This is a genomic window from Kitasatospora sp. NPDC101447 (genome assembly GCF_044767225.1).
GTDB lineage: Bacteria > Actinomycetota > Actinomycetes > Streptomycetales > Streptomycetaceae > Kitasatospora.
The window spans coordinates 395843-453122 of the sequence record NZ_JBIWNL010000001.1; the positions used below are offsets into that span (position 1 = coordinate 395843).

Here is a 57280-nt window from a genome sequence, read left to right on the forward strand (position 1 = left end):
CCACGACCAGGGAGCCGGTGTGGGCCAGTTCCAGCGCGGCCGCCAGGACGCCGAAGCGGTCGCCGTCGCCGCCGAGCAGGTCGACGATCTGCAGCAGCAGCGCGGGGCGCCAGCGCCGCCCGCCCGCCTCCACCATGTGCCGCACCGGTTCGGCGAGCGCCCGGTGCAGCCGCCGGTCGAGGGCCTGCGCCGTGTCGGCCGGCAGGCCGCTGCGGTGTCCGTCCGGGAGCCAGACGGCCAGCCCGGCGGGCGCGGGCGGGCAGAGCCGGTCCAGGTGGTGTCCGATCCGGTCGGCGCCGGCGGCCTGTTGTCCGGCGGCCTGTTGTCCGGCGGTCTGTTGCCCGGCGGTCTGCTGACGGACGGTCTGCTGTCCGGCGGGCGTACCGTCCGCGGACGGTACGACGGGCTCGGTGGATGCCATGACCATCTCCTCACCATAGAGTTGGGCGCCGGGAAGACGGTGGATGCGGCGGCGGACGGCGCGGGCGCGGAACCACTGTCATCCGTATGCCCGGCCCGCCGGCCGTCCTTCCCGGGCGGCGCGCGAGGCGACGCCGGACGGAACGCGGTCGCACGACTCCCGACGCCGGCGCGGCAGGTCCGGGTGGCCCCCGCCCCGGGCGAGCGCTGCCTTCTGGTGTTCCCCCGGTGTTCAAGCACACGCTCCTGACGGCGCCCCGTCAAGGCCCTACGGTCCCTGGGGAACTGCGAGAAGGAGCCATGGACGAGACGCAACCGGCCGTACGCGCACGTGGTTTGACGAAGTGTTTCGGTGATGTCGTGGCGCTCGACGAGGTCGCGCTGGAGCTGGCGCCCGGGCGGATCCACGGGCTGGCCGGGCCGAACGGCGCCGGGAAGACGACGCTGCTGGGGCTGCTGCTCGGGCTGGCCGTCGCCGACGGCGGCGAGCTGCAGGTGCTGGGCAGACCGGTCGGCCGGGCGTCGGCGGCGCCGTACGGGGTGGCCGGATTCGTGGACGGCCCCGGGCTGTACCCGTCGCTGACCGCCCGCCGGAACCTGGCCGCGCTGGCGGCGCTGCGCGGGCAGGGCACGGCGGCCGGGCGGGTCGACGAGGTGCTGGCCGAGGTCGGGCTGACCGACGTCGCCGACGACCGGGTACGGGGGTTCTCGCTGGGCATGCGGCAGCGGCTCGGGCTGGCGGCGGCGCTGCTGACGGAGCCGCGGCTGCTGGTGCTCGACGAGCCGTCCAACGGCCTTGACCCGGCGGGCAAGCACCACGTGCACCGCGTGCTGCGGCGGCTCGCGGGCGAGGGCGTGACCGTCGTGCTGTCCAGCCACCGCATGGACGACCTGGAGGCGCTCTGCCACGAGGTCACGATCCTCGCGACCGGGCGGGTCCGCTACTCCGGCCCGCTGGACGCCCTGGCGGCCGGCGGCCGCGCGGCGGACCACCGGCTGCTCACCTCCGATCCGCCGACCGCCCGGCAGGTCGCGATCGGCGTCGCGGGCGTGCGGGTGCTGCCGGCGGCCGGGGTGTGGCGCGGCGCCGAGGCCCTGGTGGTCCGCGCGTCGGGCCGGGCCGTCGAGGAGTTGGTGGCCGCGCTGGTGCGGGCGGAGGTGCGGGTGCGCGAGGTCGTGCCCGTGGTCCCGCCGCTGGAGGCCGCGTACCTCGCCCTGACCGAGCACCCGGAGGCCAAACCGTGAGGACGTCCGTCGCGCGCGTGAGCACCGCCCGTACGCCTGCCGCCGGCCGGGTGCCGGTGGGCCGGGTGTACCGCTTCGAGCTGGTCAAGCTGGTCTCGCAGTGGCGGATCCGGCTGCTGGTGCTGGCCTGTTGGACGGCTCCGGGGCTGTTCGTGGCCGCGGTGGCCCAGCAGGGGACGCTGCCCTCCGACACGCTGTTCGGCCGCTGGATGCACGCCACCGGCTGGGCCGGTCCGCTGGTGGTGCTGGGGTTCGCGGGGACGTGGGCGCTGCCGCTGCTGACCTCGGTGGTCGCGGGCGACGTCTTCGCGGTCGAGGACCGGCTCGGGACGTGGCGGCACCTGCTGATGACGGTCCGCTCGCCGGGGCGGATCTTCGCGGCGAAGGCGACGGCGAGCGTCACCGTGATCGTGCTGCTGGTCGCCGGACTGGCGGTATCGAGCACGGCGGGCGGGCTGGCCGCGGTCGGCAACGATCCGCTGGTCGGCGTCGACGGGCACCTGCTGGCGCCGTCGGACGCCGCCGGGCGCGTGCTGCTGGCGTGGGGCTGCGCGCTGGCGCCCACGCTGGCGCTGGCCGCGATCGGGCTGCTCGGCTCCGTCCTCCTGGGGCGGTCGCCGATGGGGCTGCTCGTCCCCGCACTGGCGGCCGTCGCGATGCAGCTCGCGCAGATGCTGCCGCTGCCGGTGGCGCTGCGTCTCGCCCTGCCCGGCTACGCCTTCGTCTCCTGGGACGGGCTGTTCGCCGCCCCGGCGCGGCTCGACGAGCTGCTGGTCGCCGTCGCGGTCAGCCTGCTGTGGGCCGCGGTGGCGACCGCGCTGGCCCACCGGGTGTTCGTGCGGCGGGACTTCACCACCGGCCACGAGGACGGCGGGGGGCGCCGCGCGCTCGGCTACGGGGTGCTGCCGCCGGCCGGGCTGCTGGCGCTGGCCTTCGGCGCGCTCGCCCTGGCGACGCCCTCGACGGGGTCCGGGATCTCGCAGGCGAAGGTCCAGCACTCGGTGGCCACGGTGTTCGCGCACCTGTACCGGCTGCAGACCGACCAACTGCACCGCCCCGCCGTCACGGAGGCCCAGCTGCGGGTCTCGGCGGCGTGCGAGCGGGGTGACGGGCAGGTCGATCCGGAGGGGCCCGGCAACGACTGGCGCTGCGTCGTCACCTGGCACCTGCCCGGCACCGACGCGCCCGGGACGGCGGTCTACCAGCTCGACGTCGCGGCGGACGGGCGCCTGGTGGCCGACGGCGACGGACCGAAGGACGTGAACGGCTACTTCCTGGTGCACACCCCGGGCGGCGACGCGCCGAACCCGCTCTGGCAGTTCGACGGCCGGATCGAGCTGCTCCCCTCGGCGACGACCCCCGACTGACGCGACCACGGCGAAGAACCGGCGAAACCGGATGCACCCCGCAGAACCAGACCGACCCGATGAGCTCGACGAACCCAACGAAGGGCTGACGCCATGCAGGTAACGCGACGTCGACGTCCCCAGAAGGAGCACTTCGTCCTTCTCGGCCGCCGCGTGGGCCGCCGTGCCACGCTCGCCACGGCATGCATCACGGCCGTCGCCGTGGCCACGGGCACGGCTTTCGCGACCACCCAGCAGTTCGGCACGGACCAGGTCGGCCAGGTCACCGCCGACGGTCAGGTGATCTCCAGCGACCAGTACATCGCCCCGTACGGGAGCCGGCAGGTCATCGACAACGGCAAGCTGATGGGGTCCGCGGTCAGCCCGGACGGCGCCCACCTGGCCGCCTCGGTCGCCGACGGGGACGCGGCGCTGGTCGTGGTGGACCTCGGGACCGGGAAGGTGCAGCAGCGCGTCGGCAGCGCCAAGGCGGACGAACTGCACATCCCCAGCGGTGCGGTGGGCCAGGAGTCCCCGGTGTACTCGCCGGACGGCAAGCAGCTGTGGCTGGGCCAGCTCGACGGCTACACCAGGTTCACCGTCAACGCCGACGGGTCCCTGGCCGCCCCGGTGGCGGTGCCGATACCCGCGGACGGCGACAAGCACGCGCTGGCGTCGGGGGCGGTGTTCTCCGCCGACGGCTCGACGGTCTACGCGGCGGTCAACGGGCAGAACCGGGTGGTCGCGATCGACGCGGCGACCGGCGCGATCGGGCACAGCTGGACGGTGGGCAACGCCCCGCGCGGCATCGCGCTGGTCGGCCACAAGCTGTACGTCGGCAACGAGGGCGGGCGCCCGGCCACGGCCGACGACGACACGCTCAACTCGTACGGCACCCAGGTGCCCGCCGATCCGGAGACCGGCGCCACGACCACCGGCACGGTCGGTGTGATCGACCTCGCCGACCCGGCCGCCGCCGTCGCGACCGTGGCCGTCGGCCTGCACCCGACGGCGCTCTACGCCAAGAACGGCGTCCTGTTCGTCACCGACACCGGCAGCGACGCGGTGTCGGTGATCGACACCCGGCACGACAAGGTCGTCCAGACGATCTCCACCAGGCCGTGGCCGGAGGCGTCGGTCGGCTACGAGCCCACCGCCGTGACGCTCACCGACGACGGCCGCCTGCTGGTCACCCTGGGCCGGGCCGACGCGGTGGCGGTCTACCGCTTCGCCGGTGCGCAGGAGCCGGTGAGCTACGTCGGCCTGCTGCCCACGGACTACTTCCCGGCGGAGGTCACCACCGTCGGGTCGAAGGTGGTCGTCTCCAACACCCGTGGCATCGACGCGCGGCGGCCGAACGGCACGGGCGCGCACAAGACCCACGACACCACCTCCAGCCTGACGCAGTTCACCCTGCCGAGCGACCGGGAGATCCGCTCCCGGACCGCCCAGGTGTTCCGGCAGAACGGCTGGACCAACGGCGCGGTCAAGACGGCGAACGGACACCGGGCGAAGCCGGTGCCGGTGCCGAACCGGATCGGCGACCCGTCGCCGATCAAGCACGTCTTCCTGATCGTCAAGGAGAACCGGACCTACGACCAGGTCTTCGGCGACGTCGCGAAGGGCAACGGTGACCCGACGCTGGCCCAGTTCGGCGCGAACGTGACGCCGAACCAGCACGCGCTGGCCGAGCAGTTCGGGCTCTACGACAACACCTACGACATCGGCACCAACTCCGCCGAGGGCCACAACTGGCTGATGCAGGCCGACAACCCGGAGTACACCGAGTCGTCGGCGGGCGAGTACGAGCGCAGCTACGACACCGAGGACGACGCCCTGGGCCACCAGCGGACGGGCTTCCTGTGGACGGGCGCGCAGGCGGCCGGCCGGACGGTGCGCGACTTCGGGGAGTTCCACCAGTTCCTGACCAAGCCCGACGGCGCGAGCTGGCAGAACCTGTACTGCGACGCCAGGACGATGGACGCGACCGGCGCGGGCAGCGCCTACCCGCTGGAGTCCTCCTCGCCGATCCCGTCGCTCAACAGCGTGTCGGTGCCCGGCTTCCCCAAGTTCGACACCGCCGTGCCGGACCTCTACCGCTACCAGATCTGGAAGCAGGACTTCGAGCAGAACGGCCCGGCCGACCTCAACATGCTGTGGCTCTCCAGCGACCACACCGGGGGGCCGGCGGGCCCGGCCGCGCAGGTCGCCGACAACGACCTGGCGACGGGCCGGATCGTGGACGAGATCTCGCACAGCGAGTACTGGAAGGACTCGGCGGTCTTCGTCGTCGAGGACGACTCCCAGGCCGGCCTCGACCACGTGGACGGCCACCGCGCGCCGATCCAGATCATCAGCCCCTGGGCGCAGCACGGCGCCGTCGACAGCCGCTACTACTCGCAGATCACCGTGGTCCGCACCATCGAGCAGATCCTCGGGATCCGCCCGATGAACCAGAAGGACAGCGCGGCCAGCCCGATGGCCACGGCCTTCACCACCGAGCCGGACTACACGCCGTTCACCGCGGTGCCCAACCGGACCTCGCTGACGGACGGCCTGAAGACGCCGCCCGCGTGCGGCGTCGACGTCCCCGCGGCGCAGGACGTCCGCGCGGCGGCGGTGCCGGCCACGACCGCGCCGCCGGCGGCCGAGCAGGCCGTCGCCGCCCAGTGGGAGGCCTGGAAGTCGCAGCAGCGGCTGACGGGCGCGAACGCCGTGCCGGACCACGCGAACCCGGCGCAGATGGAGCACCTGGTCTGGTACCAGACGCACAACTGGACCACCCCGTACCCGGGGGAGAGCGGGATCCACGCGCCGAACGACGTGCCGGGCGCGTACCTGCCGTCCGCGGAGAGCGACGGCTGATCCCGTTCCCTCGGCCGGTCCGGACCCTCTCGGCCGGTCCGGACCCCTCCCGCCGGGGAATTTCGATCATGCCCCGGACCGGTCAACTCCGGCCCGGGGCGCGGTCGTTCCCGCCTGTGCGGCCGCCCGCCGCGAGCGCGCCGGGCCGGCTTTGGCAGGATCCTGACACCGACTCAGGTTACCCTTGGGTAATTCAAGGATGTCGACCGGGTGAACATTCCCGGCCCCTCATGAAGGACCCGTACGTGCTCGATCACCAGTCCCGCCGTTCCGGCCGCCGTCTCGCCGGTTCGGCGCTGGCCCTCGTCGCCGCCGTCTGCGCGCTCCCCGCCGCCCCGGCGTTCGCCGACCCGGCCCCCGTCCCGGCCCCGACCGCGCCGCCCGCCGCCACCCCGCACCTGGACGCGGTGGAACGGACGCTGCGTCAGGTGTCCCCCGGCCTGGAAGGGACGGTGTGGCAGCGGACCGAGGGCAACCGGCTCGACGCGCCCGCCGACGACCCGGGCGGCTGGCTGCTGCAGACCCCGGGCTGCTGGGGCGACCCCTCCTGCACCGAGCGCACCGGAACCCGCCGGCTGCTCGACAAGATGCGCGAGAACATCTCGCGCGCCACCCGGACCGTCGACATCTCGACCCTCGCGCCGTTCCCGGACGGCGCCTTCCAGGACGCCATCGCGGCCGGCCTCAAGGCCTCGGTGGCCGCCGGGAACGCGCCGCACGTGCGGGTGCTCGCCGGGGCAGCGCCGCTGTACAACATCACCGCGCTCCCCTCGAAGTACCGGGACGACCTGGTGGCCAGGCTCGGTGACGCCGCCGGCCGGGTCACCATCGAGGTCGCCGCGATGACCACCGCCAAGACCGCGTTCTCCTGGAACCACTCCAAGCTGCTGGTCGTCGACGGGCAGAGCGTCATCACCGGCGGGATCAACAACTGGAAGGGCGACTACCTCGACACCGCCCACCCGGTCACCGACGTCGACCTCGCGCTGAACGGCCCGGCCGCCGCCTCCGCCGGCGCCTACCTGGACACGCTCTGGGACTGGACCTGCCGCAACACCGGGGTGTTCTCGGCCGCCTGGTTCGCCTCCACCAACGGCGCCTCCTGCACCCCCGACCTGGAGAAGCGGGTCAACCCGCCGGCCGGCCGGGTGCCCGCCACCGGCGGCCTCTCGGCGCTCGCCGTCGGCGGCCTGGGCGTCGGGATCCGGGACAAGGACTCCGCCTCCGCCTTCCGACCGGACGCGGTGCCCGGCGTCGACGGCGTCAAGTGCGGCCCGATCGGCCTGAGCGACCGCACCAACGCCGACCGCGACTACGAGACGGTCAACCCGGAGGAGCCCGCCCTGCGCGCGCTGATCGCCAGCGCCGGCAGCCGCATCGACATCTCCCAGCAGGACGTCACCGGCACCTGCCCGCCGCTGCCCCGCTACGACGCCCGGCTCTTCGACCTGCTCGCGGCGAAGATGGCCGACGGCGTGAAGGTCCGCATCGTCGTCAGCGACCCGGCCAACCGGGGCGTGGTCGGCAGCGGCGGCTACTCGCAGATCAAGTCCCTGAACGAGATCAGCGACACCCTCGCCGCCCGCCTCACCGCCCGCCTCGGCGACCCGGCCAAGGCCAAGTCGGCGATGTGCAGCAACCTCCAGCTGGCCCCGTTCCGCGCCGCCCCCAGCTCGGCCTGGGCCGACGGCCACCCGTACGCGCTGCACCACAAGCTGGTCTCGGTCGACGGATCCGCCTTCTTCATCGGCTCGAAGAACCTCTACCCGGCCTGGCTGCAGGACTTCGGCTACGTCGTCGAGGACCGCGCCGCCGCCGCGCAGCTCGACCAGCGCCTGCTGGCGCCGCAGTGGCAGTACTCGCAGGCCGCCGCGACCGTCGACTACACCCGCGGCATCTGCCAGGGCTGACGGTCCGTCCGCACCGGGGACGCTCCGCCCGGCCCTGCGCATCACACGGCCCTGCGCACCACGCGCGACAGCGCCACGGCTCCACGGTGCCACCCGGCCCGGTGCCGCCCGGACTCCCCGTCCGGCGGCACCGGGCCGGGTCGTTCCCGCGGCCGTCGGGGTACTGGCGGTGATCCGTTCCGGGGGCCATGATGACGCGTGCCGTCGCCCGCGGCCCGGCCCGGATCCACACCCTCGGAAGGTGCCATGCTGAACCTGTCGGTCCTGTTGGAGGATTCCGCCCGTAACCACCCGGACCGCGACGCGCTGGTCCTCGGCTCGACCAGGCTCACCTACGCCGAGGTCGACGCCGCCGCGAACCGGGTCGCCAACCTGCTGGTGGAGCGGGGGATCCGGCCCGGCGACCGGGTGGCGCTGAGCTGTCCCAACCTGCCGCAGTTCCCGATCGTCTACTACGGCATCCTCAAGGCCGGCGGGGTCGTCGTCCCGCTCAACATCCTGCTGAAGGCGCGCGAGGTGGCCTACCATCTGCGCGATGCCGCGGTGAAGGCGTACTTCTGCTTCGAGGGGACACCGGGCCTGGCCATCGGCGAGGAGGGCCGGAAGGCCTTCGACGAGGTGAAGAGCTGCGAGGACTTCTTCGTGATCACCGCCGATCCGGCCGCGCCGTCGCCGGTCGAGGGCGCGCAGACGCTGGGCGCGGCCCTCGCGGGCACCTCCCCGGTCTTCGACGCGGTGGCCACCGAGGCGACCGACACCGCGGTCATCCTCTACACCTCGGGCACCACCGGGCAGCCCAAGGGCGCCGAACTCTCCCACGTCAACACGGTGATGAACGTCCTGGCCTGCAACCGGACGTTCCGGAGCACGCCCGCCACGGACAGCCACGTGCTGTGCCTGCCGCTGTTCCACACCTTCGGCTCCACCGTCCAGATGCACACCGGCTTCTCGACGGCCGCGACCCTCCACCTCGTGCCGCGCTTCGACGCGGAGGAGGTCGTGCGGCTGATGGACACCGAGGAGATCACCTTCTTCGCCGGCGTCCCGACCATGTGGTGGGCCCTGCTGGGAGCCCTCACCGACACCGTCGACGTGGACCGGATCGCCCGCAACCTGCGGATCGGTGTCTCCGGCGGTGCCGCGCTGCCGGTGGAACTCCTCGGCCGGATCGAGGAGCGGCTCCACGTCCGGATCCTGGAGGGCTACGGCCTCTCCGAGACCTCACCGGTGGTGACCTTCTCCGACCCCGCGCGCGATCCGCGCCCCGGCTCCATCGGCATGCCGATCTGGGGCGTCGAGATCAAACTCATCGACGCGGACTGGGCGGAGGTCACCGGGGCCGGTGCCGTCGGCGAGATCGTGGTCAAGGGCCACGGCGTGATGAAGGGCTACTTCAACCGGCCCGAGGCCACCGCCGAGGCGATCAGGGACGGCTGGTTCCGCACCGGCGACCTGGCCCGCAGGGACGAGGACGGCTTCTACTACATCGTCGACCGGGCCAAGGACATGATCATCCGGGGTGGCTTCAACGTGTACCCCCGCGAGGTCGAGGAGGTGCTGATGACGCACCCCGCGATCAGCCTGGCCGCGGTCGTCGGCGTGCCGCACGAGAGCCACGGCGAGGAGGTCAAGGCCTTCGTCATCCTCGGGCCCGGTGCCGCGGCCACCCCGGACGAACTGGTCGCCTGGGGCCGGGAACAGATGGCCGGCCACAAGTACCCGCGCATCGTGGAGATCGTCGACAGCCTGCCGATGACCGCCACCGGCAAGATCCTCAAGCGCGAACTCTCCTGAGGAGCCGACGGGCGACCGGTCAGGAAGGCCGACGGGCACGTGCGGTCGGGCGCCGCGCCTATGCGGGGAAGCTGTCGATGAACGCCTCCCGGCCGCCGGCCAGGTCGAGGGGCGCCAGCTCCGCGTCGTAGTCGATCCACCACACCACCGGTACCGCGGGCGCCAGTTCGTGCAGTGCCGTGTAGATGACGGTGAGCGGCGCGGAGTGCGGCTCCCGGTCCTCGAAGGAGAAGGCGCCGTGCCGCAGGTTGTACGCCAGCTCCGCCCAGCGGCCGGGCTCGACCTCGGCGTGGATCTCCAGGAAGTTCTCGAAGGCGCCGCTCACCGTGGCGTCCGGCCAGTGGCGGCGAACGCACTCCTTCAGCTGCTCGCCGGTGAAGGTCCACGGCCCGGTCTGTTCCTGGTCGGCGCTGACGTAGAAGGTGGCTCCCACGGGGTGTTCTCGCTTCTCTCGGTGGTGCGGATCGGTCTCGTGTCGACTGTCACGGTACGACGCGGACGTTCCCGGTGACGCCCTTGGCGGTCATCAGGGCCTGGAAGTAGGAGCTGGCCTTGGCGTCGTTGGTGATGAGCTCCAGGTGGTTGACCTTGTTGCGGGGGTCGTTCAGCGCCGAGGCGTACTTGTCCAGCTTCTTCGCCTCGCCGTCCATCGTGTTCTCGTACGCGAACTCGAAGACGCCGTCGGCGTTGTTCAGCCGGAACGGGGACTTGCAGCTCTTCTGCTGGCCGATGTACTTGGCGTCGATCGCGGCGCCGTCCTCGGGGCGGACGCCGTCGGCGTCCATGCCCAGCTCGCGGCCGGACTCCGGGTCGGTCACCGAGGTGTACAGCCGGTACTCGGTCGATCCGGCGACCCGGACCTGGTAGGCCCGGCGCGCGTCGATCTTGGGGTCGCCCTTGGCGGAGGGGCCCAGCGCCGGGAAGGTCCGGCCGTCCTGCTCCATCTGCGTCATCCAGGCCCGGACGGCGGCCTGGTCCTGCGGCGACAGCGCCGGGAAGGGGCTGTTCGGATCGCGGGGAAGCGGCGGCATCCCGGGGGTGACGGTGAACGGCGGCGGCTTGGGTGCGGGGGCCGCTGCGGCGTCGGTCGCCCCGGCCAGGACGACGGCGGTGGTCGCCACGGCGGTCAGCCCGGCGCCGACGGGGATCAGGCTCGCCGCCGCCGCGTCGACCACGGCCGCCGCCTCGGCGAGGACCGCGACTTCCGCGCTGCCCTCGACTGCCGCGGTCATGGCCACCGCCGCGGCGCCGGCCTCGGCGGCGATCGCGGCCTCGCCGCCGGCGGCCGCCACGTCGGACCCGCCGAGGGTGACGACGGTAAGCAGGATGCCCGCCCCGGCGACGATGCCGGCGGTGATCGCGAGGTCCTCCAGCGTGTCGCGCAGGTCCTCGACCTGCTTGGCGTACGCCTCGCAGGCCTGGCCGAGCTTGAACGCGGCGTTGGTGAGGCTGTTGAGCAGCGGGCCCTCGGTGGCGCAGCCGTCGTGCACCTTCGCCCAGTTCTGCGCGAAGGAGGTGACGGCGCCGGAGGTGCTGGAGGCGGTGACGCGCAGGACCCGCTTGTCGCCCTCGGCGCCGAGCCTGGAGACGAGTTCCGCGAAGCCCTTCCAGTCGCTCGCGGCCTGCCGGAGCCTGCCCGGATCGCCCTGCGGCCAGAACTTCTTGAGGAGGTCGTGGACGGCGCCGCTGTCGTTGTGCCCGGCCGCGGAGCGGAGCTTGGCCTTGGCGACCTCCTCGTCGCACTCCGGGGCGCTCGACGCGGGGAGCTTCTGCGGGGCCATCATCGAGGCCGCGATGTCGGCGTCGGTCCTGAGGTAGTTGATCGCCATCGTGTACAGGCCGTTGGAGGTCTGGCCGAGCTGGCCGACCACCTGGGCCATCGCGTCGACGAGCTTCTGCGCGGCCGGATCGTAGGCGGCGGCGAACGAGCTGCCGGCCTCGTCGTCGCCCGCCATGCCCGCCGTGGCGTCCATGGCGAACACCAGGCTCCGGTAGATCTGGGCCGCGGAGTTCTGCAGATCGGTGAACCCGGCGGACGACAGCAGCATGTCGGCCGGTTTGACGTGAAAGTCCGTCATGGCGTTCTCCCCCGATATTTCCTGACATTCACGGTAGCAAGCAATGCCGACAGTGGCTGCCCCCGGCGCGGAGGCGGAGACGAACACTGAAGCGGGCGGAGGCGGAAGCAGGAGGAATCGGGAGGGGAGGCGGAGGCGGAAACGGGAGCGCCGCCCGGCTCGGCCGACCCGAGGGCCGGGCGAGCCGGGCGGCGCGCCGCACCGGAGCGGCGGGGCTGCGGCAGCGGTCAGCGCAGTCCGGCGAACAGGTCGTTCTCGGGCACGTCCGCGCCGGTGGTGTCACGGACCCGGACGAAGGTCTCCACGCCCCACAGGTCGTTGAAGCGCTCCTTGCCCATCCGCAGGAAGAAGATGTTCTCGCCCTGGCTGGCGTGCGCGGCCAGGGCGTCGAACTTCTGGTCGGCGAACTCGGTGGTGTCCACCCAGGTGGTGATCTCCTCGTCGGGGAGGCCGATCTCCGGCATCTCGCCGGCCTCGGACTGCTCCGGCTCCTCGAAGTCCGCGCCGAACTCGCGCATGACCTCCCCGAACCGCCGCACCATCGAGTGCGGTGCGGTCGTCCAGTAGACCTTGGGCGTCAGGTCGGTGAGTTCCAGCGCCGCCATCGTGATGCGGTGCGCCTGGATGTGGTCCGGGTGCCCGTAGAACCCGTTCTCGTCGTAGGTGACGACCACGTCGGGCTGGTACCGGCGCATCAGTTCGGCGAGCCGGGCGGCGCCCTCCTCGACCGGGGTCTGCCAGAAGGAGCCGGGCGCGTCATTGGTCGGCCAGCCCATCATCCCGGAGTCGGCGAACTCCAGCAGCTCCAGGTGGCTGACCTTCAGGACCTCGCAGCTCGCCTCCAGTTCCTCACGGCGCATCGCGGCGACGGCCGCCGGGTCGTGCCCCGGGTCGCCCGGCTTGACGCCCCCGGGCCCGTCACCGCAACCGCCGTCGGTACACGTGACGAGGACGGTGCGGACGCCCTCCGCCGCGTACCGCGCGAGGACACCCCCCGTCCCGCTGGCCTCGTCGTCGGGGTGGGCGTGCACCGCCATCAGCGTCAACGGCCGGTCAATCATGAAAACCATCCTCGGGTCTGAAAGTGCTCGGTTCGAGTCTGCGGTACGGCGGCAGGCAGCCGCCCCGCATTATCGGTGCCACCGGTGACAACCCAAGGGAACGCTTGGGGTGTTCCCATGAATCCCGAGGATTGACCAGGGGGCCGGGCGGATTCGATCATCACTGCAGGGCCTGGCGGCAACCGGCTCGACCCCGCGGCGATCCGGAGGCGATCCGGACGCACGGCGGGGGCGCGCGGTGCCGACCCACGACGTGCCGAGAGGAAACCACCGTGTCCGTTCCGTCCGAGAAGAACCGCACCACCCCCGCCGAGCAGACCGACGCCGTCCCCCGCCGGACGGTGGCGGTGCTCGGCCCCGGGGGAGTCGGCGGCCTGCTGGCCGCCGTGCTGTCCCGCGCCGGCCACCGCGTGATCTGCCTGGCGGGTGAGCCGACCGCACGCGTCCTGCGCCGGGACGGCATCCACGTCCGCAGCCCCCAGTTCGGGGAGTTCACCGCACGGGTCGAGGCGCGCACCGAACTGCACGAACCCGTCGACCTCTGCCTGGTGACGGTCAAGCAGACCGCCCTGACCGCGGCGGTGGAGCGGATCGCCCCCGAAGCGGTCGCCGACGGCGTGGTCGTGCCGCTGCTCAACGGGGTCGAGCACGCGGCCGAGCTGCGCCGGCGGTTCGGCGAGGAACGGGTCGTCCCCGGCGTGGTGCGGGTCGAGTCGACCAGGGTCGCCCCCGGCGCCGTCGAGCACGGCAGTCCGTTCACCGAGATCGACCTGGCCGGCCCGCCCGAGCGGCTCGCGGACCTCGCCGGGATGCTCCGGGCCGCCGGCGTCCGCACCCGGGTGATCGAGGACGAGCCGACCGTGCTCTGGGGCAAGCTCGCCTTCCTGGCGCCGTTCGCGCTGCTCACCACCCGCCACGGGCTGCCGATCGGCCGGGTCCGTACCGAGCACCGGGCCGAGCTGACGGCCCTGGTCGCCGAGGCCGCCGCCGTCGGCCGGTTCTGCGGCGCCGCCGTCGACCCGGACCGCACCCTGGCGCTGTACGACGCCTTCCCGGCGGAGGCGAAGTCCTCGATGCAGCGGGACGCGGAGGCGGGCCGCGCGCTGGAGCTGGACGCGATCGGCGGTGCGCTGCTGCGCGCCGCGGACCGGCAGGGTGTCCCCGTGCCGCTCGCCGCCCGGCTGGTGGCGGAGCTGACGGCGGGGGCCGCGACGCGTTCCTGAGGGCACGGGCCGGCCGCGGCGGGAGCTGCTGCGGCCGGCCGCCGGTGCCCCGGTCCGGCGGTGAATCGGCCCGTCGGCCCGGCGCTCAGTCAGCCCGTCAGCCCGTCGGTCAGTCGGCCTGGTCCGGCGGGAAGGGTACCGGGTAGGCCTCGGCGAAGTCCGCCGAGCGCGAGACCTCGCGCCACTTGGTGTCGTCCGCGAGCAGTTCGCGGTCCATGGCGATGGAGCCCTCGGCCGCGTTGACGCCGAGGGGCAGGTGGTGGGGGATGTCGCGCCGCTTGGCCATCCGGACCAGGATCTCGGCGGCGCGGACGGGGTCGCCGGCCGTGCTCGCTCCGTCGCCGCCCTGCCGCAGCCGCCGGTGGACGGCACCGACCGTCTCGTCGTAGGCCTCCGGGATGTCGTGGACGAGCATCGAGGAGCCGGCCCAGTCGGTGCGGAAGCCGCTGGGTTCGACGACCAGCACCTTCACGCCGAACGGCGCGGTCTCGGCCCGCAGGACGCGGCTGAACCCGTCGATGGCGAACTTCGCCGCCTGGTAGGAGGCGATGCCGGGCGAGCCGCCGACCCTCCCGCCCATGGACGAGAACTGGATGACCAGGCCGCCCTTCTGCTCGCGCAGCAGCGGGAGGGCGGCCTTGGTGACGTTGTAGACGCCCCAGAAGTTCGTCTCGAACTGGGCGCGGAAGTCGGCGTCCTCGGTGGTCTCGATCGGCGAGACGTTGGCGTAGCCGGCGTTGTTCACCAGCACGTCGATCCGGCCGAAGTGCGCGTGCGCCTCGGCGAGGGCCGCGCGGGCGGCCTCCGGGTCGGTGACGTCGAGCCCGACCGGGAGCACCCGGTCACCGAACTCCTCGACGAGGTCGCTGAGTTGATCGGGGCGGCGGGCGGTCGCGGCCACCCTGTCGCCGGCTTCGAGGGCGGCGCGGACGAGGGTGCGGCCGAAGCCGCGGGAGCTGCCGGTGATGAACCACGTCTGGTCCGCGGTCTGTTCCACGATCTGTTCCATGCCATTAGTAAAACACCGTTGCGGTAATAGCGCAACGGTGTTGCGGTAATACGGCAACGGCGTTGCTCTACGATGGCCGGGTGGAAGCAGCAGCATCGGAGTTCCGGCGGGCGCGCTCGCCCGAGGCCAAGCGGCAGCGCGAGGCCTCGATCCTGGAGGCGGCCCGGGCACTCGGCCGCGAGCGCGGCATCAGGGACGTCTCCCTGACCGACATCGCCGCCGCGGTGGGGATGCACAAGTCGGCGCTGCTGCGGTACTTCGAGACGCGCGAGGAGATCTTCCTGCGGCTGACCGCGGAGGGCTGGCAGGAGTGGTCGGACGCGCTGTCCGCCCTGCTGCGGGAGGCCGAGGACCCGGGGCCGGCGGCCGTGGCCCGGGCGTTCGCCGGCACCCTCGCGACTCGCGGGCTGTTCTGCGACCTGCTCGCGCACGCCCCGCTCAACCTCGAACGCCACGTCTCGCTCGACGCGGTGCGCGACTTCAAGCTCGCCACCCGCGCGGCCCGCGCGCCGATCGCCGCGGCCGTCCGGGCGCAGGTGCCCGCCCTGAGCGACCAGGACGTGGTCGACCTGGTCGCCACCGCCGTCTCACTCGCCGGGGCGATGTGGCAGATCGCGAACCCGGGCGCGGAGGTCGCGGCCCTCTACCGCAGCGACCCGCGCCTCGCCCACGCCGTCATCGAGGTCGAACCTCGGCTGGCCCGCATCCTGACCGCGACGATCGTCGGGCTGGCCGCCGAGGCCGCTTCCGCACGGGACTGACCGCCCGGGCGCGCCGTCGACGGGAGCGGACCACCGCTGGTCAGGACGGAACCTCTCGCGGATCCCGAGTGCCCGGCCGGACGGCCTGTGGAGCCGGCCCCGACGATCGCTGGAGCCCGCTCGCCAGGGCTCCGGCGATGCGATTCCCTGATGGCGGGCCGGAGACCGCCGGTGGGAGACACACCGCGGTTCCGACTCCGTACCACCGCACTTCCAGCAGGCCGGGCCTGCCGTGAACAGCCTTCCAGGACTTTCCAGGACAGCGGATCAAGGGAGAACGCGCGTGAAGATCAGCCGGAAGCTCGTCGTCAGCGCCGTCGCCGGCGGCATCCTCGCCGGGACCGTCGCGCTCGCCGCGCCGGCCAGCGCCGAGGTCAAGCCCATCGACTGCGCTGCCTCGCAGTACCGCGGGGTGACCGTCTACTCCGGTGGCCCGAACAACTACCACGCGGTGCGCTGCTTCGGTTTCACGGGCAGCGGCTCCCAGACGCTCAGCGTCTGGATGACCGGCACCTCCGCCGTGGGCTCGGGTGTGAACACCGGTTACACCAACTACTACACCAGCGGCGGCCGTGACACCGGCGCGCGCTTCAACCCGTGGAGCATCACGCCCTACATCGACATGAACTCGACCACGTACTCGGTCAACATCTGGTCCTAGTCTCCACCGCGGCGGGCGCCGGGCACGGTCCCGGCGCCCGCCGCCGCTCCCAGGGACGGTTCGTCATGAACGCAGTGCGCGGTACGACCCGACGCGCGGCCGGGCTGCTCGCCCTGGCGGTGTCGGTCGCGGTGTCGGCGGCGGCCGTCGCGGGTTGCGGGCCGGCCTCCGGCGGCGGCGCCGCGGCGGTGCCCGCCATCGGCCCCGTCGCGACCATCACGACGGTGGAGCAGATCGTCCGGCCCATCGACACCTACCTGGTGACCCCGCAGCAGGTCACCACCCTGCAGGCCGCCGCGAACGCCCTGAACGCGCGGTGCATGCGGGAGTTCGGACTGCCGCCGGTGGCCTCCGACCTCATCGGGTTCGACGAGCAGGCCCTGCGGTACGACCGCACGCACGCCCCGCTGTACGGCTTCTTCGACCCGGAGCGGGCCGCCGTGAGCGGGTACGACCGGGTTCCCGAGCAGTCCGCGCCGGCCGCGCCCGTACCCGCGGCCGCCCCGCCCTCGCCGGAGACGATGACGGTGGAGCACGGGGTGGACCCGACCGGGAAGGCGGTGCCCGCGTACGCCGGCAAGGCCGTTCCGGCCGGCGGCTGCAAGGGCGAGAGCACCCGCGGCGCGGGTGGCGCCCTCCCGCTGCCCGACCCGCAGGCCCTGCCGGACCACGGCCCCGGGGTCCCCACCGACGATCCGCGCGTCCGCGCCGCCTTCGCCGCGTGGAGCTCCTGCATGGCGACCAAGGGCTACCGCTACCCGACGCCGCAGGACGTCCTCGCCGACACCTCCCTGCTGCCGGGGACGGCCGAGGTGAACGGCGTGGTGTCCGTCCGGCACTCGGCGCGGGAGCTCCGGCAGGCCTCCGACGACGTGGCGTGCAAGCTGTCGACCAACCTGGTCGGCATCTCGCTGGCCGTGCAGTCCGCCTACGACACCCGGTACATCGAGAGCCACGGCCCGGCGCTGGCGGAGTACCGGCAGCGGATCGAGGACCGGGTCCGCGCGGCGGAGCGGATCCTCGGCGAGCAGGGCGAGGGCTGAGCCCGCCGGCTCAGCGGCCGGTGAGCAGTCCGGCCACCAGGGAGCGCAGCCCGTCCTCGTAGGTGTCCTCGGCGGTCAGTCGCTCCCAGTGCTCGCCGACCTCCGCGAGCCGGGGCAGCGCGACCGGGTCGAGTCCGGCGAAGACCTGTTCGCGGTAGGTCGGGCGGTCGTCCGCGGCGCGGCGGCGGGCCGCCGCCGCCCGGACCACGATCTCGCCGGCGGTGTAGTACCAGATCGCCCGGTAGCCCTGCACGGCCCGTTCGGGCGGGAGCCCGCAGTCGACCAGGCCGTCGACGATCTGCTCGACGAACCACAGGGCGTGGGTGGACATCAGGTCGTCGGCCGTCAGCACCTCCACGATCCAGGGGCAGGCGGCGAGCGCCCGGTGGATGGCGGCCGCCGCGGTGACGACCCGCTCGCGCGGCTCGGCCGGCAGCCCGGTGGGCGTCAGGGTGCGGGCGGCGTGGTCGTCCAGCAGCAGGACGAGCAACTCCTCCTTGTCGCGGACGTGGTGGTAGAGGGCCATCGGCGTGCTGCCGACCTCGGCGGCCAGGCGACGCATCGTCAGCTTCCCGACGCCCTCCTCGGTCACGATCCGGCGGGCCGCGCCGACGACCTCCTCGCGGGAGATGCGGGGAGGGCGGCCGGTGGCCTTGCGCGGTGCGGCGGGCTGCTGCGTCATGCCCCCATCATCCCCCGGCGCTCGACAGCGGAGATCGTCCGGGGTAGTTTCCTTACATGTACAAAAACTCGTTACGCCCCGGCCTGGTGCTGGCGGCGGTGACCGTCGCGCAGTTCGTCTTCGCGCTGGACATGTCGGTGGTCAACGTCGCCCTGCCCGCGATCCGCACCGCCCTGGGATTCGCACCACTCGACCTCTCCTGGGTCGTGCACGTCTACGCACTCACCTTCGGCGGCCTCCTGCTGCTCGGCGGCCGCGCCTGCGACCTCTACGGCCGGCGGCGCCTGCTCGTCACCGGCCTGGCCGTCTTCGGACTCTGCTCCCTCGCGGGCGGGCTGGCCCAGGAGCCCTGGCAACTGGTCGCCGCCCGCGCCGGCCAGGGCATCGGCGCCGCGGCCGCCGCCCCGGCCGCGCTCGCGATGCTCACCACCACGTTCACCGAGGGCCCCCGCCGGGTCCGCGCGCTCGGCGTGTGGAGCGCGGCCAACGCGGCGGGCGGCGCCCTCGGCGTCCTCGCGGGCGGACTGCTCACCGAGTACGCGAGCTGGCGCTGGGTCATGCTGGTCAACCTGCCCGTCGTGGCGGTGGCCCTCGCGCTGCTCCCCGCGGCCGGGCCCGCCGGCGTACGGCCTTCCGGCGAACGGCCCGTCGGCGTACGGTCCTCCGGCGAACGGCCCGTCGGCGTACGGCCCGTCGGCGAACGGCCCGCCCGGCGGGAGCGGCCGGACGTGCCCGGCGCCGTCCTCGCGACCGGGGGAGTGGGGCTGCTGGTGTTCGGCGTCGTCCGGACCGAGGCCCGGGGGTGGACCGCCCCGGCCACCCTGGCCACGCTGGCCGCCGCGGCCGTACTGCTGGCCGCCTTCGTCGTCACCGAAACCCGGGCGCCCGCACCGCTGTTGCGCCTCGGCCTGCTGCGCAGCCGCTGGGTCGCCGGGGCGAACCTGCTGGTGTTCCTGGCCGCCGCAGGGCAGTTCACCGCCTTCTACTTCGTCTCCCTCTACCTGCAGCAGGTGCTGGGCCTGGGCGCGGCGGCCACCGGTGCCGCGTTCCTTCCCTTCTCGGCGGGGCTGGTCGCGGGCACCGTCGTCGCCACCCGGGTCACGGCGGCCCGCGGCCCGCGCGCCGCGCTCGTACCCGGCGCCCTCCTGGCCGCCGCGGGCCTGGCCTGGTTCGCCGGCATCAGCCCTGACGGCGGGTTCCTCACCGACGTCCTCGGCCCGTCCCTCGTGACCAGCATCGGCACCGGGCTGGTGCTCGCGCCGGTCGCCGCCGCCGCGACCACCGGCATCGCCGCACACGAAGCCGGCCGGGCCTCCGGGCTGCTCAACAGCTCGCGCCAACTCGGCGGCTGCGTCGGGCTGGCCGCCCTCGCCACCGTCGCCGCCCACCGCACCGGAACCTCCACCGACCCCGGCGCGCTCAACGACGGCTACGCCCTGGGGCTGGCCGTCTGCGCCGCCCTCTTCGTCCTCGCGGCGGTCGTGGCGACCGTCGTGCTGCCCCGCCGCCGGCCGGACACCCCCGGCCCCCGACCCGCCACCCCGGCGGAGAAGCAACCGGAAGGAACCCCCGCATGACGATGACCCCGACCACCGCGGTCGACCTCTTCGCCTCGGCCCTGCACATCCACCCCGACGGGACCGTCCGGGCCACCGGACGCCGGATGACCGGCGGCGACCCCGGCGCCTGGCAGGTCGCCACCTTCCACGTGGAGACCGACGCCGACGTCCACGCCGACCACTGGGAGATGCACCCCGCGGCCGAGGAAGCGGTCTGCTGCCTGACCGGCGGAGTCCGCGTACACTTCCGCCCCGTCGCGCCCGGGGGCGCCGAGGAGACGGTACGGCTGACGGCCGGCCGCGCGGTCATCGTCCCGCGGGGGCGCTGGCACCGCCTGGAGCTCGACGCCCCCAGCGACCTGATGTCGATCACCCTGCGCACCGGCACCCGCCTCGAACGGCGCAGCGACACCCGCCTCGAACGGCGCACCGGCTCCCACTGAACCGGAGGCCGCCGGCCACGCGGCAGCGGCGCCCCGGAACGCCGCGAAGCCCGTGGTACCGCGGTACTACGGGCGCGCCGATGATCGGCCCCCGGTACCACGGTCCGGGCCGTCCCCGCCCCCTAGCGTGGAAGACCAGGGCGGCCGGGACGGCCCGGCCCCGGAGCACAGGGATGACCGATGATCGAGGCGCACCAGCTGACCAAGCGGTACGGCGAGAAGACGGCCGTCGACCGGCTGGACTTCACGGTCCGGCCCGGTACGGTGACGGGCTTCCTCGGGCCCAACGGGGCGGGCAAGTCCACCACCATGCGGATGATCGTCGGACTCGACGCCCCCACCGGCGGGACGGTCCGCGTCAACGGCCGCCGCTACGCCGAGCACGCGGCGCCGCTGCAGGAGGTCGGCGCGCTGCTGGAGGCCAAGTCGATCCACCCCGGACGCTCCGCCTTCAACCACCTGATGGCCCAGGCCCACACCCACGGCATCCCGCGCCGCCGGGTCGAGGAGGTCATCGAGATGACCGGGCTGCAGTCGGTGGCCCGCAAGCGCGCCGGGGCGTTCTCGCTCGGCATGGGCCAGCGGCTCGGCATCGCCTCGGCCCTGCTCGGCGACCCGGCCACCGTGATGCTGGACGAGCCCGTCAACGGCCTCGACCCCGAGGGCGTCCTGTGGATCCGCAACCTCCTCACCGGGCTCGCCGCCGAGGGACGCACCGTCTTCGTGTCCTCGCACCTGATGAGCGAGATGGCCCTCGTCGCCGACCACCTGATCGTCGTCGGCCGCGGCCGGCTGCTGGCCGACACCACCGTGCAGGACCTGGTCCGCGAGGCCGGCGGCGACGTGGTCAAGGTCGCCAGCGCCGACCCGGCCGGGCTGCGCACCGCGCTCGCCGGACCGGGAGTGGAGATCACCGGCCGGGCCGGTTCGGAGGAGCTCCTCGTCAGTGGCCGCACGGCCCGCGAGATCGGCCTCGCCGCCGCCGAGCAGGGCATCGCCCTGTTCGAGCTCACCCCCCGGACGGTCTCCCTGGAGGAGGCGTTCATGGAGCTGACCCGCGACGCCGTCGAGTACCACGGCACCACCACCACCACTGCCGCCGGCACCACCGGCACCGAGACCACCAGGAGTGTGGCATGAGTACCGTCGCACCCAGCGCCACGTCCGCTCCGACGGACCTGCCCGCCGCCCGTCCCGCGTACAAGGTCACGGCGCTGCGCGTGCTGCGCTCCGAGTGGGCCAAGCTGTGGTCGCTGCGCTCCACCTGGATCACCCTCGGCCTCGCCCTGCTGTTCCTGGTCGCGTTCGGCCTGATCGCCGCGTCCCAGTTCAAGTCGCGGATCAGCGACGGCCGCCCGATGGACCGGGACTTCGCCGCCGCGAGCACGCTCAGCCTGTCGCTGTTCGGCACCAACTTCTCCCAGCTGGCACTCGGCGTCCTCGGCGTGCTGGTCGCCGCCGGCGAGTACTCGACCGGCATGATCCGCTCCACGCTCGCCGCCGTGCCGCGCCGCCTGCCGGTGCTGTGGTCCAAGGCCACCGTGTACGGCGTGATCGCGCTGCTGCTCGGCACCGCCGGCGCGTTCACCGCCTTCCTCGTCGACAGCCGGATCCTCGCGAGCACCCGCGCCGCGATGACCATCTCCGACGCCGGGGTCGTGCGCGGCCTGTTCGGGGCCGCGCTCTACCTCGCGCTGGTCGGCGTGATCGGCGTCGCGCTCGGCGCCCTGCTGCGCTCGGTGGCCGGCGGCATCGCGGTCCTGGTGGCCTCCCTGATGCTGATCCCCGGCCTCACGGCGCTGCTGCCCAGCTCCTGGCAGGACCACATCAGCCCCTACCTGCCCAGCCACGCGGGCCAGGCGATGTTCGCCCTCCAGCACGACGCCACCACGCTCTCGCCGACGGCCGGGCTGGTCGTCTTCCTGGGCTGGACGGTCCTCGCCCTGGCGGGAGCCGCCGTACGCCTGGTGCGCACCGACGCCTGACCCACCCGTCAGGCCCGCGGCACCCGCGGCACCCGCGGCACCCGCGGCACCCGCGGGCCTGAGAGACTCGGAGGGCGGCGTCGGCACGGACCGGCGCCGCCCTTCACGATCCCGTCCGCGAAACCGTCCACGATCCCGGGCCGGATCCCTTCCGCGATCGTCCCCGCGATCGCCGAGCGCTTGCAGAACCACGGAGGTGCCCCCGGTGAGCGACCACGTCACCTCCACGGACCCGTCCGGCGGAGCCGAGATCCTCTCCGGCCCGGTGTTCGCCCGCCTGGCCCGGATCGGCCAACGGGTGCGCCAGGCCGACCGCGACCACCCGTGGGTGCTCGACGCCGCCGTGGTCGTCGCCGTCTTCGTCGTCTTCTGCCTGCCCGACCTGTTCCCCTGGCACGGCGACGACGGCCCGCGCGAGCACCGGATCGTCCTCGCCCGGCCGCCGCTGGCCGCGATGCTCGCGCTGCAGGCGGGCCTGGTCGTGCCGCTGCTGTGGCGCCGCCGCCGGCCCACGGAGGCCTTCGTCGCGATCATGGCGGTGTTCGTCCTGCAGTGGTCGCTGGGCGTCGGCCTGCGCGCCGACGCCGCCCTGCTGGTCGCGCTCTACAGCCTGGCCCTGCACGGCCGGCTGCGGCACCTGGCCTGGTCCTGCGGCGCCATGGTCGGCGCCATCGCCCTGGTCGCGGTGGCCGTCTCCGGCGGCGGGCTGCCCGTCGGCGACGCCCTGTTCTTCCTGTTCAGCGCCGCGACGGCGGCCGTCGCCCTCGGCATCGCGGTCCGCATCCGGCGCGCCCAGCTCGCCGGACTGCGCGAACGCGCGGCCCGCCTGGAGATCGAACGCGACCAGCGCAGCCGGCTCGCCGCCGCCACCGAGCGCGCCCGGGTGGCCCGCGAGATGCACGACATCATCGGCCACAACCTGTCCGTCATCGTCACCCTCGCCGACGGCGGCGCCTACGCGGCCCAGGCCTCCCCCGAACGCGGCCGGGAGGCCCTGGAGCTGATCGGCGACACCAGCCGCCAGGCCCTCGGCGAACTGCGCCGGATGCTCGGCGTCCTGCGGGAGCAGGGCGAGGAGACCGCCGAGTTCACCCCGCAGCCCGGCATCGCCGACCTCGACGGGCTGTGCGCCCGCATCCGTGCCGCCGGCCCGCAGGTGGTCTACACGGCGGCCGGCGACCTCGGCCACCTCGACCCGGGCATGCAGCTGATGGCCTACCGCATCGTCCAGGAGTCGCTCACCAACGCCCTCAAGCACGCCGGCCCCGACACCCGGGCCCACGTCACCCTGACCGCCGTCACCGACGGCCTGCGGGTCCGCGTCCAGGACAGCGGCCCGCCCCCCGGCGTGCGCACCCCCGCCCACCCCGGCGGCGAGGGCCACGGCCTCGCCGGCATCCGCGAACGCGCGGCGCTGTACGGCGGCAGCGTCACGGCCGGACCGGGCCCCGGTGCAGGATGGACCGTGGAGGCCGTACTCGACCTCACCCCCGACCCGACAGGCGGCCCGACGTGACCACCGTCCTCATCGTGGACGACCAGCCACTCCAGCGCTACGGCTTCCGCATGCTGCTGGAGAGCCAACCCGACACCGAGGTGGTCGGCGAGGCCGCCCACGGCGCCGAGGCCGTCCGGCTGACCGCCGACCTGCGGCCCGACGTCGTGCTGATGGACATCCGGATGCCCGGCATGGACGGCATCGACGCCACCCGCCGGATCGTCGCCACCGGCGGCCGCTCCCGCATCCTCGTGCTGACCACCTTCGACCTCGACGAGTACGCCCACGCCGCCCTGCGCGCCGGAGCCAGCGGCTTCCTGCTCAAGGACGCCCGCCCCGAGGAGCTGCTCTCCGGGATCCGCTCCGTCGCCGAGGGCGACGCCGTCGTCGCACCCGCCATCACCCGTCGACTGCTCGACACCTACGCCCACCACCTGCCGGTCCGCCCGCCCGGCGCGGCGCCCGTCGCAGACCCGCAGCTGGAGGCCCTGACCGAGCGCGAACGGGAGATCCTCGTCGCCATCGCCCACGGCTGGACCAACGGCGAGATCGCCGCACGTCTCGTCCTCGCGGAGTCGACCGTCAAGACGCACGTCAGCCGGGTCCTGGCGAAGATCGGCGCCCGGGACCGCGTGCAGGCGGTGATCTTCGCGTACGACCGCGGGCTGACGCGGCCGCAGCCGCCGGTCTGAGCCGCGGCGGGCGCCACCGGCGGTCGGGCGTCCGGCGAGCGGTCCGGGGGTGCGCGCCGCGAGGGCGGCCCGAGCGGGTCAGGCTGCGCCGCCGGTGTCCGGCGGTGGGGCGGTGGGCTGGAGCGGGTGCAGGACCACGGCGCCGATCGCGAGCCATCCGGCGGCGAGGAGCCAGCTGCCGAGGACGTCCAGGGGCCAGTGCACCCCGAGGTAGATCCGGCTGACGCCGACCACCAGGGTGAACACGGCGGCCCACCCGGCGGCGGTCCGGGCCGCCGCCGGGTGGGCCCGGGCGACGGCCAGGGCGAGCAGGCCGGAGCTGACGGCGGAGGTGAAGGAGTGGCCGGACGGGAAGGAGAATCCGGACGCGTCCGTCGCCCACTCCGCCTGGGGCGGCCGGGGTCGTCCGCAGGCGTGCATCACGCCCAGCCGTAGGAGTTGGCCCGCGATCAGCCACAGCACCGGCGCCGCCAGCTGGAGGACGGCTCGGCGGACGGGCCGCGGCGCGGGCGTGGCGCGGACGCTGACGGCCCCGGCGGCCAGGGCGAGGAGGTAGGGCACCACGGCGCTGCCGAGCCGGGTGAGCGCGACGGCCGAGCTCCGGGCGACCGCCGGGCGGTGGTCGGCGGCCCAGTCGGCGGCCGCCCGCTCGAAGGGGAACGGCGCCCAGGCGCGGGTGGCCAGCAGCACGGCGAGGGCGGTGAACAGCGCGGCGGCGACGCCCGCGACGAGGAGCCACCGTCGCCTGGCGCGGGCCTCCGGCGCGGTGGGCCGGGGCGGGTGCGCGGTCCTCGGCGGTCGGTTCATCGGGCACGACGCCTTTCCTCGGGGCCGGGAGCCTGCCGCTGCCGCCGTCCGGGCGGACGGCGGCACCGTCCCCATGCTCGCGGCGACCACCGTCCGGCTGGGCGCTGCCACGCCCGGTCGGCTGCGTCCGCCCGTCGGCGTCGGGCGGCCGGTACGGCCGGACTGCGGGCCGACCGCTCAGCCGGTCACCGGGATCCCCGCGTGTCGCAGGGCGGAGCGGGCCGCGTGGATGCCGCACAGGCCGTGGACGCCGGCGCCGGGTGGGGTGGCGGCGGAGCAGAGGTGGACGCCGGGGATGCCGGTGGCGTACGGGTCGAGGGCGGCGCGCGGGCGCAGGACGGTCTGGCGGGCGGTGTTGGCGCCCGTGCTGATGTCGCCGCCGACGAGGTTGGGGTTGTGGCGGGGCAGGTGGCGGGTCGGCAGGGTGGTGGTCGCCAGCACGCGCTCGCGGAACCCGGGCGCGAAGCGTTCGATCTGGGCGAGGACCGCCCAGGAGGCGTCCCCGTCGTAGCCGTGCGGCACGTGGGCGTAGGCGTACACGGGGTGGACGTCGCCGCGGGAGCGGCCGGGGTCGGCGAGGTACTGCTGGGCGACCAGGACGAAGGGGCGTGCGGGCAGCCGGCCGCGGGCGGTCTGCCGTTCGGCGTGGGCGACCTCCTCCAGGGTGCCCCCGAGGTGCACGGTGCCGGCCCGGCGGCAGTCCGGGTGGCGCCACGGGACGCCGCCCTGGACGGCGAAGTCCATGCGGAACGCCGCGGGCCCGTACCGCCAGCGCCGGTAGGCGCGCCGTACCCGTGGGGGCAGCCGGTCGCCGCAGAGGTCGGCGGCCGCGCCGGGCGCGACGTCCAGCAGGGCGATCCGGCAGGGCGGCAGGTCGGCCAGTGCGCGGACCGGGTGCCCGGTCTCGATGCGTCCGCCGAGTTCGGTGAGCCGTGCCGCGAGGGCCGCGGTGATCCGGCCGGAGCCGCCCCGGGCGACCGGCCAGCCGCGGTGGTGCGCGGCGGCGAGGAGGAGCAGGCCGACGGCGGAGGTGAGGGGCCGGTCGAGCGGGCGGAAGGCGTGTGCGGCGGCGCCGGCGAACAGGGCCCGGGCCCGGGCGGTGCGCCAGGTGCGGGCGAGCAGCGTGGCGGGCAGGGCGGCCCGTCGGCCGAAGTCGGCGAGCAGCAGGGGGTGCCGGGGGAACCGCAGCAGGGGGCGCAGGACGTCCTCGGCCAGGGCGTCGAAGTGCTCGCCGGGCCGGGCGAACACCCGCAGCCAGGCGTCGGCGTCGGCCCCGAGGGCGCGGGCGGTGTCGCGGACCGATCGCACGGCCGCGGCCGCCTCCCCGCCGTCGAGCGGGTGCGCCAGGTCGACCTCGGGCCAGGCCCACTCCAGTCCGTGCCGGGCGAGGTCGGGGGAGCGCAGCAGCGGGGAGGCCACGCCGAACGGGTGCACCGCCGAGCAGTGGTCGTGCAGCAGGCCGGGCAGGGTGCTCTCGCCGCTGCGGGCGCCGCCGCCGATCTCCTCGGCGGCCTCCAGCACGGTGACCGTGAGGCCGTGCTCGGCGAGCGTGACGGCGCCGGCCAGGCCGTTGGGCCCGGAGCCGACGACGACGGCATCGGTCATGTGCTGCCTCCCGGTGAACCTTCTCCCGGGACCCATGATGATCCCCGGTGTCCGTCTCCGCCGAGCCGCGCCGAGCCGTGCCCGCGCCGTGTTCGAGCTGAGCCGTCGTCACTTCCGGTGGGGCACCGTCGTGTACGGGCCGGCACCGGGCCGGCACCGGGCCGGAACCGACGCTCGACGCAGGACACGTTGTGTCCTATGGTGAACATCGTGTCCTCGCCGAGGCGCGCCCGGCGGTCCGGCCGGCGCGGGTCGCCGCCGTGCGCTGCCCGCTGCCGTGCGCTGCCCGCTCCGCTGCGCCTCCGTCCCGCCCCGCAGGGCCGAACACCCCTGGGAAGTGAAGGAGAACCACGGCATGGCCGACACGTTCGAAGCGGACAAGTCCGAGCTGGTGGACCTCGCCCACCGCCGGATGCAGGCCGCGATCCCCGACAGCGGCTGGACGGTGCGCCAGAAGCTCGCGCTGACCTGCCGCATCCTGTTCGACGCCGGGCACGACTCCGGCCTGGCCGGGCAGATCACCGCCCGGGCCGAACGCCCGGGCACCTACTACACGCAGCGCCTGGGACTCGGCTTCGACGAGATCACCGAGTCCAACCTGCTGCTGGTGGACGAGGACCTCGACGTCCTGGAGGGCGACGGGATGGCCAACCCGGCCAACCGGTTCCACAGTTGGGTCTACCGCGCCCGACCGGACGTCAACTGCATCATCCACACCCACCCGCTCCACATCTCCGCGCTGTCCATGCTCGAAACCCCGCTGGTCGTCTCGCACATGGACACCTGCCCGCTGTACGACGACTGCGCGTTCCTGGAGAAGTGGCCCGGCATCCCGGTCGGCAACGAGGAGGGCGAGATCATCGCGGCCGCGCTCGGCGACAAGCGCGCGCTGCTGCTGGCCCACCACGGCCAGCTGGTCGCCACCGGGACCGTCGAGGAGGCCTGCACCCTGGCCCTGCTCTTCGAACGGGCCGCGAAGCTCCAGCTGCTGGCGAGCGCCGCGGGGAGGATCCAGGAAATCCCCGAGCTGCTGGCGCAGGAGGCGCACGACTGGATCTCCACCCCCAAGCGCGGCCAGGCGAACTTCGCCTACTACGCCCGCCGCGCACTGCGCGCCGGGCACGGCGACGCCGTGGACCACCTGCCCGCTGCCGCCCCCACCCGGAAGGACTCCTGAGATGGCCGCGACCGTCCTCGACGGGATCATCGCCTACCCGGTGACCCCGTTCTCCCGCACCGACGGCAGCCCGGACCTCACCCGGCTCGCCGAGCTGATCGAGCGGCTGGTCGCCTCCGGCTGCCACGCGATCGCCCCGCTGGGGTCCACCGGCGAGAGCGCCTACCTCGACGACCGGGAGTGGTTCGACGTCACCGAGGCGTCGGTCGCCGCCGTCGCGGGCCGGGTGCCGACCGTGGTCGGCATCGCCGACCTCACCACCCGCAGCGCCGTCCGCCGGGCCCGGTACGCCGAGCAGGTCGGCGCCGACGTGGTGATGGTGCTGCCGCTGTCCTACTGGAGGCTGGACGAGCGGGAGGTCACCCGGCACTACGAGGAGATCGCCGGCGCGATCGGCATCCCGCTGATGGTCTACAACAACCCGGCCACCGCCGGGGTGGACCTCCCGCCGGAACTCCTGCACCGGCTGGTCGACCGGGTGGAGAACATCACCATGGTCAAGGAGAGCAGCGGCGACATCCAGCGGATGCACCGGCTCGCCCAACTGTCCGACGGAGCCCTGCCGTTCTACAACGGCTCCAACCCGCTGGCGCTGGAGGCCTTCGCGGCCGGCGCGGCCGGCTGGTGCACGGCGGCGCCCTGTCTGATCCCGGAGCTCACCCTGGCCCTGTACCGGGCGGTCCGCGCCGGAGCGCTGGACACCGCCCGGCAGGTCTTCTACCGGCAGCTGCCGGTGCTGCAGTTCCTGACCGGCGGCGGCCTGCCGACCACGGTCAAGGCGGGCCTGGCGCTGCGCGGCCTGGACGTCGGCGAGCCGCGGCGGCCGCTGCTGCCGCTGGCCGAGGAGCGGGCGGAGCGGCTGGCCGCGCTGCTGGCCGAGGCGGGCACCGTCCCGCCGGCCTGAGCCCGCGCGCCGGGCGTCACCGCCGTCCGTCGGACCCGTCGTGCGTCAGGGCAGCGTGGGGACCCGGTCCGAGGGGCCGGCCGGGTCGTCGTGGATGACCACGAGGATCTCGGCCGGCTCCGCCCCGGTGCTCCGACAGCGGTGCGGCAGCGCAGAGTTGAAGTAGACGCTGTCCCCGGGGCCGAGCCGTACGGTCCGCTCGGGGAACTCCAGCTCCGCGGTGCCCGCGTGGACGAACAGGAACTCCTCGCCCGCGTGGGACTTGTACGCCGAGCCGGTCGCGTCGGTCGGCGGGTACATCACGAACGGCACCATCTGCTTGCCGCTGAGGCCGGTCGCGATGCCCTCGTAGTGCGGGGTGCCCGGGCCGGTCCCGCCGGCGATCGGGGTGCGTTCGCCGGCGCGCACGACGGTCACCAGCTCGGGCTCCACCTCGTCCGAGAACAGCCGGCCGACGTCGACGCCCAGGGCGTGCGCCAGTTTGAGCGCGGTGGAGATGGACGGGTCGCTGAGACCCCGTTCGACCTTGGAGAGGTAGCTCTTGGTGACGCCGACCTGCTCGGCGAGCGCCTCCAGACTGAGCCGGTTCTGCTTCCGCAGCACCCGCAGTCTGCTGCTCATGCGCCACCTCTCACCCGCGGAATCGTCCGGTCCATCATCCCATCGCGGACGCACGGGCCGTCGGGGTGGTCCCGGTGCTCAGGCCTCGCGGGACGCGGCCACGGCGGTGGCGGTCAGGAGCAGCCAGGCGAGCCCGGGGATCACCAGGGTGACGATGAGCGGCCACTGGGCCAGGCAGAGGATCAGGGCCCCGATGTAGGTGGGGATGAAGATCGAGACGGCGGCGACCACCGGGGTCCCCCGATAGCTGTCGCGTGGCCAGGCCAGGCCGTACGCGGTCAGGGCCGTCCCGGCGCTCACCAGGAGGGCCACCTTGAGGGTGGACAGCCAGGGGATGTCGGGGGTCGAGGCGCGGTGTCCGTGCCAGGAGACCTCGACCGGCCGGCCGTTCCAGACCTTCACGTCCACGTCGGTTCCGATCTTCGCCTCCCGGTAGAAGGCCTCGCCGACGCTGAAGGTGCGGCCGGGTGCGGTCTCGCGCGCCACGGTCAGGTCGTAGGTGGTGGAGTCGCTGCTGTTGTCGACCTTCCGTGCCGTCACCTTGCCGGTCTCGTGGCGTACGCAGGGGGCGCCGGGCGCGGCGGCGGCCGTGCCGCAGTCCGGGGCGGCGCGGTAGGCGTCCACCGAGCGGTAGGCGTCCACGAACCAGCTGAAGGCGAGGAGGACGGTGGCCAGGCCCGCCGCCACGAGCAGCGCCCGGGCCAGGCCCCGGACGATCACCCAGTGGAGCCGGGGCCGGCCGGGCGGCCTCGCGTCCTCGATCCGTGCGTTCATCGAACCCCCTCGATCCCGTCCCGGGCACCTCCCCGATGCCCAGCAGTGATGATTCCAGGGAGGCTCCCGGCGGGAGAAGTCAATTCGAATCTCTTGTAACGCAGTTGTGGAACTTCTGTCGACGGGGCCGGTCCGCTCAGGGGATCGCGGCGGCCGTGGCGACCAGCGCGACCCAGCCGAGGAGGGGGATGCCCAGGGTGACGGCGAGCGGCAACGCCATCTGCAGGAGCGGGGAGCCGCCGACGAAGGCGAGGAAGCCGATGCCGAGGCCGGAGCCCGCGCCACCCCCACGATCGCGTCCCGGGCACCTCCCCGGGCGCCCAGCGGGATGATTCCAGGGCGGCCGGTCGGCGGGGAGCAACTCGGCTCCCTTGTGACGCAGTTGTGGAAGTCGCGGTGACGGGATCCGCCGGACGGGCGGCGCGTTCGGGTCGGTACATTGCCGCCATGACGACCTCCGAACCGCTGAGCCCGGTGTCCCGCACCGCCCTGTCCGTCGCCCGGGTCCGGGCCTACGAGAGCTCCCGCCCCGACCCGCTGTTCGTCGACCCGTACGCCGCCGCGTTCGTCACGGCGGCCGACGCGCCGATGTCCGCCTCCGGGCGGGGCAGCGACCTCGCCAAGGCCCTGGTCGCGCACGGCATCCTGCGCACCCGCTTCTACGACGACCGCCTGCTCGCCGCCGGGGCCGACCAGGTGGTGCTGCTCGCGGCCGGGCTCGACACCCGCGCGTACCGGCTGGACTGGCCCGCCGGAACCCGGGTGTTCGAGCTCGACCTGGCCCCGGTGCTGGCCTTCAAGGAGCGGGTCCTCGACGGGCTCGGCGCCGTGCCGAGCAGTGGGCGCACCACCCTGCCCGCCGACCTGCTCGACGGCGACTGGCCCGCCCGGCTGGTCGGGGCCGGGTTCGACCCGGCGCGCCGCTCGGCCTGGCTGGCGGAGGGACTGCTGGTCTACTTCACGCCCGAGGAGGCGGCCGGGCTGTTCACGGCGGTCGCCGGCCTGGCCGCCCCCGGCAGCCGGCTGCTGCTGGAGAAGGGCCAGGACGTGAAGGCGACGCCGCACGACCCGGCGCTCGCCCACATCACCGGGCTGTGGCGCGGCGGCCTCGGCCCCGACACCCACGGCTGGCTCGACCGGCACGGCTGGACCACCGCCCTCACCGCCCTGGACGGCCTCGGCGAGACGTACGGCCGCCCGCTGTCGCGGCCCACCACCAGGGGATTCATCGAGGCCGTACGGCGTGCGGACGGCTGAGCCCGCCGCCACGGGGCAGCCCGGCCGCCGGGCCCCCGCCCCGCTGTCGAGCCGCCCCCGGCCGGTCGGCCGTCATGTCCATGCGCTGGTCGATCACCCAGTCCGGGCGCCCGCGCCTGGTGCGTGCGACCACTCGTTCCGCCAGGTCTCGCGTTGCTTCAATCGCCGTGTCGATCAATCGAGGACGGTGACGGAACGTGGACCTGAACACGGTGGTGGAGCTGCGCGACGCGCGGCGGCGCGGGCCCTGGCGCCAGGGGGACGCCTGGCTCGGCGGCGGGACGTACCTGTTCTCCGAGCCGCAGCCGCACATCCGCCGGCTGATCGACCTCAGCCGGATGGGCTGGGAGCCGGTGCGGCTGACCCCCGACGGCGACCTGGAGATCGCGGCCACCTGCACGATCGCCCAACTGTCGCGCTTCGCCAAGGCCCTGGACCGGCCGGCGGCCCCGCTCGTCGAGCAGTGCTGCCGGGCCTTCCTCGCCTCCTGGAAGATCTGGCACATGGCCACCGTCGGCGGGAACCTGTGCAACGGGCTGCCCGCCGGGCCGATGATCTCGCTGGCCGCCGCGCTGGACGGCGTCTGCACCCTGCTCGCCCAGGACGGCGCGGTGCGCGAACTGCCCGTCGAGGACTTCGTCGTCGGCGCCGGGGTGAAGGACCTGCGCCCCGGCGAACTGCTCCGCTCGATCCGCCTGCCCGCCCGGGCCCTGGCGCGGCGCACCGCGTTCCGGCAGGCCTCCCTCTACGGGCTCGGCCGGTCCGCCGCGCTCATCATCGGGACCCGCGACCCGCTCGACGGCGAGCTGGTGCTGACCGTCACCGCCTCCACCGTGCGCCCGATCCGGCTGCGCTTTCCGCTGCCGCCGAACGCGGCGGCGGTGCACGAGGCGATCGCCCGCGGGATCGGGCCGCAGGAGTACTTCGACGACATCCACGGACACCCGGCCTGGCGGCGGCACATGACCTTCCGGCTGGCCGAGGAGATCCGCCGCGAGATCGTCCAGGAGCACCGCAGCGGTGAGGAGGACGGACGATGAGCTTCTCCGTCCGGGTCAACGGCGAGGACTTCGACGCCGAGCCGCGCGCCGGCCAGTGCCTGCGCACCTACCTGCGCGAGCGCGGCTGGTTCGGGGTGAAGAAGGGCTGCGACGCCGGCGACTGCGGCGCCTGCACCGTCCAGGTGGACGGCGAGCCGGTGCACAGCTGCCTCTACCCGGCGCTGCGCGCCGGGGGCCGCGCCGTCACCACGGTGGAGGGACTGGCCGAGGAGGGCGGTGAACTCCACCCGCTGCAGCAGAAGTTCCTGGACGCCCAGGGTTTCCAGTGCGGCTTCTGCACGGCCGGCATGCTGATGACGGCCTCGGCCCTCGACGAGGAACAGCTCGCCGACCTGCCGCGCGCACTGAAGGGCAACCTGTGCCGCTGCACCGGCTACCGGGCGATCGAGGACGCCGTCCGCGGCGTGCGGCACACCGAACGGCCGTGCGCCGGCCAGGCCGTCGGCCGCAGTCTGGGCGCCCCCGCCGGTCCCCAGGTGGTGACCGGCACCGCCCGCTACACCTTCGACGTCGACGTCCCGGGCCTGCTGCACATGAAGCTGCTGCGCTCGCCTCACCCGCACGCCCGGATCGTCGCCGTCGACACCGCGGACGCGCTGCGCGTCCCCGGCGTGGTCGCGGTGTTCACCCACGAGGACGCGCCGGACACCCTGTACTCCTCAGCCCGCCACGAGCACCCCACCGAGGACCCGGACGACACCCGGCTGCTGGACGACACCGTCCGCTTCGTCGGCCAGCGGGTGGCCGCCGTCGTCGCCGAGAGCGAGGGCGCGGCCGAGGAGGGCTGCCGGCGGATCGTCGTCACGTACGAGCCGCTCCCGTACGTGCTCGACCCGGAGGAGGCGATGGGCCCGGGCGCCCCGGTGATCCACCCCAAGGGCCCGGAGTCCCGGATCGCCCGCCCGCAGGACAACGTCTGCGGCGAGGCGCACGGCGAACTGGGCGACGTCGAGCAGGGCTTCGCCGAGGCCGACGTGGTGTACGAGGAGACGTTCCGGACGCAGCGGGTGCAGCACGCCAGCCTGGAGACGCACGGCTGCGTCGCCTACTTCGAGGAGAACGAGGAGACCGGCGAGGAGCGGATCGTGGTGCGCTCCTCCACCCAGGTGCCCTTCCTGACCCGGCGGGCCCTGTGCGACCTGCACGGACTGCCGATGGACAAGGTCCGCGTGGTGGCGGGCCGGGTCGGCGGCGGGTTCGGCGGCAAGCAGGAGATGCTCACCGAGGACATCGCGGTGCTGGCGGCGCTGCGCCTGCACCGGCCGGTCAAGCTGGAGTTCACCCGCGCCGAGCAGTTCTTCGGCGCCACGACGAGGCACCCGTTCACCGTCACCGTCAAGCTCGGCGCCAGGAGCGACGGCACCCTGACGGCCCTGCAGTTCCGGGTGGTCGCCAACACCGGCGCCTACGGCAACCACGGGCCGGCGGTGATGTTCCACAGCATCGGCGAGTCGATGGGCGTCTACCGGGCGCCGCACAAGAAGGTCGACGCCTACTCCGTCTACACCAACGCGGTGCCCGCCGGCGCCTTCCGTGGCTACGGCCTCGGCCAGGTCACCTTCGCCGTGGAGTCGGCCATGGACGAACTCGCCCGCCGCCTGGGCATCGACCCGCTGGTGCTCCGGGAGAGGAACGTCATCGGGCCCGGCGAGCACATGGAGGGCCCGCTCGGCGAGGAGGAGGACCTGCACATCGCCTCGTACGGGCTCGACCAGTGCCTGCGGGTGGTCCGCGACGCCCTCGCGGACGACACCAGTGCCGAACTCGCCCCCGAGGGCTGGCTGGTGGGCCAGGGCTTCGCCATGGCGGCCATCGCCTGCGGCCCGCCCGGCGGCCACATCGCCGACGCCACGGTGAAGCTGCTGGCCGACGGCACGTACGACATCGCCGTGGGCACCGCGGAGTTCGGCAACGGCACCACGACGGTGCACAAGCAGATCACCGCGGGCGCGCTGGGCACCACCGTGGACCGGATCGCCGTCCGGCAGTCCGACACCGACGTCGTCAGGCACGACACCGGCGCGTTCGGCTCGGCCGGCACGGTGGTCGCGGGCAAGGCCGTGATGAAGGCCGCCAACGCGCTCGCCGAGCGGATCCTCTCCTTCACCGCCGAGTACGCCCGCACCCCGCGCAGCCTGCTGCGGCTGACCGCCGAGGCGGTGGAGTGCGACGGGCGGACGGTGCCGCTCAAGGAGGTGTACGAGGCCGCGCACGGGCGGGGCGTGGAGCTCGGCGCCGACGGCCACTTCGGCGGCTCGCCGCGCTCGGTGGCGTTCAACTCCCAGTGGTTCCGGATCGCGGTGGACCCGGACACCGGCGAGATCCGGATCCTGCGCAGCGTCCACGGCGCCGACGCCGGCAGGGTGATGAACCCGCTGCAGTGCCGCGGCCAGGTCGAGGGCGGCGTGGCCCAGGCGCTCGGCGCGACGCTGTTCGAGCAGGTCCTGGTCGACGACCGGGGCGAGGTCACCACGGCCGCGTTCCGCCGCTACCGGCTGCCCGCGTTCGCGGACGTGCCGCGCACCGAGGTGCACTTCACCGAGACCTCCGACGCGATCGGGCCGCTGGGTGCCAAGTCGATGTCGGAGAGCCCGTTCAACCCGGTGCCGCCGGCCTTCGCCAACGCCCTGCGGGACGCCACCGGCATCCGCTTCACCGAGGCGCCGTTCCTGCGGGACAAGGTCTGGCGGGCCCTCGACGAGCACCGGCGGCGGCCCGCGTCACCGTGAGCCGGGCCCGGCCGGACGGGGATGAGCCGGACCGGGTCGGCGCCGGGGCGGTCCACTGTCAGGACCACCGGAGTGCACCCCCGTCCGCCGCCCTGTCGTCAGGTGATCCCACAAGAGCCGAACCACCCCGTCCGCCTTGTGTTTACGATGCCTGACACGCGTCAGCCATCGCATGTGCGAGACCCCCACTCGTCCATGGTGCACAAGGAGCACAGCATGATCGTCGGAGACCTCCTGGAGCTGGACGACCTCCACATCGAGGTCGCCTGGGCGAGCCCCCACCTGCTCGACCGCGAGGTGACCGGCGTGACCTCCACCGACCTGCAGGACCCGGCCCGCTACCTGCAGCGCGGTGAACTGGTCCTCTCCGGGCTGGTCTGGTGGCGGCCGGACGAGGGCCAGGCGGCGATGCGCTTCGCCAACGCGCTGCGCATCGCCGAGGTCGCCGCGCTCCTCGCCGGCGAGGGCACCCACGGCACCGTCCCCGCGGAACTGGTCGAGGCCTGCCGCCGGCACGGCATCCCCCTGCTGTCGGTGCCCACCGGCACCAGCTTCCGCTCCGTCACCGACCGCGTCTACCTCCGGCTGTGGGGGGACCTCCAGGCGCACGCCGAGGGGCAGGCGGCCCTCCCGGCCGCCGCCCGGCGCGCCCTGACCCAGCTGCTGCGCGCGCAGGCCTCCCCGGACGAGCTCCTGGAGCGGGCGGTCGCCGACCTCGGACTGCCCGGGTGCTCCCTGACCACCGGCTCCGGCCGGGTCCTGGCCACCTCGGCGCAGCCCCCGGCACACGGCTCCGCGCATGCACCGGCCCACGGCTCCGCGCACGGCCCGGCGCACACACCGGCCTCCGCTGCGGCGCACACCCCGCCTCGCCGTGCCCCGCGCACCGCCGCGACGCCCGTCCCGGTCGGCCCGCCCGCCGACTCGCCGTTCGACGGCTGGCTGCTGCAGCCCCACACCGAACCGGGCCCGACCGCCACCGCCCTGCTGCACGGCCTGGCCGAGCTGCTCGCCCCGCTCGCCACCCGCGACCGCGCGACCGCCACCGCCCAGCGGCAGACCGGTACCCGGCTGATCGAACTGCTCGACTCCGGCGCCGACACCGAGGCCGAGGCGGAACGCGCACTCGCCCTCTCCGGCCTGCCCCCGCAGCAGCGGCTCACCCCGGTCGCCGCGCGGATCGACGGCGCACCCGCGACCTGGCCGGTCGCGGCCCTGGCCGAAGCCCTCCACGAACTGCCCGCCCCCTTCGTCGCCGCCCCCGACGGCCGGGGCGGCGCGGTGGCCCTGTCCCCGGCCCCGGAGGACCGGATCGCGGAGACCCTGCAGCGCGTCCTCCCGCGCCTGGAAGCCGCCCTGACCGGCGGCCGGCGGCTGCGCCTGGGCATCGGCGCCACCGTCGAACCGCTCGCCCACGAGCTCCGGGCCGCGCTCGTCCAGGCCCGCTACGCGCTCGACGTCGAGCCGCCCGGAGCCGTCGGCCGCTGCTCGCGGATCACCTCCCTGGAAGCGCTGCTGCGGGGCGTCCCGGCCGAGATCACCGCGGAGTTCCGCCGCCGGGTCCTCGCGCCGCTGATCGAGCACGACCGGGCCAACACCGTCTCCCTGCTGGACACCCTGGACGCCTTCCTCCGGCACAGCGCCTCCTGGTCCAGGACGGCGGAGGCGCTGCACCTGCACGTCAACACGGTGCACTACCGGGTCAAACGGATCGAGGAGCTCACCGGCCGCAGCCTGCTCAAGCTGGAGGACCGTCTCGACCTGTGGGCGGCGCTGCGCTGCACACCGGCCTGACGCCGGGGTACTGGCCCGCCCGCCGGTCCGCTCAGGCGGCCACCGCCTCGACCACGGACAGCACCGTCGGCGTGGGGAGCACCCGGGACAGCCGCAGCCCGGCCCGGCCGAGGAGCTCCGCGAAGTCGGCCTCGGTGCGCTCGCGGCCGGTGAGGGAGGCCATCATCATCAGGTCCAGGGTCTTCGCCTGGTGCGGCGCGTTGCCCGGCGGGACCACGGCGTCCAGGACCAGGACCCGGCCGCCCGGCCGCAGGGCGCGGCGGCAGTGCCCCAGCAGGGTGACGCAGTCCTCGTCGTCCCAGTCGTGCGTGATCCGCTTGAGCAGGTGGACGTCGCCGTCCGGCACGGAGGCGAAGAAGTCGCCCTCCTGCGGCGTCCAGCGGCCCGCGATCTCCCCGTGCGCCGCCAGCCGGTGCCCGGCGAGCACGTGGGCGCGGTCGTAGAGGACGCCCTCCAGGCCCGGGTTGGCGCGCAGCACCTCCAGCAGCAGGCCGCCGTGGCCGCCCCCGATGTCCACCACCGTGCCGGTCGCCGGGAGGTCGCAGGCGGCCGCGATGAGCGCGTTCTCCGGGTCGGACATCGCCGCCATGCCGACGTGGAAGACGGCGGCCGTTCGCTCGTCCTTGGCGAAGTGGTCGAAGAACGGCACGCCGAAGAGGTTCTCGAAGGCCGTGGTGCCGTCGGTCAGACAGTGCGTCAGCTCTCCGGCGGGCCGCCACATGGTGCGGTCGGTGAGCATCAGGACGGCCGCCCGGACGGAGTACGGGACGCCGCTGCGCAGGGCCTGCCCGGCCGGTGCGAGGGCGAAGCGGCCCTGCGCGTCCTCCGTGACGACGCCCCGGGTGGCGAGCAGGCGCAGCACCCGGTACAGGTTGCGGTCGTCCGTGCCGGTCGCGGCGGCGAGTTCGGCGGGGGTGCGGGGGCCGTCCGCGAGGTGGTCGGCGACCCCGACCTCGGCGGCGGCGCGCAGGGCGGCGGGGAACAGGAAGCCGAGGGCCTCGTCGACGAGGAAGGCGGCGGACTGCCGCAGACCCGCCTCCCGCTCGTCCGCCGTGATGCCCGACGAGATGCCCGCGGTGATGCCCGCCGTGGTCTCCGCCGTGCTGCCCGCTGCCGTCCCGGGTGGTGCCGCGGGGCGCGCCCCGGCGCCGTCCGCCGCCCCTGCCGCCGTCCGGTCGCCGGTGGTCCGGTCCTCGTCCTGCCGCATGCCGTCCTCCTCCTCGAATCGGCCCCCGCCGGGGGAGACTGCCCAGGAGCGGCCGGACCGAAGCCCGCCGTCACCCGGCCGGGTGGTTTCGATCGCCCTCGGCGGCAACGGCTTTGACGTTTCGTCAACTTCGGTCAGTCGGACGCGGGTTCCGGTGGCCAGGTGTCGGCCGCCAGGACGCCGGTGGCGTAGGCGCGGGCGACCAGCGCGGTGCGGTTGGGCACCCGCCAGCGCCGGGAGAGCCGGGCGAGATGGTAGTTGACGCCGTCCGGGCCGAGCCCGATCTCGCGGGCGATCTGCGCGGTGGTGGCGCCCCGGGCGGCCGCGGCGAGGATCCGGCCCTCGACCGGGCTGACCTCGGCGCGCGGGCCCGGCGGCGGCACCACCCGGGGGGCCTCGACGGTGCGCAGCGAGAGCAGCAGGGCGGGGGTCTGCTCCGGAGTGTCGGCGACCAGGTCGACGGTCATCTCGCCGTGCCGCTCGTCACCGCGGGCGGGGGTCCAGGAGACCCGGGCCGGGTACTGCGAGCGCCGGTGCATCCGGACGGCCTCGGCGAGTGCCTGCAGGGTGTCGCTGTCCCGGAGGGTGAAGAACTCCAGGATCTTCCGGTCGCGGAACTGCCCCGGCAGCAGGCCGAACTCGGCCGCCATGGCGCGGTTGACGATCAGGGTCCGGCCGCCGAACTCGACCACCGCGATCGGCAGCGGCACGTGGTCCAGCAGGCGCAGTGCCCGGTTGCGCCAGATCACCGCCGCGTCCGGCCGGCTCCCCGGTGCCGGACCGCAGCCCTCGGTCGATCGCATGTCTGCTCCTCCTCCCGTGGCGTCCGCGCTCTCGTTGACCGACGCGCACGTGCGTGGCAGAGCTGACGGTTCGTCGGCAAGTCCGCGGATGTCCCGGGTACTACACAATCATGTAGTGATCACAGCCGGGACTCCCTTCCGGTGGGCGCAGAGTGGGGGGAGCCGAAAACCATCTGCTGCGGGAGGGACCACCATGACCGACACCATCACCGAAGCACCGGCCGGAGCAACGGCCGGAGCGCGGGACGAGGCGCGGGTCGAAGCCGGGAGCGGACCCGCCGCCGGGCCCCGGGGCGTCCCCCTGGTGGACATCTCCTCCGCGCCGCCGGTCGCCGCCCCGATGCTGCGGATCATGGAGCTGGCCAGAGAGCACGGCCCGGCCTTCGTCCAGCGGCTGCACGGCCGGGACACCCTGGTGGTCACCGGGCTGGAGCTGGTCGAGGAACTGGCCGACGAGACCCGGTTCACCAAGTCGATCGGCCCGGGCCTGGAGAACGTCCGCCGGTTCACCGGCGACGGCCTGTTCACCGCGTACAACGACGAGCCCAACTGGGCCCGGGCGCACGACATCCTGATGCCCGCCTTCGCCCTCGGCTCGATGCGCACCTACCACCCGGTGATGCTGCGGGTGGCCCGCCGGCTGATCGAGTCCTGGGACCGCCGGGAGGCCGCCGGCCTGCCGGTGGACGTGCCGGGCGACATGACCCGGATGACGCTGGACACCATCGGACTGGCCGGCTTCGGCTTCGACTTCGGCTCCTTCGAGCGGGACGAGCCGCACCCGTTCGTGGACGCGATGGTGCGCTGCCTGGAGTGGGCGATGACCAGGCTCACCCGCGACCCGGAGCAGGACCACAGCGAGCGCGACACCGCCTTCCGGGCCGACGCCGACTACCTGGCCGACGTGGTCGACGAGGTCATCGCCGCCCGCGCGGGCGAGGACGAGCAGGGCCCGGCCGAGGACCTGCTGGCCCTGATGCTCGGTGCGGTGCGCCCCTCGGACGGCACCCGGCTGGACGCCGAGAACATCCGCAACCAGGTGATCACCTTCCTGATCGCCGGTCACGAGACCACCTCGGGCGCCCTGTCCTTCGCGATGTACTACCTCGTCAAGCACCCGACCGTCCTGCGCGAGGTCCAGCGGGAGGTGGACGCGCTCTGGGGGGACCGGGCCGACCCGGAGCCGTCCTACGAGGACGTCGGACGGCTGCGGTACACCCGCCAGGTGCTCAACGAGGCGCTGCGGCTGTGGCCCACCGCGCCCGCCTTCAGCCGCGAGGCGCGCGAGGACACCCTGCTCGGCGGGCGGATCCCGCTGCGCGCCGGGGAGACCGTCTTCGTGTCGACCCCGATGCTGCACCGCGACCCGGTGTGGGGCGACAACCCCGAGCTGTTCGACCCGTCCCGCTTCGACGCCGAGCCCGAGGCGGCCCGCTCCCCGCACGCCTTCAAGCCCTTCGGCACCGGCGAACGCGCCTGCATCGGGCGGCAGTTCGCCCTGCACGAGGCCACCATGCTGCTCGGCATGCTGGTCCACCGCTACCGGCTGATCGACCACGCCGACTACCGGCTGACCATCAAGCAGACGCTCACCATCAAGCCCGACGAGTTCACCGTCGGCCTCGCCCGGCGCGCGCCCGCGCCCACGGCCGCCACCGGGCCGGCGGCCGGCCCGGCCGCGCGCACCGGAGCCGCCGCCGGGCGCCCCGGCCGGGTCCGCCGGGGCACCGGGCTGCTGCTCCTGCACGGCTCCAACTACGGCGCCTGCCGCGAGTTCGGCCGGCAGCTCGCGGAGGCCGCCGCCGACCTCGGCTGCGACACCGCGATCGCCCCGCTGGACGCGTACGCGGACGGGCTGCCCACCGACCGTCCGGTGGTGATCACGGCCGCCTCGTACAACGGGCAGCCGACCGACGACGCGGCCGTGTTCGTCCGCCGCCTCCAGGAGGACGGCGCCGCGGACGGCGTGCAGTACGCGGTGCTCGGCATCGGTGACCGCACCTACGCCGCCACCTACCAGCGCGTCCCCGCCCTGATCGACGACCGGCTCGCCGCCCTCGGCGCGACCCGGCTGGTGGCCCGCGCCGAGGCCGACGCCTCCGGCGACCTGTCCGGCACCGTGCGGCAGTTCACCGAGGACCTGCGCGCCGCCCTGCTGGAGCGGTACGGGGACGCCGACGCCCCCGCCGCGCCGCGCCCGGATGCCGTGTACACGGTGACCGAGGTGACGGGCGGACCGCTGGCCGCGCCGGCCGCCCGGCACGACATGACCGAGCTGACCGTCACCGCCGTCGAGAGCCTGACCGATCCCGGCCACCCCCGGGTGAAGCGCCTGGTCCGCCTCGCCCTGCCCGAGGGCACCGGCTACCGGACCGCCGACCACCTCAAGGTGCTCCCGGCCAACGACCCGGCCCTGGTCGAGCGTGCGGCGAAGCTGTTCGGCGCCGATCCGCGGACCGTGCTCAACATCGTCGCCCACCGGCGCACCGGCCTGACCGTCGACCGCCCGCTGACGGTGCGCGAACTGCTCACCCACCACGTGGAGCTGCAGGACCGCCCGACCGCCGGGCAGCGCGCCGTGCTGGCCGCGCTCAACCCCTGCCCGCCCGAGCAGGGCGCCCTGCGGGCCGTGCCCGAGGACGACCCGCGCACCCTGCTGGACCTCATCGAGGACCACCCGGCCCTGCAGGGCGGCCTGACCTGGCCGGTGCTGCTGGAGCTGCTGCCGCCGATCCGGCCCCGGCACTACTCGATCTCCTCCTCGCCGGCCGCCGGTGCGCACGAGGTGGACCTGATGGTCTCCGTGCTCAGCGCCCCGGCCCGCTCCGGGCGGGGCACCTTCCGCGGCACCGGCTCCGGCCACCTCGCCCGGGTGGCGGTCGGCGACACCGTGCTCGCCCGGGTCCGGCCCTGCCGGGAGGCGTTCCGGATCGGCCACCGCACCCCGGTGATCATGATTGCGGCCGGCACCGGCCTGGCGCCCTTCCGCGGCGCCGTCGCCGACCGCCGTGCGCTGCTCGCCGACGGAGCCGAACTCGCCCCCGCGCTGCTGTACTTCGGCTGCGACGACCCGGCGGGGGACTACCTGCACCGGGCGGAGCTGGAGGCGGCCGAGCGGGCCGGCGCGGTGTCGATGCGGCCGGCCTTCAGCGAGCGGCCGCAGGACGGGCGGCGCTTCGTGCAGGACCGCCTCGCGGCGGAGGCCGCCGAGGTCTGGCAGCTGCTCGCGGCGGGCGCCGAGGTGTACGTGTGCGGCGACGGCGCGCGGATGGCGCCGGGTGTCCGGGCGGCCTTCCGGGAGCTGTACCGGGAGCGGACGCCGGGCGCCGACGAGCGGCAGGCGCAGGACTGGCTGCAGGGGCTGGTCGAGGCCGGGCGGTACGTCGAGGACGTGTACGCGGGCTGAGTGCGCCCGCCCGGAACGGCCGTCGGCCCGCTGCATCCGCGCAGCGGGCCGACGGCCGGGCCCGGAGGGCCGGGGCGGGGTCAGTACACGTGCACCCCGTACGCGGCCAGCGCCGCGTTCGCCGGCTGGAAGAAGGTCGTCCCGCCCACGGTGCAGTTGCCACTGCCGCCGGAGGTGAGGCCGAGCGCCTTGGCGCCGTCGAAGAGCGGGCCGCCCGAGTCGCCCGGCTCGGCGCAGACGTTGGTCTGGATCAGGCCGCGCACGATGCTGCCGTCGCTGTAGCGCACGGTGGCGTTGAGCCCGGTGACCCTTCCGCTGTGCGTGCCGGTGGTCGAGCCGGTGCGCTTGACCGCCTCGCCGACGATCGCGTTCGGCGCGGAGGTGAAGCCGCCGGGGTGGCTCAGGGCGGAGTTGTCGTAGCGGACCAGCGCGTAGTCGTGACCGGGGAAGACCGAGTTGACGGTCGGTCCGATCAGCGTGGTGTGGGAGGCGTTGGTGTACCACTGCGAGGCGACGTTCCCGCAGTGCCCGGCGGTGAGGAAGTAGTAGGTGCTGCCGCTCATCACGTTGAAGCCCAGCGAGCAGCGGTACTGGCCGCCGTAGATCGCGTCGCCGGCCGAGACCAGCGGGCGGAGCGTGCCGGGGACGCGGCGGACGGTGAGGACGGTGGCGTCGGCGCCGGCGGCCTGGGTGATCCGGTCGAGCGCTTCCGTGGACACGGTGCTGTCGGCGGTCACCACGACGCGTCCGGCGGCCTCGTCGACGTACCACGCGGTGCCGTTGACCTCGGCGTTCAGGACGGCGTCGCTGATGGCGGCGAGCTGTTCGGGTTGGGGGGTGGGGGCGGCCGCGGCGCTCGGCACGGCGACCGCGGTGGCGGTCAGCAGGCCGAGGGCGACGGCGATCAGGCGGGTGCGGCGTCGTGTGGTGCCGGGGCGGGGGGTCCCGCGCTTGGTCCTCACCGATCTCCTCCTGGGAGTGGGGCCCCTCCGGGGTCCGGGGGCCGTGAGGCGCGGTCAGACGGTGGGCGGACTCCGGCGTGCTGTCCGGAAGCACGACGGATGATCTGCCCCTGACAGGCGCTGACCGGAAGTATCAGGAAACGGACAGTTCGGTACAAGCTTCCTGACCGGGTGTCGGCGGAGCCGCGCGCGGGCGGCCGAGCCTGCACGTCCGCCGTTCGGAGGTCCGGTGCCGCCTTCCGGTGAAGCCTTCCGGCGCCCTGGCCGGTCGTCAGGCCGGTGCCGGACGGACCGATCCGGAGAAAGTGTTATCGGCGCGGCCCGCTGCGGTCTCCCAGGTACGGGAACGGACGCACGAAGCCGCGGGTGAGGGTCCGCGGCGGGGATGCGGAGTTCGACAAGGGGCGCTCCGCGCGGAGGCACGGCCTCCGCCGCGTCCGTTCCCGGCGCCGCCGGATCGTCCCGTCCGGCCGGGCGCACCCGGCGGTCCGTCCGTTCCCTCCCTGCGGCGGACCGCCGGGGTCACCCGCCGGGGTCACCGCCCGGCGTTCGCGGCGCCCCGCGGGCGGGAGAGCCGCCACACCTGCTCCTCGCCGCTCTCGGCAGGAGCGACCGCCTCGCAGGGGCGGCGCACGAGGACGGTGAAGCCGAGGCGGGCCGGGACGGCGCCGCTGGTGCGGTTCGCCGCGTCGTGCACGATGTCGACGTGCTCCACCCCGGGGAGGCGGAAGGCCTGCTCCACCAGGGCCGCCGCGGCCCGGGTGGCCAGCCCGCGCCCGGTCGCGGCGGGGTGCAGCCAGTAGCCGATCTCCCGGACGTCGGCCGGGGAGTCGTCGCGCCGGTACAGCCCGCACGCGCCGACGACGGCGCCGTCCAGCACGACCGCGTAGGCGAAGTCGGCGCCGCTCGCCCAGCGCTCCGCCCGCGTGGCCAGGTACTCGGCGGCCGTGGTGCGGCTGTGCCCGGCGACCCACGGCATCCACGGCCGCAGGTGTTCCAGCGACTCCTCGATGACGGCGGCGTACTCGTCCAGATCGGCCTCGCCGGCGAACCGGCGCAGCGTCAGCCCGCCGAGGTCGATGACCGGCTGCGGGGACTCCGGCGGCGCCGGCTCGGCCAGGGGCACCGGGGATTCCAGGGGTTGCAGGGGTTCCATGGAGCGAGGATGGTCCGTGCCCGGCTCAACGGGCAACCGGATTCTGCGGCGTCGGTGGCGTCGGCGGATACGGCGGCTGCAGGGGCTCCGGCGGGCGGCGGGTGCCGCGGGTGCGGGCGAGGTGGAGCGCGGCGCCGAGACCGGCCGCCGTGCCGGCGACGACGAGCAGGGCGGCGTCGGAGAAGCCCACCAGGAGGAGGTCGGCGCGGCCGCCGGTCGCGGCGGCGGTGAACTCGGGATCGACCAGGCCGCCCGGGTCCTCGGTGACGCCGACGTGCTCGCCCACGGCGTCCCCGGCGCCGCACTCCACCGAGCCGCCGCGCCCCGGGTCGTCCTCGTAGCGCACGGCGCACCGGTAGGTGGTCGTCTTGCCGTGGCTGACCCGCACCCCGGTGACCGTGCCCTGGTGGGCGACGCCGCGCATCCCGAGCACGGTGGCCTGCGCGGTGTGCATGCTCAGCAGCGGCACGCCGAGCACCGGGGCGAGCACCAGCGTCATCGCCGCGATCCGCAGCGGACCGGACCGGCAGAGGGCGAACAGGGTGTGGAGCAGGCCGATCAGTGCGGTGATGACCAGTACCAGCGAGGGCACCAGAAGCCACGGGCCGAAGGCGCCGAGTGCCCCGCCGAGCGGCAGCAGGACGGCGGCGGCCGGGATCCACAGGGCCGTCAGCAGCGGGCGCCGCGGCCACGGCGGGTCGTCCTTGCCCCGGACACGCCGGCCGCGGGAGCCACGGGGGCCGGCAGGAGGGGGCTCGCTCGGTGTCATGGGGAGAGATCCTGCCAGGCCGGCGGGGCGGCGGTGAACCCTTCTCGGGGCTCCGTCCCGGCTTCCGCGCCGTCCGGGCCGAGCCGGGCCGGGCCGGGACCCTGGACGGACGTGATGCCCCGTGACGCCCCGGGCCCGCGCCGCCCCGGCGCCGCGATTGCGCCGCCCGGGCCGGGGCAGACGCCGACTGTGGACGACCGACGGACGACGCCGCCCGCCGCCGTGGTTCCGGGGCGGCCGGGGCCGGGGACGGGGACGGGCACGGCGCTGCGCGCGGCGCGGTACGGTGCGCGCGATGATGGTCACGACGGTGCCACGCCGTTCCGAACGGACCGGGAGCGAGCCATGCCACGGCCATCCGAGGAACCCTGCGAGCCGACCGGGCACAACGAGTCCGGCGGCCTGCGCGTCGAGGTGCTGGACCGGGGCCCGGTGCGGATCGTCACCGCCGCCGGGGAACTGGACCACGACACGGCGGACGGGCTGCGCGCCGCGCTCGCCCGGCCGTCGGTGCCCGGCGTGGAGCGGGTCGTGGTCGACCTCGCGGACCTGCGCTTCTGCGACTCGACCGGGCTGAACGTCCTGCTCCGGGCACGCCTGGACGCGGAGGCGGCCGGGTTCCGGCTGGAAGTGGCCGGCCCGAGCCCCGTCGTGGCGCGACTGTTCGCGATCACCGGTGCCAACGGCGTGCTGCGGATCCACCCCGACCTCGGCACGGCGCTCGAAGCCTCCGGGCCGCCCGGTTCCGCCGGCGATGCCCCGTCCGGCCCTGCCTCGTCCGGCCCGGCCTGAGGGGGCGGGCCGTGGACCACCCCGGCACCGGCCGGCCGCCCGGCCCGGAGCAGACCAGGCGGCTGACGCTCGCGGGCAGCGCCGGCGCGGTGCAGCGCAGCCGGGAGTTCAGCCGACAGGCGCTGCTGTCCTGGCACTGGCTGCCGACCGTCGACGAGGAGCGGCGGCTGGTCGTGGAGGACGTCCTGTTGATGGTCTCCGAGCTGGTCACCAACGCCTGTCTGCACGCGCCCGGCGGCCCGCGCGAGCTGCGGCTGCGGTGGGACGGCGCCCGGCTGCGGGTCGAGGTCGCGGACGCCAGCCCGGTGCTGCCGAGGCTGCGTCCGTACGCCGACCCGGGCCGGCCCGGCGGTCACGGCCTGCGGGTGGTGGACCGGCTCTCCCGGGCGTGGGGCTCGCAGCCCGAGGACGACGGGAAGCTGGTCTGGCTGGAGGTGCCGGCCCCGCCGGCCGACTCCCGGGCCGACGGCCGGGACTGAGGGAGGGACTGAGGGCGGGACCGAGGCCGGGACACGACGGCCGGGCCGACGGCCGGGACCGAGGCCGCGAGGACCGACTTCCGCCGGCCGCGTCGGCCCGCGCGTGCGTTTTTCCTCCTCCCGGGGCGTTTCCGGCCGCCCGTACGGGACAGCCGCGCTGTCGAGGGGCACCGGAGGGCGGGAGGAGCACCGGGCTCCCGTCGGCGCACGGCCCGGACGGAGCGAGAGGAGCCTGCGGCCATGACACAGCGCCCGCAGAAGTCCGCCGATCAGGCGGCCGAGCGGGCCGGGGGGCTCACCGTCGACGCCCGGCCGTGGGCCCGGGGCACCGTGCTCGCCCTGTACGGCGAGCTGGACCTCGACGCGGTCGCCGACCTGCGGACGGCCGTCGACCGGACCCTCGCCGGACGCCCCGGCGTACTCGTGATCGACTGCGCCGGGCTGGAGTTCTGCGACTCCACCGGGCTCAACGCCCTGCTCCGGGCCCGGGCCCGGGCCGCCGTCGCGGGCAGCCGGACCGAACTGGCCCGGCCCCGACCGCTGATCCTGCGCATGCTCGAACTCACCGGGGCCACCGATGCCTTCCCGATCCGCGAGACCGTGCCGGACTGACGCCGGACCTCGGCCCGCCGGACCGCCGCCGGACCGCCGCCGGACCTCGGCCCGCCCGACCGCCGCCGTCGGGCCCGCGGTGGCAGAGTGGGAGCAGGGCGGCGGACCGGCCGCCCGCGGTTCCGGGGTGCCCGGACGGTGCACCGGGCCGTGCGAGTGACGGATCCGCGCGGCCGATGGACCCGCGAGAGTGACGGATCCGCGCGAGTGACGGATCCGCGCGAGTGACGGATCCGCGTGAGCGGTGAATCCGGACGGTGGGACGGATGGACGAGCACCCCGTACCCGGCGGCCCCGCGGCCGACTCGGCCGAGCAGGCGCTGCGCGGGCTGCTCGCCGGGCTGACGGCCGTGCGCGACGGGGACTTCCGCACCCGGCTCGCCCCCGGCCGGCCGGGGGTGCTCGGCGAGATCGCCGAGGTCTTCAACGGGATGGCCGACCAGCTGGCCCGGGTGACCTCCGAAGTGACCAGGGTGGCCCGGGAGGTCGGCACCGACGGGCGGCTCGGCGGCCAGGCGCAGGTGCCGGACGCGACCGGGACCTGGCTGGAGCTGACCGACTCGGTGAACGCGATGGCGGGCAACCTGACCTGGCAGGTGCGCAACATCGCCCAGGTGACCACGGCGGTGGCCCGCGGCGACCTCACCCAGAAGATCGAGGTCGACGCGCGCGGCGAGATCCTGGAGCTGAAGAACACCGTCAACACCATGGTGGACACGCTGTCCTCGTTCGCCGCCGAGGTGACCAGGGTGGCCCGGGAGGTCGGCACCGAGGGCCGGCTCGGCGGCCAGGCGCAGGTGCCGGGCGTCGCCGGGACGTGGCGCGACCTGACCGACTCGGTGAACGCGATGGCGGGCAACCTCACCTGGCAGGTGCGCAACATCGCCCAGGTCGCGACGGCCGTGGCCGACGGCGACCTCACCCAGAAGATCTCGGTCGCCGCGCGCGGCGAGATCCTCGAACTCAAGACGACCATCAACACGATGGTCGACCAGCTGTCCTCGTTCGCCGACGAGGTCACCAGGGTCGCCCGGGAGGTCGGCACCGACGGCCGGCTCGGCGGCCAGGCGGACGTCCGGGACGTCTCCGGCACCTGGAAGGCGCTGACCGAGTCCGTCAACGTCATGGCCGACAACCTCACCGCCCAGGTCCGCGCCATCGCCTCGGTCACCACCGCCGTCGCCGAGGGCGACCTCACCCAGAAGATCCGGGTCGACGCGCGCGGCGAGATCCTGGACCTGAAGGAGACCATCAACACGATGGTCGACCAGCTGTCCTCGTTCGCCGACGAGGTCACCCGGGTCGCCCGGGAGGTCGGCACGGCCGGGAACCTGGGCGGCCAGGCCACCGTGCGGGGCGTCTCCGGCACCTGGAAGGACCTCACCGACAACGTCAACGTGATGGCCTCCAACCTGACCGGTCAGGTCCGCTCGATGTCCGAGGTGGCGACCGCCGTGGCGCGCGGCGACCTGTCCCGGAAGATCACCGTCGAGTCCAAGGGCGAGGTCGCGGCGCTCGCCGACGCGATCAACACCATGGTGGACACCCTGTCCGTGTTCGCCGACGAGGTCACCCGGGTGGCCCGCGAGGTCGGCACCGAGGGCACCCTGGGCGGGCAGGCCCGGGTGCCCAACGTCGCCGGGACGTGGAAGGACCTCACCGACAGCGTCAACTTCATGGCGCACAACCTGACCAGCCAGGTCCGCAACATCGCCTCGGTCACCACCGCCGTCGCCGAGGGCGACCTCACCCGCAAGATCGACGTGGACGCGCGCGGCGAGATCCTGGAGCTGAAGACCACCGTCAACACCATGGTCGACCAGCTCTCCGACTTCGCCGCCGAGGTGACCAGGGTGGCCCGGGAGGTCGGCAGCGAGGGCCGGCTCGGCGGCCAGGCCCGGGTGGAGGGCGTCTCCGGCACCTGGAAACGGCTCACCGAGAACGTCAACGAGCTGGCCGGGAACCTGACCCGGCAGGTCCGGGCGATCGCCGAGGTCACCGGCGCCGTCGCGTCCGGCGACCTGACCCGCTCGATCAGCGTGGACGCCTCCGGCGAGGTCGCCGACCTCAAGGACAACATCAACGCCATGGTCGGCTCGCTGCGCGAGACCACCCTCGCCAACCAGGAACAGGACTGGCTGACGAGCAACCTGGCCCGTTTCTCCGCCGCCATCCAGGCCCGCCGGGACATCCGCTCCGTCGCCGAGATGATCACCGACGAGCTGACCCCGCTGGTCGGCGCCCAGTACGGCGCGTTCTTCCTCGCCGAGGAGGGCGGGGCCGGCCCCGAACTGGTGCTGATCAGCGCCTACGGCCGCCCGGCCGGGGAGGAGCGGCGGCTGCGGATGGGGGAGTCCCTGGTCGGCCAGGCCGCCCGCAGCCGGCGCACCGTCGTGCTGGACGACCTGCCGCCCGGCTACGCCGCCGTCGCCTCGGGCACGGGCGCCGGCGACACCCGCTCGGTGGTCGTGCTGCCGATCGCGCTGGAGGAATGGCTCATCGGCGTCATGGAGTTCGCGTCCGTCCACCCCTTCACCCAGGTCCACCGGGACTTCCTGGACCAGTTCGCCGAGGCCTGCGGCGTCAACATCGGCACCCTGCTCGCCAACGCCCGCACCGACGAGCTGCTCGGCGAGTCCCAGCGCCTCACCGCCGAACTCCAGGCCAGGTCCGAGGAGTTGCAGGACGGGCAGGAAGAACTACGGCGCTCCAACGCCGAGTTGGAGGAGAAGGCCGCCCTGCTGGCCCAGCGCAACCGGGACATCGAGGCGAAGAACCTGGAGATCGAGCAGGCCCGCCAGGAACTGGAGGAACGCGCCAGGGAGTTGACCCGGGCCTCGCTGTACAAGTCCGAGTTCCTGGCCAACATGAGCCACGAGCTGCGCACCCCGCTCAACAGCCTGCTCATCCTCGCCCAACTGCTCGCCGAGAACGCGGGCGGCAACCTCACCAGCAAACAGGTCGAGTACGCGGGCGTGATCCACTCGGCCGGCACCGACCTGCTCCAGCTCATCAACGACATCCTCGACCTGTCCAAGGTGGAGGCCGGGAAGATGGAGCTGACGCCCGAACCCTTCGCGCTGCGCGAACTGCTGGAGTACGTCGAGTCCGGCTTCCGGCCGCTCGCCGACCAGAAGGGCCTCAGCTTCGAGGTGACCGTCGACCGGTCCGTACCGGAGCGGGTCGTCACCGACCAGGCCCGGCTGCGCCAGGTGCTGCGCAACCTGCTCTCCAACGCCGTCAAGTTCACCGACGAGGGCCGGGTCGAACTGCGGATCGAACACGTCGTGGGGGCGGACCTGCCGTCCGAACTCGGCCGGACCAGGGAGGCGGTGGCCTTCCACGTCGAGGACACCGGGATCGGCATCGAACCGGCCCACCTCGACACCATCTTCGGCGCCTTCCAGCAGGCCGACGGCTCCACCGCGCGGCGCTACGGCGGCACCGGCCTCGGGCTGTCCATCAGCCGGGAACTCGCCCGGCTGCTCGGCGGCACCATCACCGTCCGGTCCACCGCCGGGCAGGGCAGCCGCTTCACCCTCTACCTGCCGCTCGCCGGCCCCGCGCGGCGGCCCGGCGACCACCCGCGGACCGCGCCGCGCGTCCTGGTGGTCGAGCCCGACCCGCCGGCCCTGCTCTCCCAGCTCGCCCGCTCCGCCGCGGCCGAACCGGGCGGGACGGCGCAGCAGGCGCGGGTGGACGGCGCCGGGGACGAGACGGCGCTGCGGGCGGCCCTGGCGGACGGGCCGTACCGGTGCGTCCTGCTCGACCTCGCCCGCTCCGGGGACCTCGCGCCCGCCCTCGCCGCCACCGTGGCGGCGGGCACGCCGGTGCTCGGGTACGGGGGCGACGGCGACACGCCCGCGGGCGTGGAGCGCGCCTCGGGGCTGGACGACCTCCGGGAGCGGGTGATCGGACTGCTCGGGTCCGGCGGCGACGGGGGCGACGGGGGCGTGGTCGGCGAGGACGGCGGAGAGGGCCGCGGTGACGGCGGCGGTGCGGGCCGGCGGGCCGCGGAGGCGCCCGGATCGGCGCCCGCGTCCGGCCCGGCGTCCGTCCCCGCGACCGTCCCGGCGTCCGTGCCCGAGGACGACCCGCTCGCCGGGCGGACCGTCCTGATCGTCGACGACGACATCCGCAACGTCTTCGCGCTCACCGCCGCCCTGGAACAGCACGGGCTGATCGTCCGGCACGCCGACGACGGCCGCGCCGGGCTCGACCTGCTGCGCGCCCACCCCGAGACCGACCTCGTCCTGATGGACGTCATGATGCCCGGCCTGGACGGTTACGCCGCCATCGAGGCGATCCGCGCCGACCCCCGCTTCGACCGGCTGCCGGTCGTCACCGTCACGGCCAAGGCCATGCCCGGCGACCGGGACCGCAGCCTGGCGGCGGGCGCCGACGACCACGTCACCAAGCCGGTGGACACCGCCCGGCTGTTCGACCGGATGCGGGACTGGCTGGACGCGTCATGACCACCAGCCGACCGGACCCGTCATGACCACCGGGCCGGAGCCCACGGACCCCACCGCCCGGGCCCTGGCCGAGGCCGTCCGGCGGCTCCAGGGGACCGCCGTGCGCATCCACGCCGAGGCGCGGGCCAGGACCGCCGTCGACCTCGCCACCGGCATCCTGGCCGAGCGGCTCGGCCTGCCGACCGCCGAGGCCGCCGTGCACCTCGCCCGGCTGGCCCGGGACGCCGGAGTGCCGGTCGTCGCGCTGGCGGCGGACATCGCGGGACTGCCGGAGGCGGACACGGAGGACTTCGGCGCCCTCGGAGCGGGGCCGCCCGACCCCGGCGCCCCGGCCACCGGACTGCCCGACACCGGACTGCCCGACACCGGGCCGCCCGTCGCCCCCGCGCTCGCCGCCACGGCCGACCTGCAGCGCGCCGTCGAGGCCGTGCTGGACCAGACCGGAGCGGCCCTCGGCGCCTGCGCCGCGGCCGTCTGGCTGCGGTTGCCCGGCGGCGCGCTCGCCCTCGCCGCGCACGCCGGGCTGTCCGCCGACGAGGCCACCGCCTGGGACCGGGTGCCGCCCGGCGTGCCCACCCCCGCGCAGCGGGTCGTCGCCGACGGCGCGGAGCTGTGGCCGGGCGAGCCGGGCACCGACGCGCCCTCGGTGGGCACCGGCTCCGCCCGGGCCGTCCTCCCGCTGCTCGACCGGGGCCGCCGCCGGGGCGCACTGGAACTGGTGTGGGCCGGCCCGGCCCCGGACCTGGGCCGGCCCGAGCGCCGCCGGCTGTGCGCGCTCGCCGACCTCTGCGCGACCCTGCTCGGCCCGCCCAGCGCACCCGTGACACCCGAGGAGATCGACGTCCTCCTGGACGGGTTGCTCACCCCGGCCGTGCTGCTGGAGCCCGTCGTCCGGGACGGCCGGGCCGTCGACTTCACCATCCGGCGGGTCAACGCCCGGTTCCGCGACCCGCTCGGCCGCCCCCGGGACGCGCTGGAGGGCGCCTCGCTGCTGGAGACCTACCCGGTCGCCGTCGCCGCAGGCCTGCTCGAACGCCTGGTCAGGGCCCACGAGACGGGAACTCCGCAAGCGGCCGAGCAGGTCCGGCTCGCCTTCCGGAACACCGGGGCCGCCACCCCCGAGGCCGTCCCCACCGCCGTCCTGCTCGCCGTCGCCCCGCTCGGCGACCGGCTCCTGGCGAGCTGGCAGCTCGACGACGCAGGAGCGGCGGAGGACGAGCGGACCGCGCTGCTGCGCCAGGCCCAGCGGCTCGCCCGGGTGGCCGGGTTCGAGGAACGGCCGGGCGAGGGCCGGATCCGCTGGAGCGAGGGCCTGCACGAGCTCTACGGGCTGCCGCCGGACGCGGACCCCGTGCCGCTGGCCCGGCTCGCCGGGCACGCCCACCCGGACGACGGGCCCGCCATCCGACGCCTGCTGGACACCGTCCGGCACCGCCACCGCACCGCCTCGGCGGTCGTCCGCCTCGACCGGCCGGACGGCACCCACCGCTTCACCCGGGTCATCGCCGAGCCCGTCCTGGACGACCTCGGGCAGCTGACCGCGGTCCGCGGCGCCTACCACGACGTGTCCGCCCAGCACTGGACGGAGGTCGCGCTCGGCGCCACCCGGGAGCGGCTCGCCGACAGCGAGCAGGAGTCCGCCGAACGCGAGCAGCTGGCGCTCCGGCTCCAGCAGGCGATCCTGCCCGCCGCGCCGCCCCCGCTCGGCGTCACCGGGGTGCACGCCGCCGTCCGCTACCGCCCCGCCGCCCAGCGCGACCGGGTCGGCGGGGACTGGTACGACGTGCTGCCGCTGCCCGACAAGCGGGTACTGCTCGCGGTCGGCGACGTCGCCGGGCACGGCGTCGGGGCCGCCACCGGGATGGTCGCGCTGCGCCACGCCCTGCGCGGCCTCGCGGTGACCGGCGCCGGCCCGGCCCGGCTGCTGGAGTGGGCCAACACCGTCGCCCTGCGCGAACCCGGGCAGGTCACCGCGACCGCCGTCTGCGTGCTGCTCGACCCGGGCGGCGGCGAACTGCGCTGGGCCCGGGCCGGCCACCTCCCGCCGATCCGGCTCGGCGCGGCCGGCGCCCAGGTGCTGCCGCTGCCCCACGGGGTGCTGCTCGGCGCGCTGGACGACGCGGAGTACGAGGAGCGCACCGCCCGGCTCGACCCCGGGGACGTCCTGCTGCTCTACACCGACGGCCTGGTCGAGCGCCGGGACCGGCCGGTCGAGGAGTCGGTCGAGCAGCTGATCCGCGCGGCCGGCGCCCCCGGCCCGGACCTGGAGCAGTACCTGGACCGGCTGCTCGAACTCAGCCCCGCGGACACCGACGACGACACCTGCCTGATCGCCGTCCAGACCGAGTAGCCGGACCGTTCGGTGAGACGGGACCGGGCCGCGGCCGTTACGGACCGCGGCCGTTACGGACCGCGCGACCCGGGTAGGCGCGACCCGTCGGGGGAGGAGAACGGCACGGAAAGGACGGATCCCCCATGTTGCTGCTGGGACTCCTGCTGATGGCGGCGTCCGGCGCGTTCGTCGGGCTGCTGATCGCGGACAACCTCTCCGGCGGGCCCGAGTACCAGGTGACGATCCTCGGCACCGACCTCGTACGGCTGAACACCCTGGCCGTCTTCCTCGCCGGTGTGGCCCTCGCGCTGATCTTCTGCCTCGGCCTCGCCCTGATGTGGTCGTCCCGGCGGCGGACCGCGCGCCCGGTGGGCGCGGCGCGGTCGGCGCGGCACCGGGCGGGCTACCGGGAAGCCGAACCCGTGGAGCCGGTACGGCGGTCCGCACCGGCGGAGCGCGCCGCGCCGGGCTACGAACGACCCGTTGACGACACACCCGCCCAGGACGGCAGGGCCACCGACCCGCCGGACTCCACCGCGCCGGTCTCGACCGCGTCGGTCACCGACGCGCCGGGCGGCGGCGTTCGGGGCGGCGGCGTTCGGGGCGGCGGCGTTCGGGGCAGCGACGTTCGGGGCAGCGGGGCTCGGGGCAGCGCCGAGGAGGTCGCGCCCCCGGAGGAGCGGGCCGCCGAACTGGGCGGCCGGGAGGAACCGGCACGATCGGGAGGCTGGATGCGGCACCTGTTCGGACCCTGAACACCGTCCGTCCCACCGGTACGGAGGAGGAGTGATCGCATGTCGGGGGTCCGGGCGCCGTCCGTCCTCCGGGCCGCGAAGGCGGTCCGGCTGCCGCTCGCGGAGCGGCCCGGAGCGGCAGCCGAAGCACGCGCCGTCACCGCCCGCTTCCTGGCCGACGTGACCGACCGGGAACTGGTCCGCGACGCCGTGCTGCTGGTCTCCGAACTGGTCGGCAACGCCCAGCGGCACACCGCCGGCCCCGGCGCGCTGCTGCTCGTCCGGGGCGACGGGGCGCTGCGGATCGAGGTCAGCGATCCGAGCCGCCGCGCGCCGGTGCCCCGGGCGCCGTACACCGACAACGGATCGGGCGGCCTCGGACTGCACCTGGTGGAGCGGCTCAGCCTACGCTGGGGCTGGCGGCTCCTGGGACCGGGCAAGACGGTCTGGTGCGAGCTGCGGGTGCCGCCGTAGCGTGTCCGACCACCGCGGACGGGTAGGTGCCCGGATGAGCCACCACGGCACGGCGGCCGCGACTCCCGCCCGCGAACAAGCTCACCCTCGGGGGCAAACAAGCCCATCGACCACGGGAGGCCACCATGGACCTCGCGTTCCTCACCCCGCTGCTCGACCGACCCGGCCCCTGGGCCACCGTCTACCTCGACACCGACCGCGCCACCGAGGACGCCGCCCGGCGCCGGGCGCTGATCGACCGCGCCGCCGTCAGCCGGCTGGCCGACGCCGGCGCCGACGAACGCACCTGCGCGGCCGTCCGCGACCACCTGGCCGCCGAGCCCACCGCGGGCTCCCCGCCCGGACGGGCGCTGTTCGCGGCGGACGGCGAGGTGGCCCTGGACGTCCCGCTCGCCGCCTCCCCGCCCGACGTCACCGCCACCTGGGCCCCGCTCCCGCACACCGGCCCGTTGGTCGGCCTCCTCGACGACGCCGTACCCGCCTGCCTGGTCGCCGCCGTCGACCGCACCGGCGCCGCGCTGGAACGCTACCGACTCGGCCGCGGCACACCGGCCGGCACGGTCGAGGCCCCGCAGTGGCAGGGCCGCGGGCACCGCGCCCCGCCCGCCGACCGCCACGAGTGGCACTACCGGCACCGCGTCGAGGACACCTGGGACCGCACCGCCGGGATCATCGCCGACCACCTCGCCCGCACCTGGCCGCAGAGCGGCGCCCACCTGCTCGTCCTCACCGGCGACATCCGCGAACGCCGGGCCGTGGCCGCGAAGCTGCCCGGGCACCTGCAGTCCCTGGCCGTCGAACTGGACGGCGGCGGCCGGGTCGACGGGAGTGCCCGCGAGTCCTTCGACCGGCGCCTCGCCGCAGCCTGGAACGACCACCGCGCCCGGCACCTGGCCGAGGTGCTGGACACCTTCCGCACCGCCCTCGGCCGCCCCGGCGAGCACGGCACCGACGGCGCCGGCACCGAGACCGCGCCCGGACCGGCCGCCCAGGGCATCCCCGCGGTGATCAGCGCGGCCCGGCAGCACCAACTCGCCGCGCTGCTCCTCCAGTCGAGCGGCCACGACCCGGACCGCCCGGTGTGGACCGGCCCCGAGCCCGAGCACATCGGAGTCCACCGCGCCGACCTGCGCGGCATGGGCGTCGCCCACCCGGCACAGGCCCCCGCCGCCGACGCCCTGCTGCGCGCCGGCGCGGCCTGCGACGCCGAGGCCCTGCTCGTCCCGGACGCCCTCGCCGGCCCGCCCGGCGGCCTCGGCGCGGTCCTGCGCTGGCCCGCCTGAGTCACGCACCGACTCCCCGGGGCCGCCGGTCCGCCGGCCCGCTACCGCTCGGAGCTGCCCGGCAGGACCGGCTTCACGTCCAGCACCGGGGTGCCGTCGATCGCCTCCAGGTCACTGACCCGCAGGCGCGGGCCCTCCATGGCCAGGACGGTGACCCGGTGCAGGCCGATCGGGTTCGGCCGGTCCGGCGAGCGGGTGGCGAACACCCCGGTCTCCGGCCGGTCGCGCTCGCCGCGCGGGTGCACGGCCAGCACCTCCCGGTCGGCCCGGTCCAGCCAGGTCAGCAGCAGCACGTCCTGCCCGACCGCGAGGTCCCGCAGCGCCCGCTCCACCGACGCGTCGAACACCACCCACGCGTCCGGCCCGCCCTCGTCCCCCTGCCGGGGCGCCTGCGCCCGCTCCACCAACGGCGACTCCACCCGCCCGATCGCCCGCACCTCGAAGCTCCGCCCGCGCCCGCCCCGCCCCTGGGAACCCTGACCCGTCATCGCGCCCTCCGCATACCCGACACTCCGTCAGCAGGCACCGTACCGGGCCCGATCGCCCGCACGTCCGACCGTCCACCCCGGGCCCCGCCGAGCCGCCGCCGTGCTGCCACAGGACCACTTCCTCCTGGAGAGGATCGGCGCGTTCGACGTCCCCGAGGAACTCGACGAGCGGGCGCAGGCCGTCACGGAGCACCTGCGGGCGGCCCTGGGGGCGATGGGCGGCATCGGCAGCGGCCACGGCGCCGGTCTGTCCCGCCGGTTCGTCCGCGGCGAGACGGTGAGCGCCTTCCTCACGCTCGTACGC

Annotated in this window: 48 protein-coding genes (2 of these 48 cut by a window edge); 31 read left to right on the forward strand and 17 right to left on the reverse strand. The window is 74.8% G+C overall.

The genetic code is table 11. From position 1 onward, the window contains the following. A protein-coding gene (locus tag ACIRST_RS01700) for a polyprenyl synthetase family protein (RefSeq protein ID WP_402799058.1) crosses the window boundary here: on the reverse strand, positions 1–421 show its 5' end (the start). The gene continues 791 nt to the left of window position 1, outside the view; only the first 421 of its 1212 coding nucleotides appear in the window; the start codon lies at positions 419–421; its stop codon lies beyond the left edge, outside the window. Between the two features lie 299 nt (positions 422–720). Between ACIRST_RS01700 and ACIRST_RS01705 the strand changes: the two genes are divergently transcribed. From ACIRST_RS01705 to ACIRST_RS01725, 5 genes are all read left to right on the forward strand, one after another. Then, positions 721–1665: an ABC transporter ATP-binding protein gene (locus ACIRST_RS01705; RefSeq protein ID WP_402799060.1), complete on the forward strand. Its 945-nt coding sequence runs from the start codon at positions 721–723 to the stop codon at positions 1663–1665. A 17-nt stretch (positions 1666–1682) separates the two neighbouring features. Beyond that, positions 1683–3032: an ABC transporter permease gene (locus ACIRST_RS01710; RefSeq protein ID WP_402799062.1), complete on the forward strand. Its 1350-nt coding sequence runs from the start codon at positions 1683–1685 to the stop codon at positions 3030–3032. 93 nt (positions 3033–3125) lie between these two features. Beyond that, a complete protein-coding gene (locus ACIRST_RS01715) occupies positions 3126–5876 on the forward strand; it encodes a bifunctional YncE family protein/alkaline phosphatase family protein (protein ID WP_402799064.1) in 2751 nt (916 codons plus the stop codon). A 245-nt stretch (positions 5877–6121) separates the two neighbouring features. Further along, positions 6122–7786 carry a phospholipase D-like domain-containing protein gene (locus ACIRST_RS01720; RefSeq protein WP_402799066.1) on the forward strand — a complete coding sequence of 555 codons (1665 nt, stop codon included), beginning with the start codon at positions 6122–6124 and terminating at the stop codon, positions 7784–7786. A gap of 246 nt (positions 7787–8032) precedes the next feature. After that, positions 8033–9580 (forward strand): long-chain fatty acid--CoA ligase, encoded by a 1548-nt coding sequence (locus ACIRST_RS01725; RefSeq protein WP_402799068.1) that lies wholly within the window; start codon positions 8033–8035, stop codon positions 9578–9580. Positions 9581–9638: 58 nt separating this feature from the next. On the opposite strand, the gene ACIRST_RS01730 is transcribed toward ACIRST_RS01725, so the two are convergent. From ACIRST_RS01730 to ACIRST_RS01740, 3 genes are all read right to left on the reverse strand, one after another. Beyond that, positions 9639–10013, reverse strand: coding sequence for a hypothetical protein (locus ACIRST_RS01730; RefSeq protein WP_350522810.1), 375 nt, complete (start codon positions 10011–10013; stop codon positions 9639–9641). A 49-nt stretch (positions 10014–10062) separates the two neighbouring features. After that, positions 10063–11658 carry a restriction endonuclease fold toxin-2 domain-containing protein gene (locus ACIRST_RS01735; RefSeq protein WP_402799069.1) on the reverse strand — a complete coding sequence of 532 codons (1596 nt, stop codon included), beginning with the start codon at positions 11656–11658 and terminating at the stop codon, positions 10063–10065. A 227-nt stretch (positions 11659–11885) separates the two neighbouring features. Beyond that, complete coding sequence (locus ACIRST_RS01740) at positions 11886–12719, reverse strand: PIG-L family deacetylase (RefSeq protein ID WP_350522808.1); 834 nt, start codon at positions 12717–12719, stop codon at positions 11886–11888. A gap of 272 nt (positions 12720–12991) precedes the next feature. Between ACIRST_RS01740 and ACIRST_RS01745 the strand changes: the two genes are divergently transcribed. After that, positions 12992–13942 carry a ketopantoate reductase family protein gene (locus ACIRST_RS01745; RefSeq protein WP_402799073.1) on the forward strand — a complete coding sequence of 317 codons (951 nt, stop codon included), beginning with the start codon at positions 12992–12994 and terminating at the stop codon, positions 13940–13942. 109 nt (positions 13943–14051) lie between these two features. Here ACIRST_RS01745 and ACIRST_RS01750 read toward each other — a convergent pair whose 3' ends face one another. Next, entirely contained in the window at positions 14052–14951 is a 900-nt protein-coding gene (locus ACIRST_RS01750) for an SDR family NAD(P)-dependent oxidoreductase (protein WP_402799075.1), read from the reverse strand. A gap of 80 nt (positions 14952–15031) precedes the next feature. On the opposite strand from ACIRST_RS01750, the gene ACIRST_RS01755 reads away from it, so the two are divergent. The 3 genes from ACIRST_RS01755 (at position 15032) to ACIRST_RS01765 (ending at position 17416) form a co-directional block, all read left to right on the forward strand. Then, positions 15032–15712 carry a TetR/AcrR family transcriptional regulator gene (locus tag ACIRST_RS01755; protein WP_402799077.1) on the forward strand — a complete coding sequence of 227 codons (681 nt, stop codon included), beginning with the start codon at positions 15032–15034 and terminating at the stop codon, positions 15710–15712. Positions 15713–15995: 283 nt separating this feature from the next. Further along, complete coding sequence (locus ACIRST_RS01760; protein ID WP_350522805.1) at positions 15996–16373, forward strand: hypothetical protein; 378 nt, start codon at positions 15996–15998, stop codon at positions 16371–16373. Positions 16374–16438: 65 nt separating this feature from the next. After that, positions 16439–17416 carry a hypothetical protein gene (locus ACIRST_RS01765; protein ID WP_402799079.1) on the forward strand — a complete coding sequence of 326 codons (978 nt, stop codon included), beginning with the start codon at positions 16439–16441 and terminating at the stop codon, positions 17414–17416. 10 nt (positions 17417–17426) lie between these two features. On the opposite strand, the gene ACIRST_RS01770 is transcribed toward ACIRST_RS01765, so the two are convergent. Next, positions 17427–18098, reverse strand: coding sequence for a TetR/AcrR family transcriptional regulator (locus ACIRST_RS01770; RefSeq protein ID WP_402799081.1), 672 nt, complete (start codon positions 18096–18098; stop codon positions 17427–17429). Positions 18099–18154: 56 nt separating this feature from the next. On the opposite strand from ACIRST_RS01770, the gene ACIRST_RS01775 reads away from it, so the two are divergent. The 6 genes from ACIRST_RS01775 to ACIRST_RS01800 all read left to right on the forward strand — a co-directional run bounded on the left by ACIRST_RS01775 (position 18155) and on the right by ACIRST_RS01800 (position 24275). Next, positions 18155–19675, forward strand: a complete 1521-nt coding sequence (locus ACIRST_RS01775) for an MFS transporter (protein ID WP_402799084.1) — start codon at positions 18155–18157, stop codon at positions 19673–19675. After that, positions 19672–20100: a cupin gene (locus tag ACIRST_RS01780; protein WP_402799086.1), complete on the forward strand. Its 429-nt coding sequence runs from the start codon at positions 19672–19674 to the stop codon at positions 20098–20100. Before ACIRST_RS01775 ends, ACIRST_RS01780 begins: the two co-directional genes overlap by 4 nt. Before the next feature lie 180 nt (positions 20101–20280). Next, complete coding sequence (locus tag ACIRST_RS01785; protein ID WP_350522800.1) at positions 20281–21240, forward strand: ATP-binding cassette domain-containing protein; 960 nt, start codon at positions 20281–20283, stop codon at positions 21238–21240. Further along, positions 21237–22085, forward strand: coding sequence for an ABC transporter permease (locus tag ACIRST_RS01790; RefSeq protein WP_402799090.1), 849 nt, complete (start codon positions 21237–21239; stop codon positions 22083–22085). The genes ACIRST_RS01785 and ACIRST_RS01790 overlap by 4 nt, the downstream gene beginning before the upstream one ends. Before the next feature lie 205 nt (positions 22086–22290). Next, positions 22291–23601, forward strand: a complete 1311-nt coding sequence (locus ACIRST_RS01795) for a histidine kinase (RefSeq protein WP_402799093.1) — start codon at positions 22291–22293, stop codon at positions 23599–23601. Beyond that, a complete protein-coding gene (locus tag ACIRST_RS01800; RefSeq protein ID WP_402799096.1) occupies positions 23598–24275 on the forward strand; it encodes a response regulator in 678 nt (225 codons plus the stop codon). The genes ACIRST_RS01795 and ACIRST_RS01800 overlap by 4 nt, the downstream gene beginning before the upstream one ends. Before the next feature lie 78 nt (positions 24276–24353). On the opposite strand, the gene ACIRST_RS01805 is transcribed toward ACIRST_RS01800, so the two are convergent. Together ACIRST_RS01805 and ACIRST_RS01810 are read right to left on the reverse strand one after the other, a co-directional pair. Next, entirely contained in the window at positions 24354–25082 is a 729-nt protein-coding gene (locus ACIRST_RS01805; RefSeq protein ID WP_402799098.1) for a phosphatase PAP2 family protein, read from the reverse strand. Between the two features lie 177 nt (positions 25083–25259). Then, a complete protein-coding gene (locus ACIRST_RS01810; protein ID WP_402799100.1) occupies positions 25260–26687 on the reverse strand; it encodes a phytoene desaturase family protein in 1428 nt (475 codons plus the stop codon). Positions 26688–27042: 355 nt separating this feature from the next. Here ACIRST_RS01810 and ACIRST_RS01815 point away from each other — a divergent pair, with 355 nt between their 5' ends. Further along, positions 27043–27864, forward strand: coding sequence for an aldolase (locus tag ACIRST_RS01815; protein WP_402799101.1), 822 nt, complete (start codon positions 27043–27045; stop codon positions 27862–27864). Between the two features lies 1 nt (position 27865). Next, on the forward strand, positions 27866–28768 hold the full coding sequence (locus tag ACIRST_RS01820) for a dihydrodipicolinate synthase family protein (RefSeq protein WP_402799103.1): 903 nt from the start codon (positions 27866–27868) through the stop codon (positions 28766–28768). A gap of 45 nt (positions 28769–28813) precedes the next feature. Here the strand turns inward: ACIRST_RS01820 and ACIRST_RS01825 are convergent, their stop codons facing one another. From ACIRST_RS01825 to ACIRST_RS01835, 3 genes are all read right to left on the reverse strand, one after another. Continuing rightward, positions 28814–29389 (reverse strand): XRE family transcriptional regulator, encoded by a 576-nt coding sequence (locus ACIRST_RS01825; protein WP_350522792.1) that lies wholly within the window; start codon positions 29387–29389, stop codon positions 28814–28816. Positions 29390–29467: 78 nt separating this feature from the next. Then, positions 29468–30163: a hypothetical protein gene (locus ACIRST_RS01830; protein WP_402799107.1), complete on the reverse strand. Its 696-nt coding sequence runs from the start codon at positions 30161–30163 to the stop codon at positions 29468–29470. Positions 30164–30299: 136 nt separating this feature from the next. Continuing rightward, positions 30300–30524: a hypothetical protein gene (locus ACIRST_RS01835; RefSeq protein ID WP_402799109.1), complete on the reverse strand. Its 225-nt coding sequence runs from the start codon at positions 30522–30524 to the stop codon at positions 30300–30302. An 86-nt stretch (positions 30525–30610) separates the two neighbouring features. On the opposite strand from ACIRST_RS01835, the gene ACIRST_RS01840 reads away from it, so the two are divergent. The 4 genes from ACIRST_RS01840 (at position 30611) to ACIRST_RS01855 (ending at position 37004) form a co-directional block, all read left to right on the forward strand. After that, positions 30611–31420: an SAM-dependent methyltransferase gene (locus tag ACIRST_RS01840; protein WP_402799112.1), complete on the forward strand. Its 810-nt coding sequence runs from the start codon at positions 30611–30613 to the stop codon at positions 31418–31420. Positions 31421–31617: 197 nt separating this feature from the next. After that, a complete protein-coding gene (locus ACIRST_RS01845) occupies positions 31618–32460 on the forward strand; it encodes an FAD binding domain-containing protein (protein WP_402799114.1) in 843 nt (280 codons plus the stop codon). Next, a complete protein-coding gene (locus ACIRST_RS01850) occupies positions 32457–35210 on the forward strand; it encodes a molybdopterin-dependent oxidoreductase (RefSeq protein ID WP_402799117.1) in 2754 nt (917 codons plus the stop codon). Before ACIRST_RS01845 ends, ACIRST_RS01850 begins: the two co-directional genes overlap by 4 nt. Positions 35211–35426: 216 nt before the next feature. Beyond that, positions 35427–37004 carry a helix-turn-helix domain-containing protein gene (locus ACIRST_RS01855; protein WP_402799119.1) on the forward strand — a complete coding sequence of 526 codons (1578 nt, stop codon included), beginning with the start codon at positions 35427–35429 and terminating at the stop codon, positions 37002–37004. A 31-nt stretch (positions 37005–37035) separates the two neighbouring features. On the opposite strand, the gene ACIRST_RS01860 is transcribed toward ACIRST_RS01855, so the two are convergent. Further along, a complete protein-coding gene (locus ACIRST_RS01860; RefSeq protein WP_402799121.1) occupies positions 37036–38211 on the reverse strand; it encodes a methyltransferase in 1176 nt (391 codons plus the stop codon). 134 nt (positions 38212–38345) lie between these two features. Continuing rightward, the gene (locus ACIRST_RS01865; RefSeq protein WP_350522784.1) at positions 38346–39014 is read right to left on the reverse strand and encodes a LuxR C-terminal-related transcriptional regulator; all 669 of its coding nucleotides are present in this window, start codon (positions 39012–39014) and stop codon (positions 38346–38348) included. Positions 39015–39207: 193 nt separating this feature from the next. On the opposite strand from ACIRST_RS01865, the gene ACIRST_RS01870 reads away from it, so the two are divergent. Continuing rightward, positions 39208–42420, forward strand: a complete 3213-nt coding sequence (locus ACIRST_RS01870) for a bifunctional cytochrome P450/NADPH--P450 reductase (RefSeq protein ID WP_402799124.1) — start codon at positions 39208–39210, stop codon at positions 42418–42420. Positions 42421–42500: 80 nt separating this feature from the next. On the opposite strand, the gene ACIRST_RS01875 is transcribed toward ACIRST_RS01870, so the two are convergent. The 3 genes from ACIRST_RS01875 to ACIRST_RS01885 form a co-directional block, all read right to left on the reverse strand. Beyond that, entirely contained in the window at positions 42501–43382 is an 882-nt protein-coding gene (locus tag ACIRST_RS01875; RefSeq protein ID WP_402799126.1) for a S1 family peptidase, read from the reverse strand. Between the two features lie 535 nt (positions 43383–43917). Then, positions 43918–44538 carry a GNAT family N-acetyltransferase gene (locus tag ACIRST_RS01880; RefSeq protein ID WP_350522781.1) on the reverse strand — a complete coding sequence of 207 codons (621 nt, stop codon included), beginning with the start codon at positions 44536–44538 and terminating at the stop codon, positions 43918–43920. A gap of 25 nt (positions 44539–44563) precedes the next feature. Then, a complete protein-coding gene (locus ACIRST_RS01885) occupies positions 44564–45307 on the reverse strand; it encodes a hypothetical protein (protein WP_350522780.1) in 744 nt (247 codons plus the stop codon). A 345-nt stretch (positions 45308–45652) separates the two neighbouring features. Between ACIRST_RS01885 and ACIRST_RS01890 the strand changes: the two genes are divergently transcribed. The 8 genes from ACIRST_RS01890 to ACIRST_RS01925 all read left to right on the forward strand — a co-directional run bounded on the left by ACIRST_RS01890 (position 45653) and on the right by ACIRST_RS01925 (position 56488). After that, positions 45653–46099 carry an STAS domain-containing protein gene (locus ACIRST_RS01890; protein WP_402799130.1) on the forward strand — a complete coding sequence of 149 codons (447 nt, stop codon included), beginning with the start codon at positions 45653–45655 and terminating at the stop codon, positions 46097–46099. Positions 46100–46110: 11 nt separating this feature from the next. Continuing rightward, complete coding sequence (locus ACIRST_RS01895; protein WP_402799131.1) at positions 46111–46578, forward strand: ATP-binding protein; 468 nt, start codon at positions 46111–46113, stop codon at positions 46576–46578. 240 nt (positions 46579–46818) lie between these two features. After that, complete coding sequence (locus ACIRST_RS01900) at positions 46819–47190, forward strand: STAS domain-containing protein (RefSeq protein WP_402799133.1); 372 nt, start codon at positions 46819–46821, stop codon at positions 47188–47190. A 266-nt stretch (positions 47191–47456) separates the two neighbouring features. Further along, on the forward strand, positions 47457–51665 hold the full coding sequence (locus ACIRST_RS01905; protein ID WP_402799135.1) for a HAMP domain-containing protein: 4209 nt from the start codon (positions 47457–47459) through the stop codon (positions 51663–51665). 22 nt (positions 51666–51687) lie between these two features. Beyond that, entirely contained in the window at positions 51688–54015 is a 2328-nt protein-coding gene (locus tag ACIRST_RS01910) for a SpoIIE family protein phosphatase (protein WP_402799137.1), read from the forward strand. A 125-nt stretch (positions 54016–54140) separates the two neighbouring features. After that, positions 54141–54752 (forward strand): hypothetical protein, encoded by a 612-nt coding sequence (locus tag ACIRST_RS01915; RefSeq protein WP_402799139.1) that lies wholly within the window; start codon positions 54141–54143, stop codon positions 54750–54752. Positions 54753–54791: 39 nt separating this feature from the next. Further along, positions 54792–55205, forward strand: coding sequence for an ATP-binding protein (locus tag ACIRST_RS01920; protein ID WP_402799142.1), 414 nt, complete (start codon positions 54792–54794; stop codon positions 55203–55205). Positions 55206–55330: 125 nt separating this feature from the next. After that, on the forward strand, positions 55331–56488 hold the full coding sequence (locus ACIRST_RS01925; protein WP_402799144.1) for a hypothetical protein: 1158 nt from the start codon (positions 55331–55333) through the stop codon (positions 56486–56488). A gap of 41 nt (positions 56489–56529) precedes the next feature. Here ACIRST_RS01925 and tsaA read toward each other — a convergent pair whose 3' ends face one another. Beyond that, complete coding sequence (gene tsaA, locus ACIRST_RS01930) at positions 56530–56976, reverse strand: tRNA (N6-threonylcarbamoyladenosine(37)-N6)-methyltransferase TrmO (protein ID WP_402799146.1); 447 nt, start codon at positions 56974–56976, stop codon at positions 56530–56532. Positions 56977–57076: 100 nt separating this feature from the next. Here tsaA and ACIRST_RS01935 point away from each other — a divergent pair, with 100 nt between their 5' ends. Next, positions 57077–57280 carry the 5' portion of a hypothetical protein gene (locus tag ACIRST_RS01935; protein ID WP_402799149.1) on the forward strand. Its footprint extends 156 nt past the window's final position, so 204 of the gene's 360 nt are visible here — the first part of the coding sequence; it begins with the start codon at positions 57077–57079; the stop codon falls past the right edge of the window.

Excerpts from the sequence above, each read along its gene's own strand:
- ACIRST_RS01705 (WP_402799060.1), top strand. The coding sequence starts at position 721 with ATGGACGAGACGCAACCGGCCGTACGCGCACGTGGTTTGACGAAGTGT.
- ACIRST_RS01715 (WP_402799064.1), top strand. The coding sequence starts at position 3,126 with ATGCAGGTAACGCGACGTCGACGTCCCCAGAAGGAGCACTTCGTCCTT.
- ACIRST_RS01725 (WP_402799068.1), top strand. The coding sequence starts at position 8,033 with ATGCTGAACCTGTCGGTCCTGTTGGAGGATTCCGCCCGTAACCACCCG.
- ACIRST_RS01735 (WP_402799069.1), bottom strand. The coding sequence starts at position 11,658 with ATGACGGACTTTCACGTCAAACCGGCCGACATGCTGCTGTCGTCCGCC.
- ACIRST_RS01740 (WP_350522808.1), bottom strand. The coding sequence starts at position 12,719 with ATGATTGACCGGCCGTTGACGCTGATGGCGGTGCACGCCCACCCCGAC.
- ACIRST_RS01750 (WP_402799075.1), bottom strand. The coding sequence starts at position 14,951 with ATGGAACAGATCGTGGAACAGACCGCGGACCAGACGTGGTTCATCACC.
- ACIRST_RS01765 (WP_402799079.1), top strand. The coding sequence starts at position 16,439 with ATGAACGCAGTGCGCGGTACGACCCGACGCGCGGCCGGGCTGCTCGCC.
- ACIRST_RS01770 (WP_402799081.1), bottom strand. The coding sequence starts at position 18,098 with ATGACGCAGCAGCCCGCCGCACCGCGCAAGGCCACCGGCCGCCCTCCC.
- ACIRST_RS01775 (WP_402799084.1), top strand. The coding sequence starts at position 18,155 with ATGTACAAAAACTCGTTACGCCCCGGCCTGGTGCTGGCGGCGGTGACC.
- ACIRST_RS01780 (WP_402799086.1), top strand. The coding sequence starts at position 19,672 with ATGACGATGACCCCGACCACCGCGGTCGACCTCTTCGCCTCGGCCCTG.
- ACIRST_RS01785 (WP_350522800.1), top strand. The coding sequence starts at position 20,281 with ATGATCGAGGCGCACCAGCTGACCAAGCGGTACGGCGAGAAGACGGCC.
- ACIRST_RS01790 (WP_402799090.1), top strand. The coding sequence starts at position 21,237 with ATGAGTACCGTCGCACCCAGCGCCACGTCCGCTCCGACGGACCTGCCC.
- ACIRST_RS01805 (WP_402799098.1), bottom strand. The coding sequence starts at position 25,082 with ATGAACCGACCGCCGAGGACCGCGCACCCGCCCCGGCCCACCGCGCCG.
- ACIRST_RS01810 (WP_402799100.1), bottom strand. The coding sequence starts at position 26,687 with ATGACCGATGCCGTCGTCGTCGGCTCCGGGCCCAACGGCCTGGCCGGC.
- ACIRST_RS01815 (WP_402799101.1), top strand. The coding sequence starts at position 27,043 with ATGGCCGACACGTTCGAAGCGGACAAGTCCGAGCTGGTGGACCTCGCC.
- ACIRST_RS01820 (WP_402799103.1), top strand. The coding sequence starts at position 27,866 with ATGGCCGCGACCGTCCTCGACGGGATCATCGCCTACCCGGTGACCCCG.
- ACIRST_RS01825 (WP_350522792.1), bottom strand. The coding sequence starts at position 29,389 with ATGAGCAGCAGACTGCGGGTGCTGCGGAAGCAGAACCGGCTCAGTCTG.
- ACIRST_RS01830 (WP_402799107.1), bottom strand. The coding sequence starts at position 30,163 with ATGAACGCACGGATCGAGGACGCGAGGCCGCCCGGCCGGCCCCGGCTC.
- ACIRST_RS01840 (WP_402799112.1), top strand. The coding sequence starts at position 30,611 with ATGACGACCTCCGAACCGCTGAGCCCGGTGTCCCGCACCGCCCTGTCC.
- ACIRST_RS01850 (WP_402799117.1), top strand. The coding sequence starts at position 32,457 with ATGAGCTTCTCCGTCCGGGTCAACGGCGAGGACTTCGACGCCGAGCCG.
- ACIRST_RS01855 (WP_402799119.1), top strand. The coding sequence starts at position 35,427 with ATGATCGTCGGAGACCTCCTGGAGCTGGACGACCTCCACATCGAGGTC.
- ACIRST_RS01860 (WP_402799121.1), bottom strand. The coding sequence starts at position 38,211 with ATGCGGCAGGACGAGGACCGGACCACCGGCGACCGGACGGCGGCAGGG.
- ACIRST_RS01865 (WP_350522784.1), bottom strand. The coding sequence starts at position 39,014 with ATGCGATCGACCGAGGGCTGCGGTCCGGCACCGGGGAGCCGGCCGGAC.
- ACIRST_RS01870 (WP_402799124.1), top strand. The coding sequence starts at position 39,208 with ATGACCGACACCATCACCGAAGCACCGGCCGGAGCAACGGCCGGAGCG.
- ACIRST_RS01880 (WP_350522781.1), bottom strand. The coding sequence starts at position 44,538 with ATGGAACCCCTGCAACCCCTGGAATCCCCGGTGCCCCTGGCCGAGCCG.
- ACIRST_RS01885 (WP_350522780.1), bottom strand. The coding sequence starts at position 45,307 with ATGACACCGAGCGAGCCCCCTCCTGCCGGCCCCCGTGGCTCCCGCGGC.
- ACIRST_RS01890 (WP_402799130.1), top strand. The coding sequence starts at position 45,653 with ATGCCACGGCCATCCGAGGAACCCTGCGAGCCGACCGGGCACAACGAG.
- ACIRST_RS01900 (WP_402799133.1), top strand. The coding sequence starts at position 46,819 with ATGACACAGCGCCCGCAGAAGTCCGCCGATCAGGCGGCCGAGCGGGCC.
- ACIRST_RS01905 (WP_402799135.1), top strand. The coding sequence starts at position 47,457 with ATGGACGAGCACCCCGTACCCGGCGGCCCCGCGGCCGACTCGGCCGAG.
- ACIRST_RS01910 (WP_402799137.1), top strand. The coding sequence starts at position 51,688 with ATGACCACCGGGCCGGAGCCCACGGACCCCACCGCCCGGGCCCTGGCC.
- ACIRST_RS01915 (WP_402799139.1), top strand. The coding sequence starts at position 54,141 with ATGTTGCTGCTGGGACTCCTGCTGATGGCGGCGTCCGGCGCGTTCGTC.
- ACIRST_RS01920 (WP_402799142.1), top strand. The coding sequence starts at position 54,792 with ATGTCGGGGGTCCGGGCGCCGTCCGTCCTCCGGGCCGCGAAGGCGGTC.
- ACIRST_RS01925 (WP_402799144.1), top strand. The coding sequence starts at position 55,331 with ATGGACCTCGCGTTCCTCACCCCGCTGCTCGACCGACCCGGCCCCTGG.
- tsaA (WP_402799146.1), bottom strand. The coding sequence starts at position 56,976 with ATGACGGGTCAGGGTTCCCAGGGGCGGGGCGGGCGCGGGCGGAGCTTC.